Here is a 54,863-nt window from a genome sequence, read left to right as displayed (position 1 = left end):
TCACCGGAGATGAACCGGTGCGGCACGGTGACGATCGTGGTGGGCACCGGCATCCGCCGTTCCTTCAGCGCCTCGGTCAGCGAGGGCCGGCCCACGTCGTCGTCGGCCACCCCGATCACGATCTCCTCGGCGTCGAGCGCGAACGCGGCGAGCGCGGCGCCGTCCAGGATGAGGTGCGGGGCGCGGGTCAGCAGCACCTTGTCCTTCCAGCTCGCCGGCTCCCCCTCGGTGGCGTTGACCACCACCACGGCGCCCAGGTCCTGCCGCTCGCAGGACTCCAGCACCGCGCGCAGCTTGCGGGCGAACGGGAAGCCCGCGCCGCCCTTGCCCTTGAGGTCGATCGCCTCGGCGAGCCGGAGCAGCGCCGCCGGCTCCATCGGACCGATCGGCCCGTGCACCTCCTCGTGGGCCAGCAGATCGAGCCGGCCGAACTCGGCGAACCCGGCGGTCAGGCGGGGCTCGCCGACACAGGCGACCGGTGGGACGGTCGTGCGCGTCACCGGGCCTCACCCCGCAGCCCGGCCCAGTACGCGCCGTCGACCGCGTCCGCGTCGGCCCGCTTGCGCCGGCTGGAGCGGCTCTCCTTGGTGGCCCGCAGGGCCCGGCGGGAGGCGAGGTCGACCAGCGTGGGGGTGTCGTCGACGAACTCGTCGTCGGCGGCGTAGCGGGCCGGCGGGCGCCAGTAGTCCGCCTCCTCCGGCACGTCCTCCTCGTCCCGGTAGCGCCGGCCGGAACCACTGAGCGGCTCGGCCGTGACCGGGGTGCCGGAGATCGGTCCGGCCGAGATCGGCTCACCGGAGACCGGGCGGGTCTCCCAGCGGCGCGGGCTGTCCCACGGCTCCTCCGGCTCGTCGGTCGCGCGCGGCGGCGCGGAGTAGCGGGCCACCTCGGCCGGGGTGGCGTACCGGCCGCTGTCCGGGGGTGCGGAGTGGCGACCGCCGGTGTCCGGCGGCGCCGAGTGCCGGCCGCCGCTCTCCGGCGGCGCGGAGTACCGGGCGACCAGATCCTCGTCGTCGCGGGACCGGCGGCTCACCCGCTCCTCGGTCCGGGATCGGCGGCTCACGCGCTCCTCGTCGTCGCGGCGACGGCGGCGGGGCCGCTCGCCGTCGGCCCGGCGGGCAGGCGCGTCCGGCTCGGCGTCGCGCCGCCGGGCGGCGGCCGCGCGGACCGGCTCGCGCAGCGATCCGGGTTCCGGCACCACGGGTACGGCGAACCGCTCCGGGTCGCGCCGCCGGGCGGTGCCGGCCGGTGCGGTCCAGGTGGCTGTCGCCTCGGCCCAGCGGCCCCGGCCGGCGCCGCTTTCCTCCTTGTCGGCGGCCTTCTTCCGGGTGAGCGCGGCGAACACGCCGGTACGCTCCTCGGCCTTGCCGGCCATCGCCTTGTTGAGCGCGACCGCCTGGTGCTGCTCGCGGCTGCGCTTGCCGAGGTGGACCGAGACGCGCACCAGCAGCGCCATCACCACGAGCACCACGCAGGCGACGTAGCTCAGCACCACCCAGGCGGCCGCGGGGCGGCCGGCGTTGAGGCCGTGCACCAGCGCGAACGGCCAGGACACGTACGCCATCGAGTGCAGCGCGCGCCAGAACCACTTCGGGCCGACCCCGGCGAACCGGACCCGGATGATGCCGGTCCAGAGCACGCCCACCATCAGCAGCGCGGCGACGGTGCCCAGTCCGACGTAGAGGCCGCTGCCGCTGAGGAACGGCACCACCGCGTCGGTCGGCCCGGCCCGGCCGATCGCGACCTTGGTGATGACGTGGAAGACCAGCCCGGCCACGCCGAGCACGCCGGTGGCGCGGTGCGCCGACTGGAGCAGCACGCGGTGCCGGATGAGCAGCACCAGGCGGTCGGTGGCGAGCAGGCCCAGCATCACTGTGATGCTGAGCGAGACCAGGGCGACCACCCCGGCGAAGAACTCGGTGAAGAAGAATCCGTACGAGTACATGACGCCGCCGGCGCCGGCCAGCTCCACACCCGCCCACGCGAGGCCGAGCGCGGAGGCGGTCAGCGCCACCATCGCGGACTTCGACATCGTCCGGGCACCACGGCTGGTGGTGGTGGTCCGGACGGTCGTCGCCTTCTCGTTCTGCTGTGCCCGGGCCATCTGCTCCTCGATCGTCTCGCGGCGGCGCCCCCACCGGCCGACCCTGCTCCCACCTCAGGTACGGAGGGACGGCGCGGACGGATCACCTCCGGTGGCGAATTTCTCGGCCGGATTCTCGAACCGTCCGGAGCGGACGCGCGTGTAGCGCCTGACGCAACGACGGATGCCCATACGTTGACAGACTTTGCAACAGGCTCGTAACCTTGCCGCAAAATTTCAGGCTGGTTGCAAGAAACCAGCACTGATACAGGCTCCACTCCCCCGCATCCCCGCACCCCGCAGGAGTCCTGATGCATCGACGCCGATGCCGCGCCGCAGCGCTCGCCCTGAGTCTGGCCGCGAGCCTGCTCGTCCCCGTCACCGCGGCGGCACCCCCGGCCGCCGCCGCCACCCCGGGCGCCAAGAAGGTGATCGTCCAGCTCTTCGAGTGGAACTGGACGTCGGTGGCCGCCGAGTGCACCAGCACGCTGGGCCCGAAGGGCTACGGCTACGTGCAGGTGTCCCCACCGCAGGAGCACGTCAACAGCAGCCCGTGGTGGGTGTCGTACCAGCCGGTCAGCTACCGGATCGAGTCCCGCAAGGGCACCCGCGCGCAGTTCCAGTCCATGGTGAACACCTGCCACGCCGCGGGCGTCAAGGTGATCGTCGACGCCGTGGTCAACCACATGTCCGGCCAGGACAACGGCGGCACCGGCTGGGCCGGCTCGTCGTACGGCCACTACAACTACCCGGGCGTCTACTCGGCGCAGGACTTCCACTACTGCGGCCGCAACGGCAACAACGACATCGCCAACTACAACGACCGGTACGAGGTGCAGAACTGCGAGCTGGTCAACCTCGCCGACCTCAAGACCGAGTCGGAGTACGTGCGCAGCCGGCTGGCCGCGTACCTCAACGACCTGCTCTCGCTCGGCGTCGACGGCTTCCGGCTGGACGGCAGCAAGCACATGCCGGCCGCCGACATCGCGGCGATCAAGGCCAAGCTGTCCCGCAGCACGTACCTGGTGCAGGAGGTCATCTACGGCGCAGGCGAGCCGATCCAGCCGACCGAGTACACCGGCAACGGCGACGTGCACGAGTTCCGGTACGGCAAGGACCTGGCCCGGATGTTCAACAACGAGCGGCTGGCGTACCTGAAGAACTTCGGCGAGTCCTGGGGCTACCTGCCGGGCGGCTCGGCCGTGGTCTTCACCGACAACCACGACACCCAGCGCGAGGGCGGCGTGCTGACCTACCGCGACCGCGGCACGTACGCGCTCGCCAACGCGTTCATGCTGGCCTGGCCGTACGGCACCCCGGCGGTCATGTCGAGCTTCACGTACAGCGGCCGGGACCAGGGCCCACCCGCCGACGGCAGCAACCGGATCACCAACGTCACCTGCTACTCCGGCTGGGAGTGCGAGCACCGCTGGCCGGTCATCGCCAACATGGTCGGCTTCCGCAACGCCACCGAGGGCGCCGGGGTCTCCAACTGGTACGACAACGGCTACCAGCACATCGCGTTCAGCCGTACCGGCAAGGGCTACCTGACGCTCAACGACGAGGGCACCGCCGTCAACGGCCGGTCGTACTACACCGGGCTGCCGGCGGGCCGCTACTGCGACGTCATCCACGGCACGTTCAGCAACGGCTCGTGCAGCGGTCCGGTGATCACCGTGGACTCGTCCGGCTGGTTCGCCGCGAACGTCCCCGCCCACGACGCGATCGCCATCCACATCGGCGCGAAGCTGAGCTGAGCCACCCGGGCCATGAAGCCCCCGTACCCGTAGTACCGGGTACGGGGGCTTCCGGTCGGTTACAGTCGGTTTCGTGCTGTTCGACCGGTTCGCCACTCGCCGGCCTCCCGGCTGGCTGATCGCCGCGCTCGCCGTACCGCTGCTGCTCGTCACCGCGCTGCTGGTCGGCCGCGCGCTCACCGCCACGCCCGAACGCCCGTCCGTGCCGCCCGCCGCCGCGCCCGCGCCGACGCCCCCCGCCACGACCGCCGCGCCGAGCCCGTCGCCGCAGGAGTCGGTGCCGCCCGCCGCACCCGCGCCGGACGACCTGCCGGTGGTCACCTACGACCCGGCGCCGCGCGGCTTCCCGCCCGACCCGGACCCGGCCGACACCCGCCCGCTGAGCGAGGGGCTGCGCCCGAACCGCAACGTGGCCGCCTACGACGCGCCGGGCGGCCGCCCGCTGGCGTTCCTCGCGCCGACCATCAGCGGCGTACGGCTGACAGTGCCGATCGTCGAACGCCGTTCCGGCTGGACCGCGGTGCTGCTGCCGTCGGCCAACCGCACCATCGCCTGGCTGCCGTCCGGCGGCTGGACCACTGTGGCGCTGCGCGACCAGATCGTGGTGGAACGGCGCACCCACCGCCTCACCTGGAACCGGGACGGGCGGGCGGTACGGTCCTGGCCGGTCAGCCTCGGCATGTCCGGGCAGCTCACCCCGCTCGGGCGCACGTTCGTGCTGGGCCGCACCCCGCCCCCGGAGGCCGTGTACGGCGGCGTCGACATCTTCGCCCTCGGCGCGATCCCCGACGACCCGGACGCGGTGCCGACCGGGCTGCGGGGCGCCCACATCGGACTGCACAGCTGGTACAACGACGACACGCTCGGCAAGAACGTCACCAACGGCTGCATCCGGCTGACCCGCAGCGCCCAGCGTCTGCTCCTGACCGAGGTGGAGCCGGGCACCTCCTTCGTGGTGGTCGACCGCCTGCCCTGACCGGTCCGCCGCAAAGTCGTGCCGGGCGGAGTGAGGGCCGCCGTGCGGGGTATGCCGCGGCATGAGCGCACCGACGGCACGGGTCGACACGATCGTGCTCATCCACGGCCTCTGGATGACCTCGCGGAGCTGGGAGCACTGGGCGCAGCGGTACTCCGCGCGCGGCTTCCAGGTGCTCACGCCCGCCTGGCCCGGCATGGACCGCGAGGTGGAGGAGCTGCGGGCCGATCCGGCGCCGATCGCCGCGCAGCGCATCGCCGGCATCGCCGACCACTACGAGGCGATCGTCCGGGATCTGCCGCGCCCGCCGATCATCATGGGCCACTCGTTCGGCGGCCTGATCGCCCAGTTGCTGGCGGACCGCCGCCTCGGCGCCGCCGTGATCGCCGTGCACCCCGCGCCGGTACGGGGCGTGCTCAAGCTGCCGCCCAGCACGCTGCGGTCCGGGTTCTCCATCCTGCGCAACCCGGCCAACCGGCACCGCGCCGTGCCGTTCACCCCGGAGGACTTCCGGTACGCCTTCGGCAACACCATCAGCCAGCAGGAGTCCGACGCCGCCTGGGAGCGCTACGCCGTACCGGGCGCCGGGCACGTGCTGTTCGAGGCCGCGTTCGCCAACCTGGACCCGGACTCCGCCACCGAGATCGACAGGAAGCGCAGCGACCGCGCCCCGCTGCTGATCACCGCGGGCGGCGAGGACCACGTCGTGCCCGCGTCCCTCGCGAGCAGCATCGCCGACCTCTACCGGAGTTCGACGGCGCTCACCGGCTACCGGGAGTTCCCCGGCCGGTCGCACTTCGTCGGCGGCGAACCGGGCTGGGAGGAGGAGGCGGACTTCGCGCTGGAGTGGGCGGTCGAGGCGGCGAACGAGTTCTCCCCGACAGTGGTCGCCGAGGCCCCTCGACTGCGCTGACCCGCCAAACACCTCCGTGCGTATATCAAGAAGCCGAGAAATTGATATCATCGCCTCGTTCGCCTGCTGGACGAGGAGGCATGCCATGTCCCGCACCATTCTCGACGTCGACGACGACCTCCTGGCCGAGGCCGCCGAGATCCTCGGCACGGGCACCAAGAAGGCCACTGTCAACGCCGCGCTGCAGGAAGTGGTCAACCGGGAGAAGCGCCGGGAGTTCGCCGACTGGCTCAAGAGCGGCGGCCTGCCGGACCTCACCGACCCGGGGCAGGCGTCGAAGCCCGAAGCGGCATGACGCGGGAGCGCTACCTCCTCGACAAGTCGGCGCTGGCCCGGTGGCCGAAGCCCGCCGTGGCACCGGTCCTGGATGAGTTGTCCGATCGCGGTCTGCTGGCGGTCTGCGGCGCCATCGAGATCGAGGTCGTACACAGCGCCCGCTCGGCCAAGGACGCGAAGCGCGCTCGATGGCTGCTCCGCGGTTTCGACTGGCTCGCCATGCCCGACGACATCTGGGATCGTGCGATCGACGTCCAGGTGCAGGCGCTGCACAAGGGCAACCACCGAGCACTCTCGATGGCCGATCTGCTGATCGCCGCGACGGCCGAACGGCATGGCGTGACCGTTCTGCACTACGACGGTGACTTCGACCTGATCACCGCTATCACCGGCCAGCCGACGACGTGGGTCGTCCCGGCCGGAAAGGCCGACTGACCGGCTCCGGCCCCCGATGCCGGGTGGGCCACCGGGAGCAGCGCCGAGGTGTCCAGGACGAGCCCGTTCATGCGCCGGCCGCCCCGTCGCCCCCGAACTGGCGCAGCCACTCCATGTTCCGGTCGTGCTGCTCGTCGGTGATCGGCGGCTGTTGTGCCAGCCTCCGGCGGGCCCGCTCGACGTCCTCGTCGGCCACGGCTCGTGCATACTCCGCTTCCGGTGCGGCACGGGGGCGTTCGACCCTGCTCCGGCGCACGCTCATCGCGGCCGGAACCGCCGGGAGCACTCACCGTCGTGTCCGGGCCGGAGCAGACACCGCTGCCCGCCGGGCAGCAACCGGTCGCAGAACACCCAGTGGCGGACGTTCTGGTCGTCCTCCGCCGAGACCGTGGTGCCGCCCGGCTCGGTCTGTGGCAGTACGTGGGTCCAGTGCGCCACCACCCGGGCCAGCCGCTGAGCGGAGAGCAGGTCGTTGACGACGACCGGCAGGTGGATCACCCAGCGCTCGGTCACCTGTCACACCCCCGTTCGTTGCGGGCCTGGGCCTGCTCAGACTGCCAGCGACGCAGCGCGTTCTTGATCCGGTCGGTCTCCCGGCGGCTCTGCGCCAGCGCGTCGTAGACCGCGGCCAGGTCACCGGCGACCCGGTCGAGGAACTCCCGCACCTCGTGCGGGTCGAGCCCGCGCCGACCGAGCGGGGTCGTCCGGAAGCTCCGCTCGCGGACCTGCCAGGGACGCAGCGGGTGGTAGGCCGACGAGCGGTAGCAGGTCGATCCGAGGACCGACCGCCGGCGACGCCGGACACGCCGGAGGAAGACGCGCATTGACAGGACCTGCCTCTCACCGTCGAGATCGAACCGTGGAAGGGGTGGGTCCGTCGGCCCGCCCCGCACCGGCGGACCCACCCCGGCACCTGCCACCGCAGCCTTCGACCAGCAGTACGTCAGCAGGGCACAGCGCGTGACCAGGTCGACAGCCCGATAACCCAGCCGATCCGGCCACTCACTCATCGTGCAGCGAACTGCACCCTTTACGCAACTCCCGATTCGGGATCGTGTCATTGCGAAGCTCGTCCGGTTCCGCCACACTGACCGGCATGACTGGAAGCCCGACCGTCCGACGCCGACGCCTGGCCGCTGCCCTCCGTCGCCTCCGCGAGCAGACCGGCATGACCGCCGACCAGGCCGCCAAGGAAGTGGGCATCTCGAAGTCGGCGATCAGCCGCATCGAGAACGCCCAGGTGTCCGTCATGCCGCCGGTCGCCCGTGGACTCCTTGAGCTGTACGGGGTGGAGGGCGACGAGGTGGACGCACTCGTCCAGGTCGCCCGCGACGCACGCAAGCGCGGCTGGTGGCAGGCGTACGACGACGTGCTGCCGGACTGGTTCGAGGTCTACGTCGGACTGGAGGCCGAGGCCTCCGAGATCCGCGCGTTCGAGCCACAATTGGTTCCGGGTCTGCTCCAGACCGCCGACTACGCCCGCGCGGTCATCCGCGCCGAGCACCCGGACGCCCCGCGCGACGAGGTGGACCGGCGGGTGGAGTTGCGCATGCGGCGACAGGACACCGAGACTCCGCCGAAGCTCTGGGTCGTGCTGGACGAGGCAGCCCTGCGGCGACCGGTCGGCGGCGCGGAGCTGTTCGCGGCGCAGTTGCGGCGACTGGCCGAGGAGGCGGACCGGCCCGGCCGCACCATCCAGATCCTGACCTTCGGCGCGGGCGAGTACGGGTCGATGGGCAGCGCCTTCAGCGTGCTGGCCTTCCCCGAGCCGGCCGATCCGGGGGTCGTCTACGTCGAGACCCGCGCGGGTAGCCTCTATCTCGAAGGCCAACAGGTCAGGGAGTACAGCCGCGTCTTCGAGCACCTGGTCGCCACGGCGGCCGGCGCCCGCGAGTCGCGCGACCTGATTCTGGGGGCGATCGACGAGCTTTGAGAGGACGGCGCGGGTGGAAGAGGCCAACCAGGCGACGATGACCTGGCGCAAGAGCACCCGTAGCAACGGCTCCGGAAACTGCGTGGAGGTCGCCGACAACCTGCCCGGCGTGGTCGGGCTCCGCGACAGCAAGGATCCGCGTGGTCCTATCCTCGCGTTCGACCCGGCAGCCTGGTCGACCTTCGTCGCGAGCGTCAAGTACGAGACGTTCCGGAACTGAACACGACAGGCATCGCCTGCGCACCCTGACCCTACGATCCGATGCCCGAAGCCTCCGTGCTTCGTAGCTTCGCGAGGGCGCGCAGGTACTCGTCCTCCACAATCCGGTCGAACGCTGCTGGCTGCGCCCCCGCGTGCACGACCTTTCGCGTAAGCCGCGCCTGCTCCCAGAACCTCAAGCCGACCTCGGTGGCGAAGATGTCAGCCGCCAGCAGACCTCGCAACTGGCTCTCGGGCATTCCGCCCAGTTGCCAGGTCGCGGCCCAGAAGTTGAGGATCAGGTTGATGTAGGCCCGCTGCCTTCGCCGTTCAGGGGCAGGGTCCTGGGTCAGCGACCCCCAGCACTCCATCAGCACGGCATCATCTATGGCCATCTTGAGCAACAAGGCGTGCTGGTCACGTTGCGCGTATTCCAATGCGATGCGGGCCTGCCTGTTTTGACTGATGGTGGTGGCGACCACACCCACGAGGGCCAGCGCGGAGAGAAGCATGGAGACCGAGCCGTAGGCCTGGCCGATATTCGCCAAGCGCTCCCAGTCGGTATTCGGATCGAAGGCGTAGTCGATCAGGGGCGGGGAGAGCAGCAGCGCAAGCCCTCCCAAGAAGACCAACAACACCCAGACAACTACGCCGCGAACACTCCTCATCTACGCAAGGCTAGCTCTCCCATCAAAGTTGATCAATCGCGCCGCTGCCCCTGGCACCCCGATCCTCCTGGGTCTGCACTCACCGCAGGTCCGGTACGCCGTACAGCAGGCTCTGGTGTGCGGGTGGGTGCGCCGGGTATGACGGGAACATGAGGGCGAGTTTCCGGCTGGGCCGGATCGCGGGCGTACCGGTCGGCGTCAACTGGAGTGTCCTGGTCATCTTCGTGCTGATCGCGTGGGCGCTGTCGGCCAGCCTGTTCCCCTCCTCGTACCCCGGTCACTCCCCCGTCGCCTACGTCGCGGCCGGCCTGGCCGCCGCCGTGGTCTTCTTCCTCGGCCTGCTCGCCCACGAGGTCGCGCACGCGGTGGTCGCCAGGCGCAACGGCATCGAGGTCGAGGGGATCACGCTCTGGCTGTTCGGCGGCGTCGCCGAACTGAAGGGCGAGGCGAAGAACCCGGGCGCCGAGCTGCGGATCGCCGGGGTCGGCCCGCTGGTCAGCCTGATCATCGGCGTGTTCTTCGCCGCGATCGCGGTGGCGGTCGCGGTGACGGCCGGGGACGGCCTGCTGCTCGGCGCGCTGTCCTGGCTCGCCGGCATCAACGTCCTGCTGGCGGTCTTCAACGTGCTCCCCGCCGCCCCGCTGGACGGCGGGCGGCTGCTGCGCGCGGCGGTCTGGAAGTTCACCGGCGACCGGACGAAGGCGTCGGTGGTGGCGGCCCGCGCGGGCTGGGTGCTCGGCGTCGTGCTGATCGGGCTCGGGCTGTGGCGGTTCCTGACCGGCGCCGGGTTCGGCGGGCTGTGGCTGGCGCTGATCGGCTGGTTCCTGCTCGCCGCCGCCGGCCAGGAGGAACGCGCCGCCCGGATGGGCGACGCGCTGCGCGGCATCCGGGTGGGCGACGTGATGACGCCGCAGCCGCAGACCGCGTCGGGCGACCTCACGGTGGCCGACTTCGTCGACCACTACCTGTTCGCGTACCGGCACTCGGCGCTGCCACTGACCGACGCCGGCAGGCCGATCGGCCTGGTCACGCTCGATCGGGTACGCGGCATCCCGGCGGACCGCCGCGCCTCGACCACGCTGGCCGAGGTGTCCTGCCGGGCCGACGAACTGGTGCTCGCCCGCCCGGACGAGCAGCTCACCGACCTGCTCCCCCGGCTCAACGAGTGCACCGACGGCCGGGCGCTCGTGGTGGTCGGCGACCAGTTGGTCGGCATCGTCTCGCCGAGCGACATCAGCCGGGCGGTCCAGCGCGGCAGCCTGCGCCAGCAGGCGCCGGCCGGGCGCTGACCCGCATGAGTGAGTCAGCGCCCTCAGTCCCGGGGGAAGTAGCGGTCCAGCTCGGCGGTGCGGAACTTCCCCTTCGGGTCGAACTCGCGCAGCAGCGCGGCGAAGTCGGCGTGCCGGGGGTACGCGTCGGCGGGATCGCGCTCGAACAGCTTCCCCCAGTGCGGGCGCGGCGCGAACGGGGCGAGCCGTGTCTCCACCTCGGCCAGCACCGGCGCCACCGCCACCGGGTCGCCGATCCAGGTGAAGTGCAGCGCCAGCGAGTCGCGCCGGAAGTTCGGGCTCAGCCACAGCTCGTCGGCGGCGATCGTCCGCAGCTCGCAGATCTGGAGCACGGCGGCGATCCGGTCGGCGACCGGGTCTAGCGCGGCGAGCGCCGCCGTCGCGTCGCCGCGGGCCACGTGCCACTCGGACTGCAGCTCGTCGCCGCTGCTGGGGGTGAAGCCGAGCCGGAAGTGCGGCAGCCGCTCGTGCCACGGCCCCGGCTCGCCGAGCTGGGCGGTGCAGTGCTCCGGTGACATGCCGGGCACCGGGTGCCGGGGCGAGCCGGCGGCCACCGTGTCCAGCCAGTCGGCGGGCGGCGGCGCCTGGTCGGCGTACTGCTTCACCCACACCTGGTCGAAGCGCTCCGACCGCCACGAGGTGAAGACGCTGACGCTGTACGCGGCGTCGAGCGCCTCGTCCAGCGCCGCGCGGGGCAGGCCGAGACGGACGTGCTGGCGCACCGCGTACGTGGGCACCACGTCGAGCGTGAGCCGGGTGACCACGCCCAGCGCGCCCAGGTTGACCACCGACCCGGCGAAGCGCGGATCGGTCCGGTCGACGGTGAGCAGGTCGCCGTCGGCGGTGACCAGTTCCAGCGCGGCGACGGCGGCGGCGAGGTTGCGGTTCCGCGCGCCGGAGCCGTGGGTGGCGGTGGCGACCGAGCCGGCCACCGAGATGTGCGGCAGCGAGGCGAGGTTCGCCAGCGCGTACCCCTGGGCCTGGAGCGCGGTGGCCAGGTCGCCGTAGCGCAGGCCGGCCGCGACGGTGACGGTGCCGCGGCCGGGGTCGAGCGCGACTGTGGGTGGCAGGCCGTCCAGCGCGATCTGGGTGCCGGCGGTGTCGCCGAGCCGGTTGAACGAGTGGCCGGTGCCGACGGCCCGGACCAGGTCGGCCTCCGCGACCAGCCGGCGCAGCTCGTCGGTCGAGGTCGACCGCGATCGGGTACGCGCCGACCAGCTGACGTTTCCGGCCCAGTTGGTGTCCGTCATGCGCTGCATCATGCGCCATCATGCGCCGGCAGGGTTGCCCCGGCCACTCGGCGGGAATCCTGGCGGGATGAGCAGCTACCGCGACCCGAGCCTCCGCGGCGACGTGTACCCGTCGGAGGAGGAGATCGACCCGACCGGCGTGGACCCCGACCTCACCGGCACCGCGCCTGCCACGGGGGCGGCTTCCGCCGTGAGGATGCCGCCCGCCGCCGTGGGCGTGGCGCCCGCCGCGACCGCGCCGGTGCCGGTGCCCAAGCCGGAGCCCGAGCCGGACCCGGTGCCCCGTCCGGGGCCGCCGCCGCGCCAGGGGCCGGGCCGGTCGATCGTGACCCGGCACCTGGACGGTTCCGTGGAGGTGGTGACCGACCTCGACGGCGACGGCGTGGCCGACGTGGTGCAGGTCGACCTGGACGGCGACGGTGTGCCCGACGTGACGTACCTGGACAGCGACCGCGACGGCCGCCTCGACAGCGTCCGCCGCGCCACCGCGACCTGACCCGTCCGCCGCTCACGCGTACCGCCGAGGATGCCCGGCGAACGGGTACAGCTTCCGCGACCCCGTCCCGCCTCCCGCCTCCCGCCTCCCGCCTCCCGCCTCCCGCCTCCCGCCTCCCGCCTCCCGCCTCCCGCCTCCCGCCTCCCGCCTCCCGTCGAGATCTTGGTACCAAACGGCCCCCATAGGGGCCCTTTCGTACCAAGATCTCCATCGGTCCCACCTTGCGGAACGATAATCTCGCGTCACGGGAGGCGCACTCCCGCACCACCCCCACGAACCCCGCGACCTTGCAGTTGCGGCCCTTTCGGGTGCCGGATTTACGGCTCTTGTCGGGGCAGTAACTGCATGATCAACGGTGTGGGCGCCCTCGCGGAAGCTGCCGGGTCAGACGTGGGGCATCACCTCGGCGGCTACCAGCTCCAGGTGGTCCAGGTCGGTCAGGTCGAGCACCTGGAGGTAGACGCGTGCGCTGCCCGCCTCCGCGTACCGTCCGATCGTGTCGACCACCTCGGCGGGCGTGCCGGCGGCGCCGTTGGCGCGCAGTTCGTCGGGGTCGCGGCCGATCGCCTCGGCGCGGCGCTTCACCTCGGCCTCGTTCCGGCCGCAGCAGAGCACCAGCGCGTTGGACCAGGTCATCGTGGACGGATCGCGGTCGATCTCGGCGCAGGCGTCGCGGACGCGCTGGAACTGGGCCACGGTGTCCTCGACGGAGGCGAACGGCAGGTTGAACTCGTCCGCGTACCGGGCGGCCAGGCGGGGCGTGCGCTTCGGTCCCATGCCGCCGAGCAGGATCGGCGGGCGGGGGCGCTGCACCGGCTTGGGCAGCGCGGGCGAGTCGCTGACCGGGTAGTACGTGCCGGGGAAGTCGAACGTGGAGCCGGCCGGGGTGGACCAGAGCCCGGTGATGACGGCGAGCTGTTCCTCCAGCCGGTCGAACCGCTCCCCCAGCGGCGGGAACGGGATGCCGTACGCGGTGTGCTCCTCGGCGTACCAGCCGGTGCCGATGCCCAGCTCGACCCGGCCGCCGCTCATCTGGTCGACCTGCGCCACGGTGATCGCCAGCGGGCCGGGCAGGCGGAACGTGGCTGCGCTCATCAGCGTGCCGAGCCGGATCCGGGTGGTGTCGCGGGCCAGGCCGGCGAGCGTGGTCCACGCGTCGGTCGGGCCGGGATCGCCGCTCACCGAACCCATCTTCAGGTAGTGGTCGGAGCGGAAGAACGCGGCGAAGCCGGTCTCCTCCGCGCGGCGGGCCACCGCGAGGAGCTGGTCGTATGTGGCCCCCTGCTGGGGCTCGGTGAAGATCCGCAGTTCCATCCCCCGAGCATATGGAGCCGGCCGGGCCGGGGCGGCGCGACCCTTCATTCCTTGCCAGGCATATAACCGGTGAGGCATATTGCAGGGGTGACCGTCGACGCCTTCACCGTGCTGGCCGAACCCTCCCGGCGCCGCATCCTCGACCGGCTGCGCCGGGCGGAGAGCAGCGTCGGCGAGCTGGTGGACGCGCTGGGCATGAGCCAGCCGGCGGTCTCCAAGCACTTGCGGGTGCTCCGCGACGCCGGCCTGGTCACCTGCCGTACGGCGGCGCAGCGGCGGATCTACCGGGTCGACGTGACACCGCTACGAGCAGTGGACGACTGGCTCGGGCCGTACCGGTCGATGTGGTCCGCCCATCTCGACGCCCTGGAACGCCATCTCGACAGTCAGGAGTGACCGATGGACCGCGACACGTTCCGTCCCGGCCCGCTCGCCCGGGTCAATCTGGAACCGACGGACGACAGGTGGGATCTGGTCTTCGCCCGCGACCTGCGGCACCCGCCGGAGAAGGTGTGGGCCGCGCTCACCGACCCGGATCAGCTCGCCGGGTGGGCGCCGTTCCTGGCCGACCGCGACCTGGGCCGTCCCGGTGACGCCGTGCTCAGCACCGTCGACGGCGACCAGACCCACCCGGCACCGGCCCGGGTGCTGCGCGCGGACCGGCCGCACCTGCTGGAGTACACCTGGGGCGACGACCTGCTCCGCTGGGAGCTGACCCCGACCGGCGACGGCACCACGCTCACGTTGCGGCACCGGGTCGGCCGGCCCGGCCTCGCCCCGATGACGGCCGCCGGCTGGCACCTCTGCCTCGACGTCGCCGCGCGTCTGCTCGACGGCGACCCGGTCGGCCCGATCCGGGGCGCGGAGGCGACGGACTTCGGCTGGGCGGAGCTGCGCGACGCGTACGCCGAACGCCTGAACCACGGCTGACGCCGGCCGTCACCCGGTCCGGCGGCGCAGCCAGCCGGCGGCGCCGCCGACGAGCGTCGTCCCGATCGTCGTGCCGATGGCCACCAGCGCCGCCCCGACCGCCCACAGGCCGGTGTCGTCGGTCGAGGCGGCGTGCACCGCCCACGGGACGGTGAACGCCACAGTCATCACGGGCGCCACCAGCCAGACGTTCAGCCACCAGCCGCCGGCGGCGGCCAGCACGCCCAGGCTCAGCACCGCGGCGGCGACCTGCCAGACCGCGTACGGGCCGCTCATCGCGCCGGTCTCCGGGTCCACGGTCCAGCCGGACTCCCAGCTCAGCCAGGCCGCCCAGGCACCGGCCGTGGCCAGCGCCAGGAGCAGACCGCCGAGCAGCGTACGTCTCGTCGTCACGCCACCGATCCTGCCCGGCCGGCGGGGCGGGCGGATGAGCACGCGTACTCGATTCCGCCGCCGCGCACACGGCGGTCGTCCCGGTGCTGGCAAGATCGCGGGTGTGACGAGTGTGTCCCGCCCGCTGCCACGGCTCGTGCCGGCCGAGGCGTTCGCGGACGTCCCCGCCGACCGGCTCCTGGCGGTGCTGGAGGCGGTCACGATGGTCCTCACGCTCCCCCAACGCGCCGCCGAGCGGGTGGACGCGCTCGTGGTGCCCACCGGCCAGGGCGAGGACTGGCGTCTCACCGACGCGATTCGCGCCTGGGAGACCGGGCCGGCACTTCGGCACCTGCTGGTGGCGAACACCGACTCGGCCGAGCGGACCTACCGGCCGCTCACGCTGGACCGGTTACGCGGGCTCGGACTGCGCCGGACCGACGGGGTGGTGCTCCAGGCCGGGCCGGTCACCGGCACCGGCAGGCAGGCCGCATGGGTCGTGGAGCAGGCAAGCGCGCTGGACATCGGCAGCGTCGCGCTCGTCGTCTCGCCGTACCACCTGGTCCGGGTCTACCTCACCGTGTTGCGGGCCTGCGACGACGCCGGCCTGCGGATCCCGATGGTCCCGCTGCCCGTGGCGGTCGCACCGGACACCCCGGTGCCGGAGACCGGCGTGGCCGGGTACGACCTGGTGGCCGGTGAGGTCAGCCGGCTGCTCCGCTATCCCGGTCAGGGTTGGATCGCCACCCCGGAACGGCTGCGCGACTACCTGCGCTGGCTCTGGTCCGAGCACCGCCCCCTGCTCACCGGCGCCTGACGGTTCACCGCGCAGCCGCTGCAGGCAAGGAGCGCATCGACGATCGGAGCGGCCTACGCGTCCGGGATCCGGACCGTGAGCACCCTTTTGAGGGTGCGGAAGCCTGCCGCGTCGTACATGTGGCGGGCCGGGTTGCCGTCGACCACCGACAGGCCGACGGACGGCAGGCCCGCTGCACGCGCGCCGCGCAACGCGTGGACGAGCAGCGCCCGGCCGAACCCCCGGCGCTGTGCTCGGGGCGCGACGCCCAGGTTGAGAATCCAGACGCAGTCGTCGTCGGTCCACGGCACCGGCCCGGCGCACAGCACGTGCCCGGTGCTGCGGCCGTCCGGGTCGATCAGGCGGGCCGAGGCGGGCACCAGGGGCGGCACCGGCTCGCCGGTGTCGAACATCGCCCGTACCTCGTCGGTGTCGCTGGGCTGCCAGCGGCCGTCCGGGTGGTCCGGGCCGTACGCCGCGTCCAGCCCTTCGGCGAGGTCGTCGTCCCAGCCGGGGGCGCCGAGCGACCAGCCGTCCGGCAGCGCCACCGGTTCGGGTACGCCGGTCAGGTCGTGCCGCATGTCGGTGGCGGCCCGGCTCAGCTCCAGCCCGTCGGCCACCAGTGCCGCCGCCAGCGCCTCGTCCGGCGTCTCCAGCCGGTGCCCGGCGAGGTCACGCCGTACCTGCGCGACGAGCCGGTTGAGCGGCGCCTCGGACAGCGCCCGGACATCGGCCGCGACCGGGGTGCCGTCGTCGTCCCGGACCCTCATCCGGGCCAGCGGGACGCCGTCGTCACCGAGCAGCAGCGAGTCGTCAGGGGCGTCGGGGTGCGGTCGTACCGGCATTCGCGGCAGCGTACCCGGCGTGCCCCGGTCCCGCGCCCCGGTCCCGCTCTCCGCCGATCTTGGAGTTGTGGCACCCGAATCGCCCTACTCGGTGGCATTCGTTCACTGCCACAACTCCAAGATCGTCGCGGCCGAGCAGTCGTGAACCGGTCAGTCGTCCCCGCGGACGCGGGCGTGCAGGTGCATGTCGTGCCGCCCGTCGTCGTGCACTGCAGCGCTACGTTTGGTGCCCTCCAGCCGGAACCCGGCCTTGACCGCCACCCGGCACGACGCGACGTTGCCGGTGGAGTGGTCCAGCCAGAGCCGGTGCAGCCGGCCCTCGCCGAGCGCCCACGCGCTCAGCGCCCGCAACGCCCCGGAGGCCACGCCCGTGCCGCGGGCGGCCGGAACCACCCAGTACGCGCACCCGGCCTCACCGTCGTCGAGATTGAAGCCGCCCAACGCCATGCGGCCCACCACCGCGCCGTCGCGCGTCACCGCCCAGCTCGCGCCCGTCTCCTCCTGCCACGAACGACGGGAGTGGGCGAACCACTGGATGACCTGCTCCGGCGACGCGGGCCGGCGGGTGTGCCAGCGGCGGATCTCCGGATCCTGGTACGCGGCCAGGACGGCGGGCGCGTCCTCGTCCGCCCAGGGGCGCAGGATCAGGCCGCCCTCGGCGGGCAACGTCGGTTGCGGGCCGGTGTTGAGCGTGCCGGCGGGAACGGCGGATGGCGTCGACAGCGGAAAGCTCATGCCCGACTCTCCCCCGCGGACCGCCCCGCGTGTCAATCCGGTTCGGATCGGCACGCGCGAGGGTCCACGCGTCGTGGCCGCTCGACTAGGGTGCGCCTGTGGCAGTGACGGCAGCGGGTGTCTTCCGGCGCACCCCTCAGGAACGGGCCGACCAGCGACTCGCCTGGGATCGCGCCGACCAACAGTTCTTCGCCGCCGGGGCCTGCCACATCCTGGCCTGGGTCTGCCGGGACACCTACCCGGACCGGTCGATCGGTCTCGTGGGGTTGCGGTTCGCGGGTCAGCGGCAGGTCTTCCACGTGTACGCGACCTGGGCGGGCTGGGCGTTCGACCACGCCGGGTGGAACCCGGAGGCGGACCTGCTCGCTGCCAACCGGGAGTTCGAGCGGCGCCCACTGGACCGGATCGCGATCACCGACGACCTCGCCACGTTCTGCCGGGAGCACTTCTCCCGCATGCCGCACCAGTATTGGGGTGATCCGCTCCCCCGCGCCCGCGACTACGTGAAGCGGCACGCCCCACCGTGGGAGTGACGCCGTCCTCGCCGGAATCCCGGTCGGTGCGCAGGCAGGCTGGGCTCACCGTCGGGGCGGGCCCAGCCCACGTACCGGGGTGCCGGTGCGCGTCGATCAGCGCCTGACGGGACTCGGCGACGGGCCGACGGGGTCGTTCGACCGCACGCCCGGCGGAGCCGGTACCGGACTGGCCGGCATGCTCGGGCCCTCCGGCCCAGCCGGGACGGGCGACGCCACACCCGGCGGCGCCGGGAGCGCGCTGTCCGGCCTGGTCGGGTCCTCCGGGTTGACCGGCACGGGCGATGGCGCATCCGGATTGCTCGGGTCCGCCGGGTCGATCGGTACCGGCGACGCCACGTCCGGCGGCGCCGGAACCGGCTCGGTCCGGTCCGGCTGCGGGGCGCTCGTGCCCGGCTGCGGCGTGATCACCGGGTCGTCGCCCCGGCTGGCGTAGGCGAACGGCGCCCCGATCACCAGCACCGCCAGGATGCCCGCCGCACCTGCCGCCACCGCGTTGCGTCGGCGGTTACGCACGCGCCGTTCCGCCCTGGTCAATGAGTCCTGCACAGTCGGTGCCTCCTCGGCGATGTCGGTGAGGGTGGAGCGGAGCAGACCTTCGAACGGATCACTCATCGCCGCATCTCCAGAAGCTCGCTGTCCGGCAGGATCTGACGCAGTCGGGTGACCGCCCGGTGGGTCCGGCTGCGCACCGTTCCGACCGAGCAGCCGAGCATCTCGGCGACCTGGGCCTCCGGCAGGTCCTCGTAGTAGCGCAGGACCACGACGGTGCGCTGCGCCGGCGGCAACTGCCACAGCGCCGCCCGCAACGCCAGCCGCAGATCCGTACCGCCGGCGGGGTCGGTCACCACCGGCTCGTGCACCCCGACCGGGGACTCCCGGCGACGGCGCAACCGACGCCACCAGCTCACCTGCTCCCGGTACATGACCGCACGGAGGTAGCCCTCCGGGTCGGCGTGCCGGATGCTCCGCCACTTCGGGATGACCTTCGACAGCGCCGACTGGAACAGATCTTCGGCGCTGCTGCGATCACCGGTGAGCAGGTAGGCGACCCGTATCAGCGCCGGGGCACGGCTCGCCACGAACTCGGCCAACACCGCCCGCTCGTCCTCGTCCACCGCACCACCCTCGTTTGCTCGTTCACCAGTGACAGACGCCGGTGGGCACCGCCGCTATCCCGGGATCGGCGAGAACGCTGTGCGGCGGTTCCGCCTAGACTGCGCCGCGTGGACCAGGCCGCACCACACACCGTCAAGTCGATCGCGTACGACCTGCGCACGCTCGGCGTGACCCCGGGCGACGTCCTGCTGCTGCACTCGTCGTACCGGAGTCTCGGGTTCGTCGCCGGCGGCACCGAGGCGGTGGTGCTGGCGCTGCTGGCGGCGCTCGGGCCGGAGGGCACCCTCGTCGTGCCGACGCACACGCCGGACAACACGGACCCGGCCGGGTGGCGGCATCCGCCCGTACCCGAGGCGTGGTGGCCCGTCATCCGCGAGCAGACGCCCGGCTTCGACCCGGCGCGTACGCCGAGCCGGTGGATGGGCGCGGTCGCCGAGACCGTACGCACATGGCCGGGAGCCCGGCGCAGCGATCATCCGCAGGTGTCCTTCGCCGCGCTCGGCGCGCACGCCGCCGACATCGTGGAGGGCCACCGGCTCGACGACGCGCTGGGCGAGCACTCACCGCTGGGTGCGGTGTACCGGCTCGACGGCAAGGTGCTGCTGCTCGGCTGCGACCACAGCTCCAACACCTCGCTGCACCTGGCGGAATGGCGGCAGGCTTCGCCGCCGCGGGCAGTGACGGGCTCGGCGGTACGGCTGCCGGACGGCACGAGCCGGTGGACCGAGTGGACAGACGTCGTCACCGACGAGGACGACTTCGACCGGCTGGGCGCCGACTTCGAGGCGAAAGGCGGCGCGACGACCGGTCGAGTCGGCGGCGCGACCGCCCGGCTGATGTCCCAGCGCGCACTGGTCGACTTCGCGACCGCCTGGATGGCCGCGAACCGCGAGCACTGACGCCCGCCCCGCGCCCGTCAGGACGGGGCGCTCGTTCAGTCCGGCTTGGGGGCGAAGGGGTTACGGCGGGGTTGGCGTAGTTCCCACTCCGCCGGACAGAGGTGGGTCCACGCGGCTCCCGTCACCGATCGCCGATCGGGCAGCTCGTCGCCCCAGGCCGGCGAGCGGTTCTCGACCTCCCGGACGTAGCGCTCGTAGACGACCAACTCACGGTACTCCGGATCGTGCCGCCAGAGCGCGTACGGCTGCTCGCGCAACCAGTCGCACGCCGCGTCGCCCTCGGCGACCAGATCCGTGGTCGGCGGCAACGTCGCCAGCGGCCTGTCGTTCTGCCGGTCGCCGTACTGCTTGAGGTGCGCCAGGTATCCGCTCTCGTTCCGAGGGTGGGTCACGTGCACGCCGAGGACCGTCACCGGCACGGCGAGCAGCGCTGTCGCGGCCAGTGCCGACACCACCCACAGGCGTCTGTTCACGCGGCAACCATAGGCCGCGGTGCATTTATCCGCCGCCCCGCGCCCAAGCCCTGAACGCCGGAGAACCACTCGTCTACCACAACCAGTCGTCCGCCAGGTTCTTGCCGGATCGGCTACGGACCGCCTGCCGGCGGACCTCGGCGCTCACCGGCTTCCCGGAGCGGGAATCTCTCGCGGCGGTCCCGGCTCCGCCCGGCACCAACCGCCTCGGAACTCGACTCCCGGGACGCCCTCGATCAGGCGGCTGATGTCAGCTACCGCCCCGAGCGAGTCGGCGATGCTGCCGCGCAGCTCTCCAGCCGCCGATTCGAGGTCGTCGTCTTCGGCAGACCAGTCGACATCCGCATCTCGCAGCTCGGCGACAGCGTGATCGGTGAGAGCCCCAGCATCGCTCACCAGGACGTCGACCCTGCAGTACAGGTGCAGAGCAAGCGGCGCCGACGCGTACACGTTCTCCATCCGGCAAGCATGCCCGGCCGGTCCAGCCGGTTGATGGTCGCCACTGCGTCCGCCATGTATCGTCACGCTTCCGCAAGATCGCGAGATGGGATACGACGTGACGGTACGACGGCTCGGACTCTGCGTGGCGGTTGCTGCGGCGCTGCTCACCGCCTCGGCGTGTGGCCGCGCCGCCGACGTGCCGAGCACGCCCACCGCCGTGGCGGCGAGCACCTCCACGGAGTCACCCACCCCCACGCCCACGGCGCCGACGGCCACACCGAGCCTCGCACCCGAGCCCTCGCCGACCCCGCGGCCCTCGGGAACCCCACGGTCCTCCGGAACCTCCCGGTCCTCGACGGCCCCCGCAGCTCCGACCACGACCAAGAAGGCCACGCAAGTGGCCACCGCCAGCAACAAGGCGGCCTGCACCGCCGTCAAGGGTCCGCTGGAGAAGGCCATCGCCGGCCTGATCATCCTGGTCGGGGTCGCCTCCAGTTCGACAGTGGAGGCCGAGCTCGTCAACGCCCGGGCGGAGGCGTCCACCCGATTGGTCAACCTCGAGGCGGTGTCGGACAGGGTGGCCGGCGAGCAGACCGACATCACGCTGCGGAGGAAGTTCCAGGTGCTCACCATGGCCGCAGGCCGGAAGGACGTCGAGGTCCGCTCGATCAAGCCCAAATTCGAATATGCGGAAGCGATCGTGAAGGTGGCGAGCGACACGGGCGACCTGGAGAGCGCGGTCGACAAGCTCGAGCCGACCTGTGGCAGGTATTGGTAGCTCGGCTGAGCAGGGCGTTTCGCGTGGCGGACCATTACGTGGCTCGCTGCCGGGCGCACCTCCGCCACCCGCATCGAGGGCGGGTTCCTGAATGAGACGCGTAGGCCAGCGCGTTCGTTACCGGCGACGGTGGATCGCCGCAAGGCTGCGCCCGGCCGGCCGGATCGCCCCACCCGCTTCGGCGACCCGGGCAGCCATGTCAGATGAACGATGAACCGAGGCGTTGCGCTTAAGTCTATCTAGGTAGATATTAGAGTCATGGTCCGTAGACGACAGCCTTCTCCACAGACTGCGGCCGTGCTCGCGGCACTTGCCCAGGCGGGCGACGACTGGAGCCACGGCTACGACCTGTGCCGCTCGCTCGACCTCAGGGCGGGCACGGTCTATCCGATTCTCATCCGCCTCGCCGACCGCGGGCTGGTGGAGACCTCCTGGGAGACCGATCCGCCGCGCGGCCGACCGGCTCGACATCTTTACCGGCTCAGCACCGCCGGCGTCGAGTTCGCGCGGGCGGAAGGCGTGGCGGCGCGCACCGCTGACGTGTCGGTCCCGGCCGTGGCACGGCTGGCACCGAAGACCGTTTGACCTTCGACCGCTCGCCCCGACCCTTCCTGGACGTTGGAGGCCCTCAATGCTCGGTTCCCTCTTCCTGCTGGCCGTGCTTGGATCGCCGGCTGCGCTCGCGATCGTGGTTCTCGCGGTCCGGCTGCGAGTCGCGGTGCGGGAGCGGGCTAACCGTTCGTTTGCCGTCCGCGCTCGCGCGGCATGGCGAGACGGCCTAAGACGCCCAGTGTGGCCGGGACTGGTCGCCGCCGCATTGGGGGCCGCGCTGCTCACCGCCGGCCTGGAACGCCTCTACCTTGGCACGGTGTCGAACGGTCCGCGCTGGGGCTTCGACGTGGTGCTGCTGTCCATGGCGCTCGCCTTGCTCGCGGCACTGGGCTGGTCCGCGTTCGTCGGTACAGCCTCGGCCGCCGTGGCCCGTGCTCGCGGCTTCGGGGCTGGCACCGTGTCCGGACTGTTCCTGCTGGCCGCCGTGGCCGTCGGAACCGCAGCCGCGCACCTGCCGCTGCGTGCCACCTATCTGGCCGATCCTGGCAGGTTCCCCGTCGTGCCGAACCTTGGCGACGGCGACCTGCTGATGCCGTTCGACGTTCTCCTGATCGGGCTTCTCTGGGCAGCGCCGTGGCCCGTGCTCGCGGCCGCGCTCGGCAGCCGCGCCACCAGCCACTCGCAGCCGGCCCGCGACGTCTGGCAGACCCTGCTCGACCTGGCCACGGCCGACTTGCCCGAGAACCGGGCCCCCTGGGGCACCGCGCTGCGGGCCGAACTGGCGGCGATCGACCCGCCGGCCGAGCGCCGCAGGTTCGCCCTGGGCGGAGTCTGGTCGACGCTGCAGTCAGGGCTTCCGCGCGGCGCATGGCCGCAGGCACTGGGCGCGGCCGTCGTCGTGGCAGGAGTCACCCTGGCCGCCTCCCGATGGTCGCTGGCGCACGACCGCAGCGGCATCCTCGGCGTCTGGATCTTCTTCCCGAGCACGCTGCTCCTACCTGTGGCACTCGGGGCATCCTGGCGGCACCGATCGTTCGGCGCCGGCTGGCGGACGGGAACGCTAGCCGGCGCTGCCGTACTGATCGCGGTGCTCGCCGTCAGCCTGCCCGAGGCCGCCGTCTGGGCGAGCCGGCACGCCGGCTATCTGAGCACCGGCGATGCTGTGCCGCCGACGTGGCAGGCAGCAGTCGGTGACGTACTACGTCCGGAGTTCCTGCTCGCCATGATCTTCCAATGGACGGCGAGCCTGACCACCGGCGCCGCCATCGGCACCGCGCTCGCCAGCCGCCGTCCCCCGCAGGCACCACCGACCACAAGGAACACTCGACCGACACCCGCCACGCCCCGGCTGCCCTGAACGGTCAACTGGCCGGTGCCGTCCAGATGTCGAGGTGATGCGCTGGTCGCGCTTGACGGCGCCGCGACCACCCGCGTCGGCGGCGTAGCCGCTGGGCGGGGAACTCGTGCGGTGGGACGGCGATGACTTGGCCGCTGGGCTGTCGCGGGTGGTGACCACGCTTCAGGAGCGGGTTCCGGGACTGCTCGACTGACCTGCGGCCTGGGGTTAGAAGAAGATCAAAGGGTCCTGCTAGGGGAGCCGGGGTCCTGCTTGGGCCGTCCGGCTGTGTCGGACAGCGTCGGCGTTGGCTTGCAGGCTTGGCTGTACGGATAGCTGTACCGTTGATCAATCAAAGCCGGTTGGAGGTGCCGTGGACTCGGCTGACGCTGGCGCAGATATCGACTACCTACAGTCGATCGAACGTCTCGCCCACGTGGTTGTTGAGGAGGCCGCACAGGAGGGCTGGCTCGCCTTCATGATCGACAAAGAAGTTGGCCGGACACGGCTCCAGCGATCTATCAACGCGCTTGCCCGTGAACTGCGAATCGTTCACTTCGACGGCGACGGGTGCCTCGGCCACGAGTAGATGCGCCGGTGCGCAGAGCTTCAGTTTGGAAGAGCTTGCTCAACCGGTCGTAATGCCCGAAACGCCTGCGGGCGACGACCGCCCGGTTGCGTCTTACGCCCGCTCGTGCCCGCTGGAAGCCACGGTCACTGGCCCATGGATGGCCCATGAGTCCAGAGGTTACCTGGCTTGAAAACGGCCGGTCAGGCGATACGCGGCGTGCATTTCCAGGACAACTCGGGTCTGCGCTTGCAGCTGGCCTGGCGGTCTTGCGGGATCAGCGAAAGCCACATCCAGCACCTCGCTGCTTTCCGGCTCGATGACCCCTGACCATCGTCGGGCTTCGAAGCACATGGCGAAGCAGTGCATCTGATCCCCGTTGGGGTAGGTGATGACGTGAGCGCTTGCCTCAGAGAGGCAGCCAAAGGCAACAAGATCAGAGCCTTCGACTGTCAGCCCGGTCTCCTCTCGGACTTCATCGATGGCGGTGCGGACGAAGCTTCCTCCTGGCTCGGCTGCCCCTGCCGGAATCTCCCACAAACCAGAGTCACGACGTTGCTGGAACAAGACGTGCTCGGCCGAGTCGAGAAGGACGACCTGCGCGCCGGGCATGAGGAGCAGTCGAGAGCCGATCAACTTTCGAAGTTGCCAGGTGTAGGAACCGACATAACCCATCCGGTGATCAAACCAGACGGGTGACATCGCCAGGTGAACGGTAACCTTGCGGCGCAGCGGATCTTTTCGTCGGGCAGTCGTAGACCGTCCAGCCTCCCCGGACGGGGACAAGGTGGAGCGCCCTACGTCCGAACGACCTTGGCCCCGTGCGGGGAGGCTGGTAGCCCTTGTGGTGCTCGACGAGGGGATCCGCCCCGGCCGATCTCTGAGGAGGGCCGGGGTTCGGGGCGGAGCCCCGAGGTCTTCAAAGGCTTGGTCGTCCCAAACGTGGCCGGCCGAGCTGGCCGCGCTGCGCGTGCGGCGGGTGGATCTGGTAAAGCGCCGGCTGCTGGTGGCGGAGTCGGTGACCGAGGTCAACGGGCGGGCGGTGTTCGGTACGCCGAAGACGCACCAACGGCGATCGGTGCCGCTCCCCCGGTTCCTGGTCGAGCCGATCGCCGCACAGATCGCCTGCCGTTCCGGCGACCAGCTGGTGTTCAGGTCCCCGGCCGGGGAGGTGTTGCGTAACAACAACTTCCGTCGCCGCGTCTTCGACCGGGCTGCGGAGTTGATCGGGCTCACCGGCCTGACCCCGCACGAGCTGCGCCATACAGCGGCCAGTCTCGCGGTAGCCGAGGGCGCCAACGTCAAGGCGGTGCAGCGGATGCTCGGGCAGGCCTCGGCGGCCATGACGCTGGACGTGTACGCGGACCTGTTCGAGGACGACCTGGACCAGGTGGCGGATCGCCTCGACCGGGCGGCGGGCCGTGCTGCCGCGGGACTCATTGCGGACTGAGAGCGTCGGACCGGACCTCGACGCGATCGGTCCGGGTCGCCGCCAGCATGGCTGACCAGGGAGAACAACTGGTGGGGCGGGCGGGGTTCGAACCCGCGACCGAGGGATTATGAGTCCCCTGCTCTAACCGGCTGAGCTACCGCCCCGTAACCGCGCCGGATCGTAACCCGCCGATCGCTGCGCGGACCACCACCTACCGGGCGGAAACACGGCCGCGACAGCACGATGGGCAACGCGAGGATAACAACGCGCAACCCGTCGACGCCTCACGCGCGCCGCAACTCCGCGAGGACCGCGCCGACCGCTCGCCACCCGCTGGCGAGCGCGCCCTGGATGGACGGGCTGTCCCGGTGGTCCCCGGCCACGTACAGGCCGTCGCCGAGCGCCACCGGCTTGCGCAGCCGGCCCTGGGGTGGCGGGGCGGCGGGTAGCGCGTCCGGCACGGTGACTGTGGTGAGGTGGGTCCAGTCGGCGGTGGAGCGGCCGTAGAGGCGGTCCAGTTCGCGCCGGATCACCGGTTCGGGCGGGGTCTGCGGGCCGACCACGGAGGTGGCGACCAGGTGCTCGCCGTCGGGCGCGTACGTGGGCGCGGCCCGGCTCACCACCACCGTGTTGGCGACGAGTTCCCGCCGGTCGCCGTCGAGCAGCAGGATCGGCTCGTCCAGTGGCGCCGTATCGGTGCGGTGGTAGTAGGTGGTGTACGCGTGCATGCGTACCCGATCGAGACCGGGCAGCAGCGTGGCCGCCGCCGGGGGGTCCACCGCGACCACGACGGCGCGGCAGGTGATCTCGCCGGACGGGGTGCGGACCCGGCCGGGCGCGACCTCGGTGACCGGGGTGTTCAGCTCGATCAGCTCGGCGGGCAGCGGCGCGGCGAGCGCCCGGGGCAGCGCCGCCATGCCGTCCGCCGGCAGGCCGATCCTCCCCCGGGCGAAGGAGCGCATGACGACCGCGAGCACGTGGCTGGAGGTGGCCAGCTCGCGGTCGAGCAGCACGCCGGACAGGAACGGCCGGAGCAGTTCCTCGATGATCGCGTCGGAGAGCCCGGCCCGGCGCAGCGCCGTCTCGGCGGTGGTCTCGGGTGTGTCGAGCAGCCGCCCGACCGGCACCGTGGCGTAGCCGGCGGCGAGCGTGGCGAACCGCAACCTGTCGGTCAGCGATCCGATGCCGGCGGTGAGCGTGCCGGGTGCGCCGGCGGGTTCGCGCAGCGGGTTGACCAGGCGTTCCAGCCGGTCGCCGCGGCGCACCAGCACGCCGGAGGTGAACCAGCCCATGTCGAGCGCGCCGAGGTCGACCAGGCCGGCCAGCCGCGGGTACGCGGCGTTGAGCACCTGGAAGCCCCGGTCCAGCAGGAACCCGTCGACGCGGTCGGTGGCGACCCGCCCGCCGAGCCGGTCGCCCGCCTCCAGCAGCCGCCACGGCACGCCCGCGCGGTGCAGCCGCCGAGCGGCGGCGAGACCGGCCAGGCCGCCGCCGACGACCACCACGTCCGTGTCAGGCACGGTCCACCCCCGCCCCGGCGCGGTCGCCCTCGCGGTGCGACCGCGACAACCGGCCCGGCCACCAGACCTTCGGCCCGATGTCGTACGCGAGCGCGGGCACCAGCAGCGAGCGGACCACGACGGTGTCCAGCAGGACGCCGACGGCGACCGCCACGCCCAGCTCGACGAGCACCACGAGCGGCAGGACGGCGAGCGCGGAGAACGTGGCGGCGAGCACGATGCCGGCGGAGGTGATGACGCCGCCGGTGACGGCCAGTCCGGCGAGCACACCGGCGCGGGTGCCGCGGCGGACCGACTCCTCGCGGACCCGGCTCATCAGGAAGATGTTGTAGTCGATGCCGAGCGCGACCAGGAACACGAACGCGAACAGCGGGAACGACTGGTCGACGCCGGGGAAGCCGAAGACGTACCGGAACAGCAGCGCGCACAGGCCCAGCGTGGCCAGGAACGACAGCACCACCGTGGCGATCAGCAGCACCGGTGCGACCAGGGCGCGCAGCAGCAGGGCCAGGATGACCGCGATGACCAGCAGCACCACCGGGATGATGACGTCGCGGTCGCGTACCGAGGCGTCGGCGGTGTCCACGTTGATCGCGGTGAAGCCGCCGACCACCGCGTCCGCGCCGGGTACCCGGTGCACCGCCTCGCGCAGGTCGCGGATGGTCCGCTCGGCGCCGTTGCTGTCCGGCGGGTCGGCGAGCGTGACATTGAGCTGGACCCGCCCGTCGACCACCTCGGGGGGCGCGTCCGGGTCGGGCGGCGCGTTCTCGCCCTGCCGGCCGAGCGGCAGCACCGAGGCGACGCCCGGTACGCCCTGCACCACCTGGGCGACCTGCCGCGCGGTCGCCTGGGTGGTGAAGATGGTGGCGGGGCTGCCGGTGCCGGCCGGGAAGTGCCTGTCGATGACCTCCTGCCCGGCCACCGAGTCGGTGCGCTCGGTGAACAGCTGGGACTGGCCGAGCGTGGTGGCGCCGAGCTGGGTCACCCCGATCGCGAGGGCGGCGAGCACCACGGCGGTGACGACCCAGACGGTACGCGCGCGGCGCGCCACGAAGCCGGCGATCCGCCCCCAGATGCCGTGCTCGGTGCGCGGGTCGGCCTGGTCGTACCGGGGTCGCCGGGGCCAGAACGCCCAGCGGCCGCCGAGGACCAGCAGCGCGGGCAGGAAGGTGAGCATGACCAGCAGCGTGGCGGCGATGCCGACGGCGCTGACCGGGCCGAGCGCCCGGTTGGAGTTCAGGCTGGACAGCAGCAGGCAGAGCAGGCTGACGATGACTGTGGCGCCGGAGGCGATGATGGCCGGGGCGGCGCCCTTCCAGGCGGTCCGCATCGCGTCCCAGGGGCGCTCGTGCCGGTGCAGTTCCTCCCGGTAGCGGGCGATGAGCAGCAGCGCGTAGTCGGTGCCGGCGCCGAAGACGAGCACGGTGAGGATGCCCTGTGCCTGCCCGTTGAGCTTGACGATGTCGTGGTCGGCGAGCAGGTAGACGACGACGGCGGCGAGCGAGTACGACATCCCGGCGGCCAGCAGCGGGAAGATCCAGAGGGTCGGGCTGCGGTAGACGACAAGCAGGATGACCAGCACCACTGTGAGCGTGACCAGGAGCAGCGGCCCGTCGATCGCGCTGAACACCTCGATCAGGTCGCCGAGCAGCCCGGCCGGTCCAGCCACGTCGACGGTGAGCCCGTCACGGTCCGGGCCGGCGATGTCGCGCAGGCGTTCCACCACGGACCGGATCTGTTCGCCCTCGGCGCTGTCGATCGGCACGATCACCTGGGCGGCCTGCTTGTCCTGGCTGACGATCGGTGGCGGCAGCGGGCCGACCACGCCCGGCACCTCGGCGAAGCGGGCCGCGTCGGCCTGGATCCGCTGCTGGTCCGCCGGGGTGAGGCCGCTGGGTCGTTCGTAGACCACGAGTGCCGGGGTGGTCTCCCGGTCGACGAATCCGGCGGCCAGATCCTGCGCCCGGGTGGCCTCGGCGTCGGCCGGCAGGAAGGAGGCGTTGTCGTTGGTGGATACCTCGCCGAGTTTGCCGGAGTACGGGCCGGCGATGCCGCCGACGACCAGCCAGCCGAGCACCACCGCCACCGCGATCAGCGTCGCGGTCCAGCGGCTGCGTCCTGCGGCCATCTCCACCGTCCTCGAATCGACGCATCAATCGACGCAGCGGGAGTCTAGGTCGACGCCGACCATCCTGCCGGGCGAACGAGGAGCCGGGGGCGGAAACCGGGCAGCCGGAGCACGCGCCGGGGCGCGGGAACGATGAACGCCCGCCGGCTATGCCGACGGGCGTGACGTGGAGCGAAGCTCCCCCGATTGGACTCGAACCAATAACCTGCCGGTTAACAGCCGGCTGCTCTGCCAATTGAGCTACAGGGGACCGTGCACCGCTCGGTTCGGATCTCTCCGCTCCGTGCGACGGGGACAAGAGTACAGGACATCGGGGGGTGGTGCGCCAGGGGGTTACCGGAGGAGGAGCTGACCGGCTGACGCGCGAGGATTACGGACAAATCGTCATCTCGGCACAGGGAGGCATGAGCGGAGAGCAGGATGGGTAGTTAGCCGTCGACAGAGAACGCAGGCGCGAGACGGTCATTCCGCCGAGCTGGCGGAAACCGGCGAGAGCGTCAGGTACGGAAGGAGCCGCCATGCGCGGAAAGATCATGTTTCTTGGCGGGCTGGCTGCGGGATTCGTCCTGGGCGCCCGTGCCGGCCGGGAGAAGTACGAGGAGCTGGTGGTCCGCGGGCGCAAGGTGCTCGACCACCCGACCGTCCAGGAGGCGGCCGGGGTCGCGCAGGCCCAGGCGACCCGGCTCTACTCGGAGGGCAAGGACAAGCTGGGGCAGACCAAGCTCGGTGAGAAGCTCGCCACCAACGGCGGCAAGCCGGGCATGACCGACGCCGACAAGCCGTTCGCCGGCACGCCGGCCGCGGTCGGCAGCCGCAGCACCAACGGGACGGGCTCGACCAGCGCGTCCGGCTCGACCACGACCGGCACGAGCACCAAGCCGTCCAGCACCGGCAACACGCTCTGACAGCAGCGGACAGCGGGCCGGTCACCTCCGGGTGACCGGCCCGCTCCCGTGTGCGCGGGCACGGATGTGGCACATTCTCGGTGGGGAGGTGACCACATGCCGATGGCCGGACCGGAGACGGCGGATCAGGCGCGGCTGCTGCGCCTGCTGCGCGACGACGGCCCGCGCTCCCGGGTCGAGCTGGCCGACCTCCTCGGCCTGCCCCGGGCCCGGTTCGCCGCCGAGGTGGACCGGTTGACCACGCTCGGCCTGGTGGAGAGCGCCGGGCCGGCCGCGTCGCGGGGCGGACGCCGGTCGTCGCTGCTGCGCGTCGGCGCACAGGTCCGGTTCGGCGCGGTGCTCGTCGGCGACGGCGTCCTGCGGGTCGCGCTCACCGACGGCGAACTGAACCCCCTCGCCCGGCACGACGAGCCGGTGGACGTCCGGCTCGGCCCGGACGTGGTGGTCGGGCGCATCGTCGAACTACTCGGCAAGCTGCGCGTCGAGGCGGGACTGTCGTCGCTCACCGGCGTCGGCGTCGCGCTGCCCGCACCGGTCGAGGTCCGCGACGGCTCGCCGGTCTCCGCGCCGGCCCTGCCCGGCTGGCACCGCTTCCCGGTACGCGACACGCTCGCCGCCGAGCTGGGCTGCCCGGTGCAGGTGGACAACGACGCCAACGCGATGGCCCTCGGCGAACGGCACGCCGGCACCGGCCGGCCGTTCGACGACTTCCTCTACGTCAAGCTGGGCGAGGCGATCGGCTGCGGGCTGGTGCTCGCCGGCTCGCTCTACCGGGGCGCGGCCAGCGGGGCCGGCGACATCGGCCACTTCCAGCTCACCGAGGACGGGCCGCTGTGCGGGTGCGGCAACAACGGGTGCGTCGAGGCGTACTGCGGGGATGTCGCACTGGTGCGGGAGGCGGTGACCGCCGCGCGGGCCGGGCGCTCGACGGCGCTGGCGGACCGGCTGGCGGCGGCCGGGACGCTGTCGGTGGCCGACGTGGCCGCGGCGGCGACCGAGGGCGACCCGGCGGCGCAGACGCTCGTCCGCGACGCCGCCCGCCGGCTCGGGCGGGTGCTGGTCGGGCTGGTCAGCTTCGTCAACCCGGCCATCGTGATCATCGGCGGCGCGCCGGCCGGGATCGGGCCGGTGCTGCTCGCCGAGATCCGGGGCGTGGTCTACCGGCGCTCCACACCGCTGGCCACCGGCAGCATGCCGATCGTCCTGTCCGACCTGGGCGACACCGCCGGCCTGATCGGCGCCGCCCACCTGGTGAGCACCCAGTCCTACGCCGCGCGCTGACCGCTCCCACCCCCGCCACCCCGCCGCCCCGCCACCCCGTCGATCTTGCACTTGCGGCCCGCGTGATGCCGTTTATTCCCGCTTCGGGAGGGCCGCAACTGCAAGATCGCGCGCGCCGAGGACGGGAGGGCGGGGCGGGAGGGCGGGTCAGTCGCGGCTGCTGCTGAAGGCGGCGTCGAAGGCGGCGCTCGGGGCGTCGAAGGCCAGGCGACGGACGAACTGGAGCGCCTCCGGCGCGCCGACCAGGCGGTCCATGCCGGCGTCCTCCCACTCGACCGAGATCGGGCCGTCGTAGCCGATCGCGTTCAGCGCCCGGAAGCAGTCCTCCCACGGCACGTCGCCGTGGCCGGTGGAGACGAAGTCCCAGCCGCGCCGCATGTCGGCCCAGGGCAGGTGGGAGGAGAGCCGGCCGCGCCGCCCGTCCCCGGTACGGACCTTCGCGTCCTTGCAGTCGACGTGGTAGATCCGGTCGGCGAAGTCGAAGATGAAGTTCACCGGGTCCAGCTCCTGCCAGACGAAGTGCGACGGATCCCAGTTGAGCCCGAACGCCTCCCGGTGCCCGATCGCCTCCAGCGTGCGCTTCGTGGTCCAGTAGTCGTAGGCGATCTCGCTGGGGTGCACCTCGTGCGCGAACCGCACGCCCACCTCGTCGAACACGTCGAGGATCGGGTTCCACCGGTCGGCGAAGTCCTGGTAGCCGCGCTCGATCATGGCCGGCGGCACCGGCGGGAACATCGCCACCGTGTGCCAGATGGACGAGCCGGTGAAGCCGACGACGGTGCGTACGCCGAGCTTCGCCGCCGCCCGCGCGGTGTCCTTGATCTCCTCGGCGGCCCGCTGCCGCACCCCCTCCGGCTCGCCGTCACCCCAGATCCGGGCCGGCAGGATGTCCTGGTGCCGCTCGTCGATCGGGTGGTCGCAGACCGCCTGCCCGACCAGGTGGTTGGAGACGGCGAACACCTGGAGGTTGTGCTTGGCGAGGGTGGCCCGCTTGCGCTCCACGTACGAGTCGTCGGCGAGCGCCTTGTCCACCTCGAAGTGGTCGCCCCAGCAGGCGATCTCCAGCCCGTCGTAGCCCCACTCGGCGGCGAGCCGGCAGACCTCGTCGAACGGCAGATCGGCCCACTGGCCGGTGAAGAGCGTGATGGGTCGCGCCATTGTCCTTCTCCCCTGTGGTGATGGGGGATTCCGTCGCGGACCGGGGCGAGGACGACCGGAGGCGGCGGCGCGTGGGAACCGGTGGACGCCGGAGCGTCTGCTCCCGGACGGGTTGCGCCTCCCGCCGGATCACCGGCCACCTCGCGGTCGCCGCCTCCACTCTATGGCCTCCGTCAGGGCAGGGTCCAGCGCTGGTTCGCCGCGCCCGTGCACGTCCACAGGTGCACCGCGGTGCCGTCGGCCGAGTTGTTGCCGGACACGTCCAGGCACTTGCCCGACTGCGGGTTACGCACCGTCCCGTCCGCCTGCGCCGACCAGTTCTGCGCACCCGTGCCGTTGCACGAATACAACTGGATCTTCGTGCCGTCGGCGCTGCCGCCACCGGACACGTCCAGGCACTTGCCGAGCGCCTTCACCGGCCCGTTCGGCGTCACGGTCCACGACTGCGCCGACGAGCCGTTGCAGGTGTAGAGCTGGATCTGCGTGCCGTCCGCCGACGACCCGCCCCGCACGTCCAGGCACTTTCCGGCCAGGCCCCTGACCGGGCCGGCGCCGCCGGTGCCGGTCGAGCGGACCAGCGTGAAGTCGTCGACGTCGAACAGCCCGGAACCGCTGCCGGTGAACGTCAGGTGCACTGTCTGCGTACCGGACGGCACGCCGGTGAGCGCGGTGCTCACGTCGGCGAACGTGGTCCAGCTACCGGTGTTCGGCACCGCCACCTGGCCGAGCACCGGGCCGGTCGGCGAGCCGGTGCGTACCTGGAGTGTGCCGCCCGGGCCGCCGGAGACCACCCGGGCGCGCAGCGACGTCACGCCGGTCAGGTCCAGCCCCGGGTACGCGGCCCAGTCGCCCGGGTCCACGTACCCCAGGGTCTGGCCGCCGTTGGCGCCGGCCTTCGGGTACGCGCTGACGCCGCTCGCCGAACCGAACGCCTCGGCCTGGACTGTGGTGTTGCCGGTCGGCGGCGGCGTGCCGCCGAGTTCCTTGATCCGGATGTTGCGGAACGACACGTCGTCGCCGGTGCCGTGGTTCTGGATGCCGACGTGCCCGGCGAGCGACCGGACCGGGTCGGTGTTGGTGAAGTCGTTGATCCGTACGCCGTTGAGGAAGACCTGGAGCCGCTCGGACTCGACCAGGATCTCGTAGGTGTTCCACTCCCCCGCCGGGTTGAGCACCGCGTCCCGGACCGCCAGGTCGGCGGACTTGAAACCGTAGATCGCGCCGGTGGTCCGGTCGGCCGCGTCGGTGGGGTCGATCTGCACCTCGTAGCCGTTGTTCACCGCCGAGTTCGGGTCGCTCGACGGCGGGAAGCCGACGAACACGCCCGAGTTGTCGTCACCGGCCAGCCGCCAGTCCAGCTTCAGCGAGTAGTTGGTGAACTGCTTCGCGCTGTACCAGTACAGGCCCATGCCGCCGACCGAGGTGAGCGTGGCGTCGGCGTTGGTGAAGCTGCCCGGCCCGGCCTGCGACCAGCCGGTGGTGCCACCGTTGTAGAGCGCGGTGTAGCCGGTCTCCGGCCGGCAGTCGGCCTTCGTGCGCCCGGCGGCGTAGCGGATGCCGCCGAGCAGGTGCGCCCGGAACGCCGCGTCGGCGTAGGACGCCTGGGTGTGGCCGCCGCCGGTGTAGAAGGACCGGCCCCCGCTGTACGTCTTGCACCAGGCGTGCGGGTGGTCGCCGCCCATCGAACCCCCGGAGTACGACGACTCGTCCAGGCTGGCCAGCACGTGCGCGGTGGAGCGGGCGTTGGTGCGGTAGTCGTACCACTCGTCGGTGCGGTTCCACCGCTGGGGCAGGTGCGCGGTGGCCGCGTGCGCCCGGTCCTCCACCTTCACGGTGGCCGGCTGGATGGCCGGGTGGGAGGCGAACCAGGCGCCGACCAGATTGCCGTAGAACGGCCAGTCGTACTCGGTGTCGGCGGCGGAGTGCACGCCGACGTACCCGCCGCCGGCGCCGATGTACGCCTCGAACGCCGACTGCTGGGTGGCGTTCAGGACGTCCCCTGTGGTGTTGAGGAAGATCACCGCCTCGAAGCGGGCCAGGTTGGCGGTGGTGAACTGGGCGGCGTCCTCGGTCGCGGTGACGGTGAAGTTGTTCGCCGCCCCCAGCTCGCGCACGGCCTGCGTGCCGGCCGCGATGGAGTCGTGCCGGAAGCCGGCGGTCTTGGAGAAGACCAGCACGTCGTAGGGGGCGTCGGCGGCGCTCGCCGGGTTGGCGGGCGCGGTGCAGGCGATGGTGGCGAGCACGGCGGTCACCGCCCCCAGCGCGGTGCGGAGGAGTCTCATCGACGTTCTCCTTCCATTCCTCAGGGTAGGGTCCAGCGCTGGTTCGCGGCGGCGTTGCACGTCCACAGGTGCACCGCCGTGCCGTCGGCCGAGTTGTTGCCGGACACGTCCAGGCACTTGCCCGACTGCGGGTTGCGCAGCGTCCCGTCGGCCTGCGCGGACCAGTTCTGCGCCCCGGTGCCGTTGCACGTGTAGAGCTGGATCTTCGTGCCGTCCGCGCTGGCACCACCCGACACGTCCAGGCACTTGCCGAGCGCCTTCACGGTGCCGTTCGGCGTCACGGTCCACGACTGCGCCGTCGTGCCGTTGCAGGTGTAGAGCTGGATCTGCGTGCCGTCGGCGGTGGCGGCGTTGCGGACGTCCAGGCACTTGCCGGCCAGGCCCTTCACCGGGCCGGTACGGACCGCCGACGTGGCGAGCGTGAACGCGTCCAGGTCGTAGAGCGCCCCGGTACCGCCGGCGAACGTGAGGTAGAGCGTGGTGGTACCGGCCGGCGGACCGGTGATCGTGCCGGTCACTGTGGTGAACGTGTCCCAGGCGCCGGTGACCGGGACGGTGGCCGTGCCGAGCACGGTGCCGGTGGCCGAGCCCGCCCGCACCTGGAGCGTGCCGCCCGCCCCGGCGGACGAGACCCGGGCGGTGAACCCGGTGGCGTCGGCCAGCAGGTACGGCTGGAACGCGATCCAGTCCCCGTTGTGGATGTCGCCGACGGTCTTGCCGCCCTCGGCGGTGGCCTTGTCGAACGTGTTGATCCCGGACGAGGTCTTGAAGTGCTCGGCCTGCCGGTGCCGGGGCTGGAGCGTGTGCTGGGTGTGCGTGGTGAGGCCGCCGGAGTCGGTGTACTCGGCGTCGAAGACGGCGAAGATGTTCGCCGCGTCGTCGTGCTCACCGTCGACGGGTACGGCGATCGAGCCGGTGCAGCCCGTCGCCGAGGTGATCTGGTGGCCGTGCTGGTCGTGGCCGAGCACATAGGTCATCTTGACCTTCGTGCAGTCGATCGTGGCGTCCTCCGGGTCGGTGACGGTGATCCGGAACGGCACGGTGTCGCCGAAGGAGAACAGCTTGCCGTTGCCGGGTGTCTCGATCACCACGGTCGGCGCGGTGTTGCCCACTGTGATCGTCACGCTGGCGGTGCCGGTGGCGCCCTGCGCGTCGCGCGCGGTGAGCGTGGCGGTGTACCTGCCGTTCGCGGTGTAGGTGTGCGAGGGGTTCGCCGCGGTGGAGGTGCCGCCGTCGCCGAACGTCCAGGCGTACGTCAGCGCGCCGCCCTCCGGGTCGGACGAGCCGGCCGAGGAGAACGCCACTGTGAGCGGCGCGGCGCCGGAGGTCCGGTCGGCGGCGGCGCGGGCCACCGGGGCGCGGTTGGCGCCGCCCAGGTAGTCGAAGCGGTACAGCGCCGAGTTGGCGTCGCCGTTGAAGTAGCCGGTTCCGTAGTCGAGCACGTAGTACGCGCCGTCCGGGCCGAACGCCGAGTCCATCACCTGCTTGCCGGTCCACGGGAAGCTGTCGATGGTGCCGGGTGAGCCGTCCGCGTCGACGTGGATCGGCTTGATCCAGCCCCGGCCGAACTCGGTGGCGAAGAACTGCCCGTCGAACGACTGCGGGAACTTCGTGGTGGACGGGTTCGCCGCGTCGTACCGGTAGACCGGGCCGCCCATCGGCGACTCGGAGCCGCCGCCGAACTCGGGCGGGCTGCCGGCGTCACCGGCGTAGCGGATCCAGGACGGCTTGGCCGCCGGCAGCGTGGCCAGGCCGGTGTTACGGAACGAGTTGTTCGCCGGGCCGCCGGTGCAGTTGAACTTCGGGCCGGCGGTGCCGGTGGCGAAGTCCCACTCGGCGTACGTCTCGGCGGCCGTGTTGGTGCCGGTGCAGTACGGCCAGCCGTAGTTGCCGGGCCCGGTGACCCGGTTGAACTCGACCTGCCCGGACGGGCCGCGGGCCGTGGTGGTGCCGGCGTCCGGCCCGTAGTCGCCCACGTAGACGACGCCGGTGGCCTTGTCGACGCTGATCCGGAACGGGTTGCGGAAGCCCATCGCGTAGATCTCCGGGCGGGTCCGCGCGGTGCCGGGCGCGAAGAGGTTGCCGGCCGGGATCGAGTACGTGCCGTTGGCGTTCACCTTGATCCGCAGGATCTTGCCACGCAGGTCGTTGGTGTTGCCGGCGCTGCGCTGCGCGTCGTACCCGGGGTTGCGGTTGGTGCGCTCGTCGATCGGCGCGTAGCCGGCCGAGTCGAACGGGTTGGTGTCGTCGCCGGTGGACAGGTAGAGGTTGCCGGCGGCGTCGAAGTCGATGTCCCCGCCGACGTGGCAGCACAGCCCCCGGTCGGCCGGTACGTCGAGCACGTCGACCTTGCTGGCCTGGTTGAGCGTGAAGTCGGCGTTGAGCGTGAACCGGGACAGCCGGTTGACGCCCTGCCAGGCGGAGAAGTCGCTGCCGGTGGCGGGCGCGTCCCCGGCCGGGGTGGACAGCAGCGGGGCGTAGTAGAGGTAGATGTGCCGGTTGGAGGCGAAGCCGGGGTCGACGCCGACGCCCTGGAGCCCCTCCTCGTCGTGGGTGTAGACCGGCAGCGTGCCGATGACCGTGGTGGCACCGGCCGCGTCGGTGCGGCGCAGCGTGCCGTTGCGTGCGGTGTGCAGGACCGACCGGTCGGGCAGCACCGCGAGCGACATCGGTTCGCCGGTCTCGGCGACACCGCGGGCGAGTTCGACCTGCTGGAAGTCGCTCGCCGGGATCGGGTGGGCGGACGCCGGGACGGACGCCGCGGCCGTTGTGACGGTGCCGGCGGTGGCCGCGAGCAGCAGCGCTGCGGCAGCGGCGAACGGTCGCCGGGCACGGGGGTGGTGGGGGTGGCTGGACATGCTGTGCTGTCCCTTCCTGACGCGCGCAGCCAGGACCGGGCGCGCGTCGCGCCGGATGCCGAGCAGGGGGATGCTGCGCCGGCCTGCCGGGGAGGTCGGCGGGCCGTGACCTCCGGTCAGGACCGGAGGTCACCTCGCCGAGGCGGGCGGTGCGGGGCGGTCACCTCGGCGAAACAGCGTTGTGCTGTGCACGACATTAAGACCTTTCGATCAGCCTGTCCATAGCTTCTGATCGATCGGCTTTGACTTTCGGCGCTCAGCGACAAAAGTACGGGTCACTCGTGGCGGTCGACGGCCCGCTCCGCGAGCGCCGCCAGCACCCGCCGCGCCGGCTCCGCCAGCGGCAACGCGTCCAGCGCGACCAGTGCGGCGTCGGCCCGGGTGCGGATCATCCGCTCCACCGCCTCCCGCGCGCCGGACTCCTCCACGATGCCCCGAACCTCGGCGGCGCCCGCCTGGTCGAGGCCGGGATCGCCGACCAGCTCCCGCAGCCGGGCCGCGCCGGCCGGCGAGGTGGACGCCCGGGCCAGCGCCAGCAGCACTGTCGGCTTGCCCTCCCGCAGGTCGTCCAGGTTGGACTTGCCGGTCACCGACGGGTCGCCGAAGACGCCGAGCAGGTCGTCGCGGAGCTGGAACGCGTCCCCGAGCGGGTCGCCGAACCCGGCCAGCGCGGCCACCTCCTCCGGCCCGGCACCGGCGAGCGCGGCGCCGATCTGCACCGGACGGGTCACCGTGTAGCGGGCCGTCTTCAGCCGTACCACGGTGAGCGCGCTCGCCACCGAGCCGTCCCCGGCCGCCCCGACCACGTCCAGGTACTCCCCCGCGATCACCTCCGAGCGCATCCGGACCAGCAGCATGTGCCCCCGGCGCAGCCGCTCGGGCGGCAACCCGCACCCGTGGAACATCTCGGCCGACCAGGTGGCGCAGAGGTCGCCGCAGAGCACCGCCGCCTGCCGGCCGTACGCCGCCGGGTCGCCCTGCCAGCCGCAGCGGGCGTGCAGGCCGGCGAAGAACCGGTGCAGCGTCGGCGCGCCCCGGCGGCGGTCGCTGCGGTCCACGATGTCGTCGTGGATCAGCGCGAACGCGTGGAACAGCTCCAGCGACGCCGCGGCGACCACGATCGGCGAGGCGTCCGGGCCGCCGAACCCCCGCCAGCCCCAGTAGCAGAACAGTGGGCGCATCCGCTTGCCGCCGGCCAGGACGAACCAGCGCAGAGCGGTGTGGACGGCCCCCGTACCGTCGTCCGGCCGACCAGGCTCCCTCGCGTCCAGGAACGCGGCGAGCGCGGCGTCGAAGCGGCCCCGCAGCAGGGCCGGGTCGGTCGGTGCGACGGCTACGGTCATGGTGCCTCCCAGGCCAGTCCGGCGAGTTCGAGCAGCAACGCCTTCACGTCAGTGGCCTCCACCCGGGGCCGGATCGCGGCCCGGTCGGAGCAGAGCAGCACCGGGCCGTCCGCCGGGTCGGCGGGCAGGCGCCCGTGTGAACCACGCACCGCACGCGCGCCCGCGTCCAGCCCCACCACGTTCATCAGGTAGCGCAGCCCGAGCTTCTTGCGGGCCAGCGCCACCGCCGCCCGGCGCTTCGCCGCACCCGGCGCGGCCGGGTCGAAGAACAGCTCGGCCGGGTCGTAGCCGGGCTTGCGGTGGATCTCCACCAGCCGGGCGAAGTCGGGCGCCCGCGCGTCGTCGAGCCAGTAGTAGTACGTGAACCAGGCGTCCGGCTCGGCCACCAGCACCAGCTCACCCGAGCGCGGGTGATCCAGCCCGTACCCGGCCTGCCCGGCGGCGTCGAGCACCTCGGCCACGCCCGGCAGCGCGGCGCACAGCTTCGCCACCGCCGGCACGTCCGCCGGCTCCTTGACGTAGACGTGCGCCACCTGGTGGTCGGCCACCGCGAACGCCCGTGACGTCCACGGGTCGAGATATTCCATCCCGGCCTGGGTGTAGACCCGCAACAGCCCCTCGGCGCGCAGCACCCGGTTCACGTCCACCGGGCGGGACACGTCGGTGATGCCGTACTCGGACAACGCCACCACCGTGGCCCGCTGCTCCCGCGCGGCGTCGAGCAGCGGACCGAGCACGGTGTCCAGCTCGGCCGCCGCGGCGGCGGCCTCCGGACCGGACGGGCCGAATCGTTGCAGGTCGTAGTCCAGGTGCGGCAGGTAGACCAGGGTCAGGTCGGGGGCGTGGTCGGCGAGGATGCGCTGGGCCGCCCGGCTGATCCACGCCGAGGACGGCAGCCCCGCGCCCGGACCCCAGTAGGTGAACAGCGGGAACGTGCCGAGCGCGTCGGTGAGTGTGTTCCGCAGCTCGGGCGGGTCGGTCCAGCAGTCCGGCTCCTTGCGGCCATCGGCGTGGTAGACCGGGCGCGGCGTGACCGTCCAGTCCACGTCCGCGCCCATCGCGTACCACCAGCAGACGTTGGCGACCCGGTAGCCCGGCTCGACGCGGCGGGCCGCCTGCCACACCTTCTCGCCGCCGACGAGCGCGTTGTGCTGCCGCCAGAGCAGCACCTCGCCCAGGTCACGGAAGTACCAGCCGTTGCCCACCACGCCGTGCCCGGCGGGCAGCTCGCCGGTGAGGAACGTGGACTGCGCCGAGCAGGTCACCGCCGGCAGCACGGTGCCCAGCTCGGCGGCGAACCCGGCGTCCGCCACCGCGCGCAGCCGCGGCATGTGCGCCAGCAGCCGCGGCGTCAGCCCGACCACGTCGAGCACCACCAGCCGCCGGCTCACGAGGGTACGCCTTCCGCCGCCCGCGGACCCGGAGCGCCCACCCCGCCGCCGGCCAGGCCGAGCGCGGTCAGCTCGTCGCGGGCGAACGCCAGCTCGGCGGCGATCCCGGCGGCCAGCTCCGCGTCGCCGCGCGGCCGCCGCGCCGCCGGCAGCACCCCCCAGGTGTACGTCTCGACGTCGAGGTGGTCGCAGCCGGCGACCGGACCGGCGAACAACGCGGCGAGCGCCTCGCGCAGCACCGGCACCGTGGAGCGCAGCGGCGGCTCGGGCGGGGCGTGCAACGGCACGTGGTAGTGCACCCGCCACACCCCGGGCAGCCGCGCGTCGAGTGCGGCGTCGAGGTCGTCGGCGGCGTACGCCGGATCGGCCGGATCGGCGGCGCCGGCGCAACCGGCCGCGCGGGTCTGGTGCAGGAACCTCGGTTCGACGAACCGGCGCAGCGCCGCGCTCGCGCCGGCCGGGTCCGGCGCCTCGACCGCGGCCGACACCTGGACCTTGACCACCGGCAGCCCGGCGGCACGCAGCCCGGCCAGGGCATCCGCCGGCTGCTCCCAGGCACAGGCCAGGTGCGCGAGATCCAGGCAGATCCCGAGCCGGTCGGTATCCATGTCTGAGAATACCTTGCGTGCTTGTCCCGTCGACTCCACCAGACAGCCGGGTTCCGGCTCGAAGCCGACCCGGATCACCCGGCCGGTGTCCCGCTGCACAGCGGCCAGCCCCTCGGCCAGCGCGTCCAGCCGGCGCCGGGCGATGGCGGCCCGCCCCGCGTCCCACGGGGTGCGCCAGGCCAGCGGCAGCGTCGAGATCGAGCCCCGGGCGGCGTCGTCGGGCAGCAGGTCGGCGAGCACCCGGGCCAGGTCCAGCGTGTACGCCGACCGCTGCGGCGTGGTCCAGTCCGGGTGGTACACCGCGCCCTTGACCACCGGGGCCTGGAACGCGGCGTACGGGAAGCCGTTGAGCGTGACCACCTCCAGCCCGCGTACGGTCAGCTCGTGGCGCAGCCGCCGGCGGGCCGCCGGGTCGGCGGCGAGCGCGGCGGCGACCGGCGCGGCCAGCCAGAGTCCGAGCCCCAGCCGGTCGGCGCCGAGCGCCCGGCGCACCGCCACCGCGTACGTGTCGAGCTGGGCGACGATGCCCGCCAGGTCCTCGGCCGGGTGCACGTTCGTGCAGTAGCCGAGATGGACGGTCGTGCCGTCGGCGTGGCGCAGCCGCATCACTGCCCCCCGCGCATGATCGAGTTGCCGGCGAAGGTGGGGTCGCTCGCCTCCAGGTCGGTCAGGTCGAGCCGGCCGGACTGGCCGTAGAACTCCACCGGGTTGCGCCACAGCACCCGGTCCACGTCGTCGGCGTCGAACCCGGCCAGCAGCATCGCCTCCCCGGTCGCCCGGGTCAGCAGCGGATCCGACCGGCCCCAGTCGGCCGCCGAGTTCACCAGCATCCGCTCGGTGCCGTACCGCTTCAGCAGCTCCACCATCCGCGGCGGCGACATCTTCGTCTCCGGGTAGATGGAGAAGCCGAGCCAGCAGCCGGTGTCGCGGACCAGTTCCACAGTCACCTCGTTGAGGTGGTCGACCAGCACCCGTCCGGGCGGGATGCCCGACTCGGCCACCACCGCGAGGGTCCGCTCGACGCCGCGCGCCTTGTCCCGATGCGGCGTGTGCACCAGCGCGGGCAGGTCGTGCGCGACGGCCAGGGCCAGCTGCCCGGCCAGCGCGGCGTCCTCGGCCGGCGTCATCGCGTCGTAGCCGATCTCGCCGACCGCCACCACGCCGTCCTTGTCCAGGTAGCGGGGCAGCAGGTCGAGCACCGGCCGGCAGCGCGGGTCGTTCGCCTCCTTCGGGTTCAGCGCCACTGTGGCGTGGTGCCGGATGCCGAACTGCCCGGCCCGGAACGGCTCCCACCCGATCAGCGAGTCGAAGTAGTCCACGAAGCTGTCCACGCTGGTACGCGGCTGGCCCAGCCAGAACGCCGGCTCGACCACCGCCCGGACCCCGGCGGCGGCCATCCGCTCGTAGTCGTCGGTGGTGCGGGACGTCATGTGGATGTGCGGGTCGAAGATGCGCATGTCACGCCTCCGTGGTGGGGATGGTCAGCCGGCGCAGCAGGTCGGTCGCGTCGGCGGGCATGTCACGGCCGGCGGCGTGCCGCTCGGCGGCGAACGCGGCGAGCATCCGGGCCAGCTCGCCGTCGGCGCGCTCCGGCAGGCCGTCGACCACCGCCAGCGGCACGCCGGTGAACACGCACTTGAGCACCGCCTGCCGCCAGGTCGCCTGCTCCAGGTGCCGGGCGTACGGCCCGAGCGCGGCGGCGACCAGCCGGGTGTCGTTGGTGCGGATCGCGTCGTGCAGCAGCGGCACGCACTCCGCACCGATCGGCAGCAGCGGCAGCGCGCGCAGCACGGCGCGTTTCTCGGCGGCGTCGCCCTGCCGGTAGAGCGTCTCCGCGGCGGCGGCGTGGCCGTCCGGAAGCGCGGTCAGCAGCAGCGCCCGCGCCGCGTCGTCGGCCGTCCAGCCGGGCGGGTCGGGCAGCGGCCCGCGCCCGCACCGCCGGGCCGCGGTGGCGAAGAACCGCCCGATGGCCGTGGGTTCGGTCGCGACGCGGCGCAGCGCCGCGTCCAGCCACTGCGGATCGGGTACGCCCCGCAGCGCGGCGCGCAGTCGGTCGGGTGTCATGCCGTCTCCCCTCTGCCGGGTGGAAGGTGGTGGGTCACCGCCCCTCGCCGCGCGAGGCGGCGGTGCGCAGGAAGTCCAGTGAGCGGGCGGCGACGGCCGGGGCGGCGTGCGAGTGCCGGGGCAGTTCCACAGCCACCAGCCCGCGGTAGCCGGCGTCGGCCAGGGCGCGCAGCACCGGCGGGAAGTCGATCTCGCCGGTGCCGAACTCCAGGTGCTCGTGCACACCCCGGCGCATGTCGTCGATCTGCACGTTGACCAGATGCTCGGCGACCCCGGTCACGCACTGCGGCACCGGCAGCGGCTCCAGGCAGCGGCAGTGTCCGATGTCGAGCGTGATGCCGAAGCCGGGCGGCGCGCCGAGCGCCTCGCGCAGCCGCCACCACCCGGCGATGTCCTCGACGAGCATGCCCGGCTCCGGTTCGAAGCCCAGCGGCACGCCCGCCTCCGCCGCCTCCGCGCATACGACCGCGCAGCCCGCGACCAGGCGGTCGGCCGCGACGTCGGGTGGTACGCCGGGCGGGCGCACGCCGGCCCAGAAGGAGACCGCCTCCGCGCCCAGGTCGGCGCCGACCCGGACGGCCCGGCGCAGGAACTCCACCCGCCGGGACGGGTCGTCGTGCAGCAGCGTCGGCGCGTGCTTGTGGCGCGGGTCGAGCAGGTACCGGGCACCGGTCTCGACCACCACGGCGAGCCCGAGCGCGTCCAGGCGGCGGCGTACGGCGGCGACCCGGCGGGCCAGCCCGGGGGCGAACGGGTCCAGGTGGTCGTGGTCGAGGGTGAGCGCGACGCCCACGTACCCGAGGTCGGCGATCACCGCCAGCGCGTCGCCGAGCCGGTGGTTGGCGAAGCCGTTGGTGCCGTACCCGAAGCGCAGCGCGCCCGGCCCGGGCAGCGGGCCGGCGGCGGCCCGGGGGGCCGGAGCGGCGGTCATGTCGGTGAGATCAGTCGGGCCAGGCGGCGGCCGAGCGGGGCGGCGCCGGCCACGGCGAGGCCGAGCAGACGGGCCCCGGCGCGGGCGGTCAGCGCGCCCTGCAACGCGGGCAGCCCGGTGATCCCCGCGCCCACCGCGGCCCGCACCCGGGCCGGTGACGGGTCGGCCAGCACCCGGGCCTGCGCCCGGCCGTACCGGGCGGCGTAACCGGCGGCCAGCACCGCCGGCACCAGCTCCCCGAGCCGAAGGAAGGGCCCCCTCTTAACGCATCCGGTAGAGGAGGGGGCCCCGCTTAACACGGTGGGCCGGGCCGGGGTGGTGAGCGCGATCAGCGCGGTGCCGGCGAGCGTGAGGCCCGGCAGCCGCCGGTCCGCGCCGGTCACCTCGCGGCGGGACAGCGCGGTCACGGTCCAGGTGTGCGCGGCGACCGTCAGCGCGGCCGGTAGCGCCCGGACCACCCGCCCGCCGCTCGCGCCGAGCAGCACGTCCAGCCCCCGGCAGGCGGCCATCACCGCCGGGCCGGCCGCGGTGTTCTTCGCGCGCAGGTCGTACCCCCAGATGGTGGCCGCGAGCGGGAGCGCGACAGCGGCTGCCCGGCGGCCCCCGGCGGCGGTGGCGACGGCCAGCCCGGCGGCGGTCAGGCCGGACGCGACGCCGAGCGCGACGGCCGGGCGCACCCGGCCGGACGGGATCGGCCGCTCCGGCCGCTCGACCGCGTCCAGCCGCCGGTCCGCCCAGTCGTTGGCGGCCATCCCGGCCCAGTAGAGCAGCACCGACGCGCCGGCCAGAGCCGGTGTACGCGGGCCGAGCGCACCGGCCGCCGCCGCGCCGGACAGCACGTCCCCCGGTACGGACAGCGCGGCCGGTGCCCGCACCAGCTCGGCCAGGTCGGCCAGGCGGGTCACGGCGTCACCCGGGCGTGCAGGCCGGCGACGAAGTCCCGCAGCACCGTCCACTGTTCACCGAGCGCGTGACCGGTCGCGCCGAGCGGATCCTTGAAGAAGAACGCCAGCTCGGTCAGCGGGCCGTGGCGGCCGGCGGCGTGCGCGGCGGCGGTGAGCCGGGCCAGGTCCAGCACGAGCGGCGCGGCCAGCGCCGAGTCGCAGCCGTGCCAGGTGAACTCCATCCGCATGCCGGTGCCGAGGAAACCGGCGAACGTGACCAGGTCCCAGGCGGTCTTGAAGTCGCCCAGTTCCTCGACGTACTCGATCCGGGTGTGGCCCTGCGGCAGGTAGCCGAGCGTCTCGGCGAGCACCCGCTGCTTGCTGCCCACCTTCGCGGCGTTGGCGGCCGGGTCGGCGAGCGTGGCGCCGTCGCCGCCGCCGAGCAGGTTCGTGCCGGACCAGGAGCGCACGGCCAGGTGCCGCATCGCGAACATCGGCGCGAGCACCGACTTGAGCAGCGTCTCGCCGGTCTTGCCGTCGTGCCCGGCGTACGGCAGCTTCCGTTCGGCGGCGAGCGCGGCCAGGGCCGGTAGGCGGGCACCTGTGGACGGGGTGAAGTCCACGTACGGGCAGCCGGCGGTGAACGCCGCGTACGCGTATCCGGAGCTGGGCGGCAGCACGTCGGCCGGGCCGGTCAGCGCGTCCCGCAGCGCGGCCGGGTCGCTGTGGGCCGGGTGCGGGGCGGGCGCCGGTTCGGTGGCGGCGACGTTGACCACCACCACCCGGTCCAGCCCGTGCCGGGTGCGGAACCCGGTCAGGTCGCGCACCACTGCGGCGATCCGTTCGCCCTGGTCGCCCTCGGTCGGCGCGGGCCGCAGTGCCGCCTCGACGGCGGCCAGGTCGGGCGCCACGGCGTCGGCCAGCCGGGCGGGTAGTACCCCGGCGGCGGCGAGCGCCTCGGCGCGTTTGGTGAGCGGGGTGGCGACCACGTCGTGGCCGCCGAAGACGAGATCGGCGAAGCCCGGCAGCGCGGGCCCGCGCAGGTCGGGCAGCTCGGTCACGCAGCCGGTCGGCGCGGTGAGCCCGGCCCGCAGGGCCAGCCCGCCGACCACGGCGGTGGTGGCGACCGAGCCGCGCGCACCCACCAGCCAGACACCCGTACGCATTCGCGCTACCTCCCCAGGTAAAGGCCGGTCCGCCGGTGCGGCCGGGGAATCCCGGTCCGGCCGCACCGGAGGGCCGTGCTGGTCGTGCCGGCGGATACCGGCGGCACGCTCCCCGGAGCCGGCCTCGTCCCCGCCGCGGGGCGCAACCGCGGCGGGCCCTCGCCGGCCGGCGCCGGTGAGTGTCGGCGAACCCCGCAGGGTCCGCCTCGGGTCAGGCGGAAGCTTCGGCCAGAGCGGGCTCCACCTCCGTCCAGGCGGCCCGCTCGGCCGAGCGGGTCACCGCGTCGAGCACGAGCTGGACCTGAAGCGCGTCGGCGAACGACGGGGCCGGGTCGGCGCCGGTGGCGACCGCCTCGACGAAGTCGCGCGCCTGGTGGGTGAAGGAGTGCTCGTAGCCGATGATGTGGCCGGGCGGCCACCACGCACCCAGGTACGGGTGGTCCGGCTCGGTCACCAGGATCCGGCTGAAGCCCTGCTCGGCGGCGGGCCGGGTGGCGTCCAGGAACTCCAGCTCGTTGAGGCGTTCCAGGTCGAACACGACGCTGCCGCGCGAGCCGTTGATCTCGACCCGCAGGGCGTTCTTGCGGCCGGTGGCGAACCGGGTCGCCTCGTACGTGGCCAGCGCTCCCCCGTCGAGCCTGGCCACGAACACCGCCGCGTCGTCCACTGTCACCTGTCCCATCGCGCTGCCGTTGCCGTCGGCCTGCGCGGCCAGGCCGCTCGACCCGGCGACGAGTGGACGCTGTCGCACGAACGTCTCGGTGAGCGCGCTGACCCCGGTGACGAGCTGACCCGTGACGTACTGGGTCAGGTCGATGATGTGCGCGCCGATGTCGCCGAGCGCGCCGGAGCCCGCCCTGTCCTTCTGCAACCGCCACACCAGCGGGAACTGCGGGTCGACGATCCAGTCCTGGAGGTAGGTCGCCCGGACGTGCCGGATCTCGCCGATCCGCCCGTCGGCCACCAGCTGCCGCATCAGGGCGACAGCGGGCACCCGCCGGTAGTTGAAGCCGCACATCGCGCGTACCCCGGACTCGCGTGCCCGGGCCGCGGCCTCGGTCATCTCCCGGGCCTCGGCGACGCTGTTGGCCAGCGGCTTCTCGCACAGCACGTGCTTGCCCGCGGCGAGCGCGGCGAGTGCGATCTCGCGGTGGCTGTCCCCCGGCGTGCAGATGTCGACCACGTCGATCTCGTCGGACTCGACGAGCCGCCGCCAGTCGGTGGTGTGGCCGTCCCAGCCGAGCCGGTCGGCGGCCTCGGCCACCTTCGGCTCGTCCCGGCCGCAGACGAGCGCCATCCGCACCCGCGCCGGCAGGTCGAACACCCGGTTCACGGTGCGCCACGCCTGGGAGTGCGCGGCGCCCATGAACGCGTAGCCGACCATGCCGACCCGCAGGATGCTGTCGTGACTGGACAAGGTGGGTCTCCCCCCGTGTGTCAGAACCCGAGCTTCAGGTAGTCGCTCGCGTTCTCCTTGGTGATCGTCTCGGAGGCGAGCACGATCTCCTTCGGTACCTGGAGTTCGACCAGGTCGGACATGCCCTTGCCCTGGCCGATCAGGCGGGCCAGGGAGATGGCCGAGGAGGCCATCGACGGGCTGTAGGTGACTGTGGCCTTGAGGACCGTGTTGTCGGCGGCGATGTCCTCCATGGCCTTCTTGGAGCCGGCTCCGCCGACCATGAAGAATTCCTTGCGGTTGGCCTGGTTGACCGCCGCGAGCACGCCGATGCCCTGGTCGTCGTCGTGGTTCCAGACCGCGTCGATCTTCGGCAGCGCCTGGAACAGGCCGGTGGCGGCCTGCTGACCGGAGTCGACAGTGAACTCGGCCGGCCGCCGGTTGGCGACCTTGAACCCGTACGAGGCGAGCGTGTCGGCGAACCCCTTCGAGCGTTCCTGGGTCAGCTCCAGCGACTCGATGCCGGGGATCTCGCCGATCACCGGGTTGCTCACGCCCTTGGCCTTGAGCTGCTCAGCGATGTAGGTGGCGGCGGCCACCCCCATGCCGTAGTTGTCGCCCTTGATCTGAAGCCGGTAGGCGCGCGCGTCCGGGAAGGCCCGGTCCAGGTTGACCACCGGGATGCCGGCCTTCATCGCCTCCAGGCCGAACGCGTTGAGCTCCTTGCCGTCGTGCGGCAGCAGCACGATCACGTCCGGCTTCTGCGAGATCAGCGTGGACAGCGCCGCCCGCTGGGCCGCCGCGTCCGCGCCGGCCTCGACCGACTTCAGCTCCACGTCCTGGTACGCCCCGGCCTGCGCCTTGGCGTTGTTGGTGATGGCGGCGATCCAGCCGTGGTCGGCGGCCGGGGCGGAGAAGCCGATGCTCACCTTCTTGCCCGGCTCGATGTTGGCGCCGGAACCGGCCGCCTTGGTCTGCGCCTCGGTCGGGCTCTGCTCGTTGCTGGTGCAGCCGGCGAGCAGCACCCCGGCGGAGACGGCGGCCCCGCCGAAGAGAAGCCGGCGGCGGGACAGGTCATGGCGCGGTGTACTCATGACGCCTCCTGAAATGAGGTGGTGGGGTGGTTTCGGGTGTGGCGGGCCGGACCACAGTCGGTACGACGGCAGCCGGGATGTGCGCGATGGGGTCAGGTGGTGGTGGCCCGGTTGCGGGCCAGGAACTGGGTCAGGCTGCCGAACTGCACCTGCTGGACCAGGACGGCGGCGACGATGATGCCGCCCTTGACCATGTTCTGGGCCTCGGCGGACAGGTTGTTGATGGCGAACAGGTTGGTGATGGTGGAGAAGATGATCACCCCGAGCAGGGAGCCGATGATCGTGCCCCGCCCGCCGCTGAGCAGCGTGCCGCCGATGATCGCGGCGGCGATCGCGTCCAGCTCGTAGAGGTTGGCCATCGCCGCCTGTGCGGAGGTGGCCTGCGCGGTCAGCATGACCGCGGCGATGCCGCAGCACAGGCCGGAGAGCGCGTAGAGGAGCACGGTGTGCCGGCGGACGTTGATGCCGGCGAGCCGGGCCGCCTCCGGGTTGCCGCCGACCGCCACCGTCCGGCGGCCGAACGTGGTCCGGTTCAACAGCACCCAGCCGGCCGCCACCACCGCCACCAGGATGTAGACCAGCAGCGGGATGCCCAGCACGTTCGTGCTGGCGATGCCGTTGATGAACGTGTTGCCCGACACCTGGGTCTGCTTGTCGGAGATCTCCGCCGCCAGCCCCCGGGCGGCGACGAGCATGGCGAGCGTGGCGATGAACGGCACCAGCCGCCCGTACGAGACGAGCAGCCCGTTCACCACGCCGACGGCGAGCCCGACGGTGAGCGCCGTGAAGATCATGCCGCCCGCGCCGTAGCTCTGCGTGGCGACTGTGGTGCACCAGACCCCGGCGAGCGCCACGATCGCGCCCACCGACAGGTCGATGCCGCCGCCGATGATCACGAACGTCATGCCGACTGTGACCACGCCGACCACCGACGCCAGCTTGAGGATGGTGAGCGTGTTGCCCCACACCCAGTTCGGGTCGCCGTAGAGATCGGGGCGGGTCAGGATGCCGATGACCACCAGCACGACCAGCGTGGCCAGCAGGCCGAGGTTGCGCTTGACGCCCTCCCCGCCGTCGCCGCGCCACCAGGAGAGCTTCGCCGGCGCGCCGGCCTTGGCGGTCTCCGCCCGCTCCACCGGCGGCGACTGCGCGGGCAGGGCGGATTCTGTCACTTCGCTCATGCCGGTGCGCCTTCCATGAGGGACCCCGCCATGACGAGGTCGAGCACGGTGTTCTCGTCCAGTTCGCCGGCCGGGGCCTCGCGGACCACCCGGCCCTCCCGCATCACCAGCACCCGGTCGGCCAGGCCCAGCACCTCGGGCACCTCGCTGGAGACCAGCAGCACCCCGACGCCACGGGCGGCCAGATCGCGGATCACCTGGTACAGCTCGGCGCGGGCGCCCACGTCCACGCCCCGGGTCGGCTCGTCGAGCAGCAGCAGCCGGGTGTCCCCGAGCAACCACCGCCCGACCACCACCTTCTGCTGGTTGCCGCCGGACAGCGTGCGCACCGGCCGGCGTACGTCCCGGGGACGCAGCTCCAGCGACGCGGCGATCCGGTCCGCCTCGGCCCGTTCCCGGCTGGTGTCGGTGAAGCCGAGGCGGGCGTACCTGCTGAACGTGGCGAGCGTGACGTTGCGGTAGATCGGTTCGCCGAGCAGCAGCGCCTGACTCTTGCGCTCCTCCGGCGCCATGCCCATCCCGGCCCGTACCGCCGCGCCGACACTGCCGGGACGCAGCGCCCGGCCGTCCACCCGGACCGTCCCGGCCTGCGCCCGGCGCGCGCCGAAGATGGTCTCCAGCAGCTCCGAGCGTCCCGAGCCGACCAGCCCGGCGATGCCGACGATCTCCCCCGCCCGGACCCCGAGCGAGACGTCGGCGAACTCGCCGTGCCGGGTCAGCCCCTCCACCCGCAGCAGTTCCGCACCACCCCCGTGGTCGGCCGGGCGCTGCGGGAAGACGTACTCGATGGTCCGCCCGGTCATCCGGGCGACCAGGTCGCGGGTCGGCGTCTCGCGGGCCGGCAGGCTCGCCGCCGTGGTCCGGCCGTCCTTGAGTACGGTGACCCGGTCGCCGATCTCGCGGATCTCCTCCAGCCGGTGCGAGATGTAGATGACCGCGATGCCCTGCGCGGTGAGTTCCCGGATGATCCGGAACAGGTTCGCCACCTCGTCGTGTGCCAGCACCGCGCTCGGCTCGTCCATGATGATCAGCCGGGCCTCGTGCGACAGCGCCCGGGCCATGCTGACGATCTGCTTGCCCGCCGCGGGCAGGTGCCGCACCAGCCGTCCCGGCGGGATCTCCGGGTGGCCGAGCCGGGCCAGGATCTGCCGGGTACGCCGGGCCATGTGCCCCCGCCGGACGAAGCCGAACCGGCGCGGCTCGTGGCCGAGGAACGCGTTCTCCGCCACCGACAGGTCGTCGACCAGGTCGAGTTCCTGGTAGATGGTGGCGATGCCGGCGCGCATGGCGGCCTGCGGGTTGGCGAACGACGCCGCCTCACCGCGCCAGACCACTTCGCCGGAGTCCGGCCGGTGCACCCCGGCCAGCACCTTGATGAGTGTGGACTTGCCGGCGCCGTTCTGCCCCAGCAGGCAGTGCACCTCTCCGGCCCGTACCTCCAGTTGCACGCCGTCGAGCGCGCGTACCCCCGGGAAGGTCTTGACCACGTCGGTGAGACGCAGCACCACCTCGCCCGCGACGGTGTCGGCGGGCGCCTCGACGAGCGGCTCTCCGGTGTCGCTCATGTTGCCTCCCCGAACGCGAGGTCGCTGGCCAGCACGGCCGCGCCGGCGACGCCGGCGCGCGGGCCCAGCTCGGACAGGACGACCGGCAGGTTGCCGGTGGCCAGCGGCAGCGAGCGGCGGTAGACCACGCTGCGGATCTCGGCGAGCAGGATGTGGCCGAGCTGGGCGAGCCCGCCGCCGATGACGATCATCGACGGGTTGGTGAAGCTGACCAGCCCGGCCAGTACGCTGCCGACCCGACGGCCGCCGTCGCGGATGAGCTGGATGCAGGTGACGTCCCCCTCGATCGCCCCCTGCGCCACGTCCAGCGCGGTCACCACACCCCGGGCGGCCAGCCGCTCGCCCAGCGCCGGGGACACCTCGGCGCGGGCCGCGACTGTCGCCTCCCGGGCCAGCGCGGCACCGCTGAACACGGCCTCCAGGCAGCCGAGGTTGCCGCAGGAGCACATCGGACCGTTCGGGTCGACCTGGATGTGGCCGATGTCCCCGGCGCAGCCGTCGGTGCCCCGGTAGACCTCGCCGTGCAGGTAGATACCGCAGCCGATACCGGTGCCGATCTTGATGAACAGGAAGTCGTCGACGGAGTGGGCCACGCCGCCGTGCCGCTCCCCGATCGCCATGATGTTGACGTCGTTGTCGACGACCGCCGGGCAGCCGTGCTCGCGGGTGAGCAGTTCGCGGACCGGGAACCGGTCCCACCCCGGCATGATCGGCGGGGAGACCGGCACGCCGTCGCGGAAGCTGACCGGCCCCGGCACGCCGATGCCCACCGCGTCGAGCCGCTCGTACGCGCCGTCCACCTTGGCCTTGTGCAGCAGCTCGTTGACCCGCTGGAGCGTCACCTTCGGGCCGGAGCGGATGTCGGCGGCCTCGGTGTAGGCGGCCACCGTCTCCAGCCGGCCGTTGACCACCTCCACGTCGATCGAGCTGGCGCCCAGGTCGACGGCGGCGAACCGCAGGTGCGGGCTCAGCTCGACGAGGGTGGAACGCCGCCCGCCGCGGGAGGCGGCAAGCCCGGCCTCGGCGACGTATCCGAGGGAGACGAGGCGTTCCAGCTCGGCGAGCAGGCGCGGGCGGGGCATCTGGAGCCGGTCGCCGAGCTCGGCGCGGGACACCGGGCCCTCGTCCCGGAGCAGCCGCAGAAGCCGTACGTGCAGGGGGTCGACCGTCCGCACCGGCAGTCACCTCCGCATCGGAAGTCCGTCACATCGACGACGGCGATGTGTTGTGTCCGACACAGTAGGAGCCTTCCGGGCCGCATGTCCATAGCTTCGGCACGTCTGATGCAAACTTTTGTCCATACGAACAAAAGCGAGTTCCGGATCATGAAAACCCGTCGCCCCGCCCGGTTGTCCGGGCGGGGCGACGCGGGGTAGTCAGCGGGGGGAGGGCGCGTTGCGCTTCTTCCGCAGCTTGCGGTCGTCGCGCAGCTCGACGTAGGGCTCCTCGTCGGCCGGGTGCCCGGCGGCGATGGCCCGGCTGCGCTCCAGCTCGGCGTCGAACTCCGCGCCCAGCAGGATGGCGACGTTGCTCAGCCACAGCCACACCAGGAAGATGATCACGCCGGCCACCGCGCCGTACGTCTTGTTGTACGAGCCGAAGTTGCTGACGTAGAGCGCGAACAGGCCGGACACCACCAGCCAGAGGACCACCGCGAGCACGCCACCGGGGCTGATCCAGCGGAAGCCGCCGTGCCGGGCGTTCGGCGAGGCCCAGTAGAGGATCGCGAACATCAGGCTCACCAGCACCAGCAGCACCGGCCACTTGGCGATGTTCCACACCGTGACGGCGGTCGAGCCCAGCCCGATCGCGTTCCCCGCCTGCTCGGCCAGCCCACCGGTGAACACCACGATCACTGCGCTGGCCAGCAGCATCACGCCGATCACCGCGGTCACGCCGAGGCGGATCGGCAGCGTCTTCCAGATCGGCCGCCCCTCCGGCACGTCGTAGATGCTGTTCGAGGCGCGCATGAACGCGGCGATGTAGCCGGAGGCCGACCAGAACGCCGCCACCAGACCGACGATCGCCGCGATGCTCGCCAGCCCGCCGGACTGGCCCGCCTGGTCGATCGCGCTCTCGATGATGCGGCGGATGTTCTCCTCCGGCACCGCCTGCCCGACGGTGTCCCGTACCCCCTCGGTGGCCCGGTCGCCGAGCAGGCCGAGCAGCGAGATCAGCACCAGTACGCCCGGGAAGATGGAGAGCACGCCGTAGTAGGTGAGCGCGGCGGCCCAGTCGGTCAGGCTGTCGTCCTGGAACTCCCGGACGGTCCGTTTGAGGGTCGCCATCCAGCCCGTGGCCGACAGGTCGGCCGGGCTGTCCGGCCCGTCGTCCGGCCCCACCGGCCCGGTGCGCTCGCGCCCGTCGCGGGCGGGAGACTCGTCGGTGGCCATCGCACCTCCCTCGTCGTCGTGTCGTCCTGCACGACATGCCCAGAGGTGGGGCCGGATAACCAGCTACCGGTAGAGCAACCTGCCCATCCGCCGGGACGCCAGCGCCAGCATCCCGGCGGTCAGCGCCACCAGGTAGGCCACGTCGAGCAGCCAGGACCAGCCGGCCTCCCCCACGCACACGCCCCGGATCAGGTGCACCGACCGGTAGAGCGGGGTCAGCTCGACCAGCCACCGCAGCACCGCCGGATAGGCCTCGGCCGGCACGAACGTGCCGGAGAAGAGGAAGAGGGTGAACTGGGCCGAGCCCATCAGGTCGAAATCCTGCCAGGTGCGCAGCAGCGTGGCGACCGTCATGCCGAGCGCCCCGAACGCGAAGCCGACCAGCACCGCCGCCGGGAACGCGACGAGCGCCCGCGTCGGGGTGGTCAGGTCCAGCGCCACCATGATCAGCAGGAACGCGGCCGAGTAGAGGCCACCCCGCGCCATCGCCCAGCCCAGCTCGCCCAGGGCGATCTCGAACGGCTGCACCGGGGTCGCGATGACCCCGTCGTACAGCTTCATGTATTTCATCTTGCCGAAGAAGTTGAAGGTGGTCTCGGCCAGCGCGCCGCTCATCGCCGACGAGGCCAGCATGGCCGGGGCGACGAACGCCGCGTAGGACACCACCCGGCCGCCGGACAGGGTGAGGTCACCGACCAGCGCGCCCACCCCGATGCCGATCGACAGCAGGTAGAGCACCGGCTCCACGAATCCGGAGACCAGCACCAGCCAGTAGGCGCTGCGCAGCGCGGTGAGGTTGCGTTCCGCCACCGCCGCCGAGCGACGCGCCCCCGTGACGCCGGCCAGCCGGGGCAGGAGGAGACCGACCACGACACCCCTTCCCTAGACGACGAGTTGACGGCGGAACGCCCGCAGGGCCAGCCACCAGCCGGCGCCGGCCCAGGCGGCGAGGTAGAGCAGGTGGCCGGCGATCGACCACTGTGGCGCGACGCCCAGGGTGGCGGCCCGGCAGAGGTCCACACCGTGCCAGAGCGGAGTGGCCCAGGCGATCGGCCGCAGCCCGGCCGGCATCGACTCGACCGGGAAGAACACCCCGGAGAAGAGCGTCATCGGGATAACCGCGAACCGGAACAGCAACGCGAGGTAGCTGTCGCTGGGCACCCACGCGCTGAACGCGAACACCGGCGCGGCGACCGCCAGGCCGAGCAGCAGGGCGACCGGTGCCACGGCCACCGCCCAGGGCGACCGCACCGCCCCGAACACGGCGGTCACCAGCAGGAACGCGAGCGTGCTGGTGACCACCCGGAACAGCACGAAG

General features: G+C 72.6%; 58 protein-coding genes and 2 tRNA genes (2 of these 60 cut by a window edge). 21 read left to right on the top strand and 39 right to left on the bottom strand.

All coding sequences use genetic code 11. The features are described from left to right. Both ABIH81_RS15685 and ABIH81_RS15680 read right to left on the bottom strand, forming a co-directional pair. On the bottom strand, positions 1–500 hold the 5' portion of the coding sequence (locus ABIH81_RS15685) for an NADH-ubiquinone oxidoreductase-F iron-sulfur binding region domain-containing protein (protein WP_349880951.1). 967 nt of this gene lie to the left of the window's left edge; the window shows 500 of its 1,467 coding nt (coding positions 1–500); its start codon is at positions 498–500; its stop codon lies beyond the left edge, outside the window. Then, positions 497–2,104, bottom strand: a complete 1,608-nt coding sequence (locus ABIH81_RS15680; protein ID WP_349880950.1) for a hypothetical protein — start codon at positions 2,102–2,104, stop codon at positions 497–499. The genes ABIH81_RS15685 and ABIH81_RS15680 overlap by 4 nt, the downstream gene beginning before the upstream one ends. 290 nt (positions 2,105–2,394) lie before the next feature. Between ABIH81_RS15680 and ABIH81_RS15675 the strand changes: the two genes are divergently transcribed. From ABIH81_RS15675 to ABIH81_RS15655, 5 genes are all read left to right on the top strand, one after another. Further along, positions 2,395–3,840 (top strand): alpha-amylase family protein, encoded by a 1,446-nt coding sequence (locus ABIH81_RS15675; RefSeq protein WP_349880949.1) that lies wholly within the window; start codon positions 2,395–2,397, stop codon positions 3,838–3,840. Between the two features lie 73 nt (positions 3,841–3,913). After that, positions 3,914–4,816, top strand: coding sequence for a L,D-transpeptidase (locus ABIH81_RS15670; protein WP_349880948.1), 903 nt, complete (start codon positions 3,914–3,916; stop codon positions 4,814–4,816). 61 nt (positions 4,817–4,877) lie between these two features. After that, positions 4,878–5,729, top strand: coding sequence for an alpha/beta fold hydrolase (locus tag ABIH81_RS15665; RefSeq protein ID WP_349880947.1), 852 nt, complete (start codon positions 4,878–4,880; stop codon positions 5,727–5,729). An 85-nt stretch (positions 5,730–5,814) separates the two neighbouring features. Next, entirely contained in the window at positions 5,815–6,024 is a 210-nt protein-coding gene (locus ABIH81_RS15660; RefSeq protein WP_013475596.1) for a type II toxin-antitoxin system VapB family antitoxin, read from the top strand. Continuing rightward, positions 6,021–6,440: a PIN domain nuclease gene (locus ABIH81_RS15655; RefSeq protein WP_194802259.1), complete on the top strand. Its 420-nt coding sequence runs from the start codon at positions 6,021–6,023 to the stop codon at positions 6,438–6,440. Before ABIH81_RS15660 ends, ABIH81_RS15655 begins: the two co-directional genes overlap by 4 nt. A 67-nt stretch (positions 6,441–6,507) precedes the next feature. On the opposite strand, the gene ABIH81_RS15650 is transcribed toward ABIH81_RS15655, so the two are convergent. From ABIH81_RS15650 to ABIH81_RS15640, 3 genes are all read right to left on the bottom strand, one after another. Continuing rightward, a complete protein-coding gene (locus ABIH81_RS15650; RefSeq protein ID WP_349880946.1) occupies positions 6,508–6,636 on the bottom strand; it encodes a hypothetical protein in 129 nt (42 codons plus the stop codon). A gap of 62 nt (positions 6,637–6,698) precedes the next feature. Beyond that, positions 6,699–6,953 (bottom strand): hypothetical protein, encoded by a 255-nt coding sequence (locus ABIH81_RS15645; RefSeq protein WP_013287870.1) that lies wholly within the window; start codon positions 6,951–6,953, stop codon positions 6,699–6,701. Further along, the gene (locus ABIH81_RS15640) at positions 6,950–7,264 is read right to left on the bottom strand and encodes a DivIVA domain-containing protein (protein ID WP_349880945.1); all 315 of its coding nucleotides are present in this window, start codon (positions 7,262–7,264) and stop codon (positions 6,950–6,952) included. Before ABIH81_RS15640 ends, ABIH81_RS15645 begins: the two co-directional genes overlap by 4 nt. Before the next feature lie 272 nt (positions 7,265–7,536). On the opposite strand from ABIH81_RS15640, the gene ABIH81_RS15635 reads away from it, so the two are divergent. Continuing rightward, on the top strand, positions 7,537–8,373 hold the full coding sequence (locus tag ABIH81_RS15635) for a helix-turn-helix transcriptional regulator (protein WP_349880944.1): 837 nt from the start codon (positions 7,537–7,539) through the stop codon (positions 8,371–8,373). Between the two features lie 37 nt (positions 8,374–8,410). Continuing rightward, positions 8,411–8,593: a DUF397 domain-containing protein gene (locus tag ABIH81_RS15630; RefSeq protein WP_349881118.1), complete on the top strand. Its 183-nt coding sequence runs from the start codon at positions 8,411–8,413 to the stop codon at positions 8,591–8,593. Between the two features lie 31 nt (positions 8,594–8,624). On the opposite strand, the gene ABIH81_RS15625 is transcribed toward ABIH81_RS15630, so the two are convergent. After that, positions 8,625–9,239 (bottom strand): DUF6082 family protein, encoded by a 615-nt coding sequence (locus ABIH81_RS15625; RefSeq protein ID WP_349880943.1) that lies wholly within the window; start codon positions 9,237–9,239, stop codon positions 8,625–8,627. Between the two features lie 149 nt (positions 9,240–9,388). On the opposite strand from ABIH81_RS15625, the gene ABIH81_RS15620 reads away from it, so the two are divergent. Then, positions 9,389–10,528, top strand: a complete 1,140-nt coding sequence (locus ABIH81_RS15620) for a site-2 protease family protein (RefSeq protein ID WP_349880942.1) — start codon at positions 9,389–9,391, stop codon at positions 10,526–10,528. A gap of 23 nt (positions 10,529–10,551) precedes the next feature. On the opposite strand, the gene ABIH81_RS15615 is transcribed toward ABIH81_RS15620, so the two are convergent. Then, positions 10,552–11,778 (bottom strand): FAD-binding protein, encoded by a 1,227-nt coding sequence (locus tag ABIH81_RS15615; RefSeq protein WP_349880941.1) that lies wholly within the window; start codon positions 11,776–11,778, stop codon positions 10,552–10,554. 67 nt (positions 11,779–11,845) lie between these two features. On the opposite strand from ABIH81_RS15615, the gene ABIH81_RS15610 reads away from it, so the two are divergent. After that, positions 11,846–12,274, top strand: a complete 429-nt coding sequence (locus ABIH81_RS15610; RefSeq protein WP_349880940.1) for a hypothetical protein — start codon at positions 11,846–11,848, stop codon at positions 12,272–12,274. A 384-nt stretch (positions 12,275–12,658) separates the two neighbouring features. Here ABIH81_RS15610 and ABIH81_RS15605 read toward each other — a convergent pair whose 3' ends face one another. Continuing rightward, positions 12,659–13,588: an LLM class F420-dependent oxidoreductase gene (locus tag ABIH81_RS15605; protein ID WP_349880939.1), complete on the bottom strand. Its 930-nt coding sequence runs from the start codon at positions 13,586–13,588 to the stop codon at positions 12,659–12,661. Between the two features lie 87 nt (positions 13,589–13,675). On the opposite strand from ABIH81_RS15605, the gene ABIH81_RS15600 reads away from it, so the two are divergent. Then, positions 13,676–13,984 (top strand): metalloregulator ArsR/SmtB family transcription factor, encoded by a 309-nt coding sequence (locus tag ABIH81_RS15600; RefSeq protein WP_349880938.1) that lies wholly within the window; start codon positions 13,676–13,678, stop codon positions 13,982–13,984. 3 nt (positions 13,985–13,987) lie between these two features. Next, positions 13,988–14,518, top strand: a complete 531-nt coding sequence (locus tag ABIH81_RS15595; protein ID WP_349880937.1) for an SRPBCC family protein — start codon at positions 13,988–13,990, stop codon at positions 14,516–14,518. Between the two features lie 9 nt (positions 14,519–14,527). Here the strand turns inward: ABIH81_RS15595 and ABIH81_RS15590 are convergent, their stop codons facing one another. Next, on the bottom strand, positions 14,528–14,911 hold the full coding sequence (locus ABIH81_RS15590; RefSeq protein WP_349880936.1) for a hypothetical protein: 384 nt from the start codon (positions 14,909–14,911) through the stop codon (positions 14,528–14,530). 112 nt (positions 14,912–15,023) lie between these two features. On the opposite strand from ABIH81_RS15590, the gene ABIH81_RS15585 reads away from it, so the two are divergent. After that, positions 15,024–15,707, top strand: coding sequence for a hypothetical protein (locus ABIH81_RS15585; RefSeq protein WP_349881117.1), 684 nt, complete (start codon positions 15,024–15,026; stop codon positions 15,705–15,707). A 53-nt stretch (positions 15,708–15,760) separates the two neighbouring features. Here the strand turns inward: ABIH81_RS15585 and ABIH81_RS15580 are convergent, their stop codons facing one another. Both ABIH81_RS15580 and ABIH81_RS15575 read right to left on the bottom strand, forming a co-directional pair. Then, entirely contained in the window at positions 15,761–16,531 is a 771-nt protein-coding gene (locus ABIH81_RS15580; protein ID WP_349880935.1) for a GNAT family N-acetyltransferase, read from the bottom strand. Between the two features lie 150 nt (positions 16,532–16,681). Next, positions 16,682–17,266: a GNAT family N-acetyltransferase gene (locus ABIH81_RS15575; protein ID WP_349880934.1), complete on the bottom strand. Its 585-nt coding sequence runs from the start codon at positions 17,264–17,266 to the stop codon at positions 16,682–16,684. Positions 17,267–17,364: 98 nt separating this feature from the next. Between ABIH81_RS15575 and ABIH81_RS15570 the strand changes: the two genes are divergently transcribed. Beyond that, positions 17,365–17,799 carry a hypothetical protein gene (locus ABIH81_RS15570; RefSeq protein ID WP_349880933.1) on the top strand — a complete coding sequence of 145 codons (435 nt, stop codon included), beginning with the start codon at positions 17,365–17,367 and terminating at the stop codon, positions 17,797–17,799. Positions 17,800–17,895: 96 nt separating this feature from the next. Here ABIH81_RS15570 and ABIH81_RS15565 read toward each other — a convergent pair whose 3' ends face one another. Together ABIH81_RS15565 and ABIH81_RS15560 are read right to left on the bottom strand one after the other, a co-directional pair. Continuing rightward, positions 17,896–18,414 carry a hypothetical protein gene (locus tag ABIH81_RS15565; protein WP_349880932.1) on the bottom strand — a complete coding sequence of 173 codons (519 nt, stop codon included), beginning with the start codon at positions 18,412–18,414 and terminating at the stop codon, positions 17,896–17,898. Then, positions 18,411–18,917, bottom strand: coding sequence for a SigE family RNA polymerase sigma factor (locus ABIH81_RS15560; RefSeq protein ID WP_349880931.1), 507 nt, complete (start codon positions 18,915–18,917; stop codon positions 18,411–18,413). The genes ABIH81_RS15565 and ABIH81_RS15560 overlap by 4 nt, the downstream gene beginning before the upstream one ends. 108 nt (positions 18,918–19,025) lie before the next feature. On the opposite strand from ABIH81_RS15560, the gene ABIH81_RS15555 reads away from it, so the two are divergent. Then, entirely contained in the window at positions 19,026–19,817 is a 792-nt protein-coding gene (locus ABIH81_RS15555; RefSeq protein ID WP_349880930.1) for an AAC(3) family N-acetyltransferase, read from the top strand. A 35-nt stretch (positions 19,818–19,852) separates the two neighbouring features. On the opposite strand, the gene ABIH81_RS15550 is transcribed toward ABIH81_RS15555, so the two are convergent. Continuing rightward, complete coding sequence (locus ABIH81_RS15550) at positions 19,853–20,290, bottom strand: hypothetical protein (RefSeq protein ID WP_349880929.1); 438 nt, start codon at positions 20,288–20,290, stop codon at positions 19,853–19,855. Positions 20,291–20,434: 144 nt separating this feature from the next. Next, positions 20,435–20,749: a hypothetical protein gene (locus tag ABIH81_RS15545; RefSeq protein WP_349880928.1), complete on the bottom strand. Its 315-nt coding sequence runs from the start codon at positions 20,747–20,749 to the stop codon at positions 20,435–20,437. A 379-nt stretch (positions 20,750–21,128) separates the two neighbouring features. Between ABIH81_RS15545 and ABIH81_RS15540 the strand changes: the two genes are divergently transcribed. The 4 genes from ABIH81_RS15540 (at position 21,129) to ABIH81_RS15525 (ending at position 23,986) form a co-directional block, all read left to right on the top strand. Further along, positions 21,129–21,509, top strand: coding sequence for a hypothetical protein (locus ABIH81_RS15540; RefSeq protein WP_349880927.1), 381 nt, complete (start codon positions 21,129–21,131; stop codon positions 21,507–21,509). Between the two features lie 297 nt (positions 21,510–21,806). After that, positions 21,807–22,094, top strand: coding sequence for a PadR family transcriptional regulator (locus ABIH81_RS15535; protein WP_349880926.1), 288 nt, complete (start codon positions 21,807–21,809; stop codon positions 22,092–22,094). Positions 22,095–22,140: 46 nt separating this feature from the next. Then, positions 22,141–23,418: a hypothetical protein gene (locus tag ABIH81_RS15530; protein WP_349880925.1), complete on the top strand. Its 1,278-nt coding sequence runs from the start codon at positions 22,141–22,143 to the stop codon at positions 23,416–23,418. A 352-nt stretch (positions 23,419–23,770) separates the two neighbouring features. After that, positions 23,771–23,986 carry a hypothetical protein gene (locus ABIH81_RS15525; protein ID WP_349880924.1) on the top strand — a complete coding sequence of 72 codons (216 nt, stop codon included), beginning with the start codon at positions 23,771–23,773 and terminating at the stop codon, positions 23,984–23,986. Positions 23,987–24,145: 159 nt separating this feature from the next. On the opposite strand, the gene ABIH81_RS15520 is transcribed toward ABIH81_RS15525, so the two are convergent. Further along, positions 24,146–24,667, bottom strand: coding sequence for an NUDIX domain-containing protein (locus ABIH81_RS15520; protein WP_349880923.1), 522 nt, complete (start codon positions 24,665–24,667; stop codon positions 24,146–24,148). Positions 24,668–24,944: 277 nt separating this feature from the next. On the opposite strand from ABIH81_RS15520, the gene ABIH81_RS15515 reads away from it, so the two are divergent. After that, entirely contained in the window at positions 24,945–25,415 is a 471-nt protein-coding gene (locus ABIH81_RS15515) for a site-specific integrase (protein WP_349880922.1), read from the top strand. Positions 25,416–25,484: 69 nt separating this feature from the next. Here ABIH81_RS15515 and ABIH81_RS15510 read toward each other — a convergent pair. The 4 genes from ABIH81_RS15510 to ABIH81_RS15495 form a co-directional block, all read right to left on the bottom strand. Beyond that, positions 25,485–25,561, bottom strand: a tRNA-Ile gene (locus tag ABIH81_RS15510). 120 nt (positions 25,562–25,681) lie between these two features. Next, a complete protein-coding gene (locus ABIH81_RS15505; RefSeq protein ID WP_349880921.1) occupies positions 25,682–26,917 on the bottom strand; it encodes an NAD(P)/FAD-dependent oxidoreductase in 1,236 nt (411 codons plus the stop codon). Then, positions 26,910–29,045: an MMPL family transporter gene (locus ABIH81_RS15500; RefSeq protein WP_349880920.1), complete on the bottom strand. Its 2,136-nt coding sequence runs from the start codon at positions 29,043–29,045 to the stop codon at positions 26,910–26,912. Before ABIH81_RS15500 ends, ABIH81_RS15505 begins: the two co-directional genes overlap by 8 nt. A gap of 177 nt (positions 29,046–29,222) precedes the next feature. Further along, positions 29,223–29,295, bottom strand: a tRNA-Asn gene (locus ABIH81_RS15495). A 268-nt stretch (positions 29,296–29,563) separates the two neighbouring features. On the opposite strand from ABIH81_RS15495, the gene ABIH81_RS15490 reads away from it, so the two are divergent. Together ABIH81_RS15490 and ABIH81_RS15485 are read left to right on the top strand one after the other, a co-directional pair. Next, the gene (locus ABIH81_RS15490) at positions 29,564–29,950 is read left to right on the top strand and encodes a hypothetical protein (protein ID WP_349880919.1); all 387 of its coding nucleotides are present in this window, start codon (positions 29,564–29,566) and stop codon (positions 29,948–29,950) included. Between the two features lie 96 nt (positions 29,951–30,046). Beyond that, positions 30,047–31,231, top strand: a complete 1,185-nt coding sequence (locus ABIH81_RS15485) for an ROK family transcriptional regulator (protein WP_349880918.1) — start codon at positions 30,047–30,049, stop codon at positions 31,229–31,231. 147 nt (positions 31,232–31,378) lie between these two features. Here the strand turns inward: ABIH81_RS15485 and ABIH81_RS15480 are convergent, their stop codons facing one another. The 19 genes from ABIH81_RS15480 to ABIH81_RS15390 all read right to left on the bottom strand — a co-directional run. Then, positions 31,379–32,389, bottom strand: a complete 1,011-nt coding sequence (locus tag ABIH81_RS15480; RefSeq protein ID WP_349880917.1) for a sugar phosphate isomerase/epimerase family protein — start codon at positions 32,387–32,389, stop codon at positions 31,379–31,381. Positions 32,390–32,562: 173 nt separating this feature from the next. Continuing rightward, positions 32,563–34,671: a lectin gene (locus tag ABIH81_RS15475; RefSeq protein ID WP_349880916.1), complete on the bottom strand. Its 2,109-nt coding sequence runs from the start codon at positions 34,669–34,671 to the stop codon at positions 32,563–32,565. A gap of 20 nt (positions 34,672–34,691) precedes the next feature. Continuing rightward, on the bottom strand, positions 34,692–37,529 hold the full coding sequence (locus ABIH81_RS15470; RefSeq protein ID WP_349880915.1) for an RICIN domain-containing protein: 2,838 nt from the start codon (positions 37,527–37,529) through the stop codon (positions 34,692–34,694). Positions 37,530–37,804: 275 nt separating this feature from the next. After that, positions 37,805–38,872 carry a polyprenyl synthetase family protein gene (locus ABIH81_RS15465; protein ID WP_349880914.1) on the bottom strand — a complete coding sequence of 356 codons (1,068 nt, stop codon included), beginning with the start codon at positions 38,870–38,872 and terminating at the stop codon, positions 37,805–37,807. Continuing rightward, complete coding sequence (locus ABIH81_RS15460; RefSeq protein WP_349880913.1) at positions 38,869–40,263, bottom strand: nucleotide pyrophosphatase/phosphodiesterase family protein; 1,395 nt, start codon at positions 40,261–40,263, stop codon at positions 38,869–38,871. Before ABIH81_RS15460 ends, ABIH81_RS15465 begins: the two co-directional genes overlap by 4 nt. Next, the gene (eboE, locus tag ABIH81_RS15455; protein ID WP_349880912.1) at positions 40,260–41,477 is read right to left on the bottom strand and encodes a metabolite traffic protein EboE; all 1,218 of its coding nucleotides are present in this window, start codon (positions 41,475–41,477) and stop codon (positions 40,260–40,262) included. Before eboE ends, ABIH81_RS15460 begins: the two co-directional genes overlap by 4 nt. After that, a complete protein-coding gene (locus ABIH81_RS15450) occupies positions 41,477–42,328 on the bottom strand; it encodes a TatD family hydrolase (protein ID WP_349880911.1) in 852 nt (283 codons plus the stop codon). The genes eboE and ABIH81_RS15450 overlap by 1 nt, the downstream gene beginning before the upstream one ends. Before the next feature lies 1 nt (position 42,329). After that, on the bottom strand, positions 42,330–42,935 hold the full coding sequence (locus ABIH81_RS15445) for an EboA domain-containing protein (RefSeq protein ID WP_349880910.1): 606 nt from the start codon (positions 42,933–42,935) through the stop codon (positions 42,330–42,332). A 34-nt stretch (positions 42,936–42,969) separates the two neighbouring features. Continuing rightward, the gene (locus ABIH81_RS15440) at positions 42,970–43,866 is read right to left on the bottom strand and encodes a sugar phosphate isomerase/epimerase family protein (protein WP_349880909.1); all 897 of its coding nucleotides are present in this window, start codon (positions 43,864–43,866) and stop codon (positions 42,970–42,972) included. Next, positions 43,863–44,771, bottom strand: coding sequence for an SCO3242 family prenyltransferase (locus ABIH81_RS15435; protein WP_349880908.1), 909 nt, complete (start codon positions 44,769–44,771; stop codon positions 43,863–43,865). Before ABIH81_RS15435 ends, ABIH81_RS15440 begins: the two co-directional genes overlap by 4 nt. Next, on the bottom strand, positions 44,768–45,916 hold the full coding sequence (locus ABIH81_RS15430) for an inositol-3-phosphate synthase (protein ID WP_349880907.1): 1,149 nt from the start codon (positions 45,914–45,916) through the stop codon (positions 44,768–44,770). Before ABIH81_RS15430 ends, ABIH81_RS15435 begins: the two co-directional genes overlap by 4 nt. Before the next feature lie 211 nt (positions 45,917–46,127). Then, positions 46,128–47,333, bottom strand: coding sequence for a Gfo/Idh/MocA family oxidoreductase (locus tag ABIH81_RS15425; RefSeq protein ID WP_349880906.1), 1,206 nt, complete (start codon positions 47,331–47,333; stop codon positions 46,128–46,130). A gap of 20 nt (positions 47,334–47,353) precedes the next feature. After that, positions 47,354–48,406 (bottom strand): substrate-binding domain-containing protein, encoded by a 1,053-nt coding sequence (locus tag ABIH81_RS15420; RefSeq protein ID WP_349880905.1) that lies wholly within the window; start codon positions 48,404–48,406, stop codon positions 47,354–47,356. A 92-nt stretch (positions 48,407–48,498) separates the two neighbouring features. Continuing rightward, entirely contained in the window at positions 48,499–49,587 is a 1,089-nt protein-coding gene (locus tag ABIH81_RS15415) for an ABC transporter permease (protein ID WP_349880904.1), read from the bottom strand. Next, positions 49,584–51,152, bottom strand: coding sequence for a sugar ABC transporter ATP-binding protein (locus ABIH81_RS15410; protein ID WP_349880903.1), 1,569 nt, complete (start codon positions 51,150–51,152; stop codon positions 49,584–49,586). The genes ABIH81_RS15415 and ABIH81_RS15410 overlap by 4 nt, the downstream gene beginning before the upstream one ends. Next, positions 51,149–52,327: an ROK family protein gene (locus ABIH81_RS15405; RefSeq protein WP_349880902.1), complete on the bottom strand. Its 1,179-nt coding sequence runs from the start codon at positions 52,325–52,327 to the stop codon at positions 51,149–51,151. Before ABIH81_RS15405 ends, ABIH81_RS15410 begins: the two co-directional genes overlap by 4 nt. 201 nt (positions 52,328–52,528) lie before the next feature. Continuing rightward, positions 52,529–53,545: a YihY/virulence factor BrkB family protein gene (locus tag ABIH81_RS15400; protein ID WP_349880901.1), complete on the bottom strand. Its 1,017-nt coding sequence runs from the start codon at positions 53,543–53,545 to the stop codon at positions 52,529–52,531. A 63-nt stretch (positions 53,546–53,608) separates the two neighbouring features. After that, positions 53,609–54,415 (bottom strand): ABC transporter permease, encoded by an 807-nt coding sequence (locus ABIH81_RS15395; protein ID WP_349880900.1) that lies wholly within the window; start codon positions 54,413–54,415, stop codon positions 53,609–53,611. 12 nt (positions 54,416–54,427) lie between these two features. Next, a protein-coding gene (locus tag ABIH81_RS15390; RefSeq protein ID WP_349880899.1) for an ABC transporter permease crosses the window boundary here: on the bottom strand, positions 54,428–54,863 show its 3' portion. The gene runs 362 nt beyond the window's last position; 436 of the gene's 798 nt are visible here — the last part of the coding sequence; its start codon lies off the right edge, out of view; the stop codon is at positions 54,428–54,430.

This window comes from Micromonospora sp. HUAS YX12 (assembly GCF_040215685.1).
GTDB classification, from domain to species: domain Bacteria; phylum Actinomycetota; class Actinomycetes; order Mycobacteriales; family Micromonosporaceae; genus Micromonospora; species Micromonospora tulbaghiae.
This window is presented reverse-complemented; position numbering and strand designations above follow the sequence as displayed.

Excerpts from the sequence above, each read along its gene's own strand:
- ABIH81_RS15680 (WP_349880950.1), bottom strand. The coding sequence starts at position 2,104 with ATGGCCCGGGCACAGCAGAACGAGAAGGCGACGACCGTCCGGACCACC.
- ABIH81_RS15675 (WP_349880949.1), top strand. The coding sequence starts at position 2,395 with ATGCATCGACGCCGATGCCGCGCCGCAGCGCTCGCCCTGAGTCTGGCC.
- ABIH81_RS15665 (WP_349880947.1), top strand. The coding sequence starts at position 4,878 with ATGAGCGCACCGACGGCACGGGTCGACACGATCGTGCTCATCCACGGC.
- ABIH81_RS15660 (WP_013475596.1), top strand. The coding sequence starts at position 5,815 with ATGTCCCGCACCATTCTCGACGTCGACGACGACCTCCTGGCCGAGGCC.
- ABIH81_RS15655 (WP_194802259.1), top strand. The coding sequence starts at position 6,021 with ATGACGCGGGAGCGCTACCTCCTCGACAAGTCGGCGCTGGCCCGGTGG.
- ABIH81_RS15640 (WP_349880945.1), bottom strand. The coding sequence starts at position 7,264 with ATGCGCGTCTTCCTCCGGCGTGTCCGGCGTCGCCGGCGGTCGGTCCTC.
- ABIH81_RS15635 (WP_349880944.1), top strand. The coding sequence starts at position 7,537 with ATGACTGGAAGCCCGACCGTCCGACGCCGACGCCTGGCCGCTGCCCTC.
- ABIH81_RS15630 (WP_349881118.1), top strand. The coding sequence starts at position 8,411 with ATGACCTGGCGCAAGAGCACCCGTAGCAACGGCTCCGGAAACTGCGTG.
- ABIH81_RS15625 (WP_349880943.1), bottom strand. The coding sequence starts at position 9,239 with ATGAGGAGTGTTCGCGGCGTAGTTGTCTGGGTGTTGTTGGTCTTCTTG.
- ABIH81_RS15620 (WP_349880942.1), top strand. The coding sequence starts at position 9,389 with ATGAGGGCGAGTTTCCGGCTGGGCCGGATCGCGGGCGTACCGGTCGGC.
- ABIH81_RS15615 (WP_349880941.1), bottom strand. The coding sequence starts at position 11,778 with ATGACGGACACCAACTGGGCCGGAAACGTCAGCTGGTCGGCGCGTACC.
- ABIH81_RS15610 (WP_349880940.1), top strand. The coding sequence starts at position 11,846 with ATGAGCAGCTACCGCGACCCGAGCCTCCGCGGCGACGTGTACCCGTCG.
- ABIH81_RS15605 (WP_349880939.1), bottom strand. The coding sequence starts at position 13,588 with ATGGAACTGCGGATCTTCACCGAGCCCCAGCAGGGGGCCACATACGAC.
- ABIH81_RS15595 (WP_349880937.1), top strand. The coding sequence starts at position 13,988 with ATGGACCGCGACACGTTCCGTCCCGGCCCGCTCGCCCGGGTCAATCTG.
- ABIH81_RS15580 (WP_349880935.1), bottom strand. The coding sequence starts at position 16,531 with ATGCCGGTACGACCGCACCCCGACGCCCCTGACGACTCGCTGCTGCTC.
- ABIH81_RS15575 (WP_349880934.1), bottom strand. The coding sequence starts at position 17,266 with ATGAGCTTTCCGCTGTCGACGCCATCCGCCGTTCCCGCCGGCACGCTC.
- ABIH81_RS15565 (WP_349880932.1), bottom strand. The coding sequence starts at position 18,414 with ATGAGTGATCCGTTCGAAGGTCTGCTCCGCTCCACCCTCACCGACATC.
- ABIH81_RS15545 (WP_349880928.1), bottom strand. The coding sequence starts at position 20,749 with ATGGAGAACGTGTACGCGTCGGCGCCGCTTGCTCTGCACCTGTACTGC.
- ABIH81_RS15530 (WP_349880925.1), top strand. The coding sequence starts at position 22,141 with ATGCTCGGTTCCCTCTTCCTGCTGGCCGTGCTTGGATCGCCGGCTGCG.
- ABIH81_RS15520 (WP_349880923.1), bottom strand. The coding sequence starts at position 24,667 with ATGTCACCCGTCTGGTTTGATCACCGGATGGGTTATGTCGGTTCCTAC.
- ABIH81_RS15500 (WP_349880920.1), bottom strand. The coding sequence starts at position 29,045 with ATGGCCGCAGGACGCAGCCGCTGGACCGCGACGCTGATCGCGGTGGCG.
- ABIH81_RS15490 (WP_349880919.1), top strand. The coding sequence starts at position 29,564 with ATGCGCGGAAAGATCATGTTTCTTGGCGGGCTGGCTGCGGGATTCGTC.
- ABIH81_RS15485 (WP_349880918.1), top strand. The coding sequence starts at position 30,047 with ATGCCGATGGCCGGACCGGAGACGGCGGATCAGGCGCGGCTGCTGCGC.
- ABIH81_RS15480 (WP_349880917.1), bottom strand. The coding sequence starts at position 32,389 with ATGGCGCGACCCATCACGCTCTTCACCGGCCAGTGGGCCGATCTGCCG.
- ABIH81_RS15475 (WP_349880916.1), bottom strand. The coding sequence starts at position 34,671 with ATGAGACTCCTCCGCACCGCGCTGGGGGCGGTGACCGCCGTGCTCGCC.
- ABIH81_RS15470 (WP_349880915.1), bottom strand. The coding sequence starts at position 37,529 with ATGTCCAGCCACCCCCACCACCCCCGTGCCCGGCGACCGTTCGCCGCT.
- ABIH81_RS15465 (WP_349880914.1), bottom strand. The coding sequence starts at position 38,872 with ATGACCGTAGCCGTCGCACCGACCGACCCGGCCCTGCTGCGGGGCCGC.
- eboE (WP_349880912.1), bottom strand. The coding sequence starts at position 41,477 with ATGCGGCTGCGCCACGCCGACGGCACGACCGTCCATCTCGGCTACTGC.
- ABIH81_RS15450 (WP_349880911.1), bottom strand. The coding sequence starts at position 42,328 with ATGCGCATCTTCGACCCGCACATCCACATGACGTCCCGCACCACCGAC.
- ABIH81_RS15445 (WP_349880910.1), bottom strand. The coding sequence starts at position 42,935 with ATGACACCCGACCGACTGCGCGCCGCGCTGCGGGGCGTACCCGATCCG.
- ABIH81_RS15440 (WP_349880909.1), bottom strand. The coding sequence starts at position 43,866 with ATGACCGCCGCTCCGGCCCCCCGGGCCGCCGCCGGCCCGCTGCCCGGG.
- ABIH81_RS15430 (WP_349880907.1), bottom strand. The coding sequence starts at position 45,916 with ATGCGTACGGGTGTCTGGCTGGTGGGTGCGCGCGGCTCGGTCGCCACC.
- ABIH81_RS15420 (WP_349880905.1), bottom strand. The coding sequence starts at position 48,406 with ATGAGTACACCGCGCCATGACCTGTCCCGCCGCCGGCTTCTCTTCGGC.
- ABIH81_RS15415 (WP_349880904.1), bottom strand. The coding sequence starts at position 49,587 with ATGAGCGAAGTGACAGAATCCGCCCTGCCCGCGCAGTCGCCGCCGGTG.
- ABIH81_RS15410 (WP_349880903.1), bottom strand. The coding sequence starts at position 51,152 with ATGAGCGACACCGGAGAGCCGCTCGTCGAGGCGCCCGCCGACACCGTC.
- ABIH81_RS15400 (WP_349880901.1), bottom strand. The coding sequence starts at position 53,545 with ATGGCCACCGACGAGTCTCCCGCCCGCGACGGGCGCGAGCGCACCGGG.